Source organism: Amycolatopsis vastitatis, from assembly GCF_002234595.1.
In the GTDB taxonomy this organism is placed as follows: domain Bacteria; phylum Actinomycetota; class Actinomycetes; order Mycobacteriales; family Pseudonocardiaceae; genus Amycolatopsis; species Amycolatopsis vastitatis.
Genome location: NZ_NMUL01000043.1, coordinates 112,060 through 167,323, shown reverse-complemented (window position 1 = coordinate 167,323; position 55,264 = coordinate 112,060). Strand labels below are relative to the sequence as shown.

56 protein-coding genes and 2 pseudogenes (2 of these 58 running past the window's edge) are annotated in these 55,264 nt (G+C 70.6%); 34 read left to right on the top strand and 24 right to left on the bottom strand.

The window, feature by feature from the left end; translation table 11 throughout:
• Nucleotides 1-20, bottom strand: the start of a protein-coding gene (locus CF165_RS37100; RefSeq protein WP_240521956.1) for a murein hydrolase activator EnvC family protein. The gene continues 475 nt to the left of window position 1, outside the view; 20 of the gene's 495 nt are visible here — the first part of the coding sequence; the start codon lies at nt 18-20; its stop codon lies beyond the left edge, outside the window.
• A gap of 807 nt (nt 21-827) precedes the next feature.
• Between CF165_RS37100 and rpsB the strand changes: the two genes are divergently transcribed.
• From rpsB to CF165_RS37075, 5 genes are all read left to right on the top strand, one after another.
• Nucleotides 828-1,703: a 30S ribosomal protein S2 gene (rpsB, locus tag CF165_RS37095; RefSeq protein WP_093952259.1), complete on the top strand. Its 876-nt coding sequence runs from the start codon at nt 828-830 to the stop codon at nt 1,701-1,703.
• Between the two features lie 90 nt (nt 1,704-1,793).
• Complete coding sequence (gene tsf / locus CF165_RS37090; protein WP_093952258.1) at nt 1,794-2,609, top strand: translation elongation factor Ts; 816 nt, start codon at nt 1,794-1,796, stop codon at nt 2,607-2,609.
• 114 nt (nt 2,610-2,723) lie between these two features.
• Complete coding sequence (gene pyrH, locus CF165_RS37085; RefSeq protein ID WP_043784287.1) at nt 2,724-3,467, top strand: UMP kinase; 744 nt, start codon at nt 2,724-2,726, stop codon at nt 3,465-3,467.
• A gap of 48 nt (nt 3,468-3,515) precedes the next feature.
• Nucleotides 3,516-4,073 carry a ribosome recycling factor gene (gene frr / locus CF165_RS37080; RefSeq protein ID WP_020644474.1) on the top strand — a complete coding sequence of 186 codons (558 nt, stop codon included), beginning with the start codon at nt 3,516-3,518 and terminating at the stop codon, nt 4,071-4,073.
• Entirely contained in the window at nt 4,073-5,155 is a 1,083-nt protein-coding gene (locus CF165_RS37075) for a CDP-archaeol synthase (protein ID WP_093952257.1), read from the top strand. The genes frr and CF165_RS37075 overlap by 1 nt, the downstream gene beginning before the upstream one ends.
• Here the strand turns inward: CF165_RS37075 and CF165_RS37070 are convergent.
• Complete coding sequence (locus CF165_RS37070; RefSeq protein ID WP_093952256.1) at nt 5,152-5,997, bottom strand: VOC family protein; 846 nt, start codon at nt 5,995-5,997, stop codon at nt 5,152-5,154. The two genes, CF165_RS37075 and CF165_RS37070, sit on opposite strands and share 4 nt — an antisense overlap.
• 112 nt (nt 5,998-6,109) lie before the next feature.
• Between CF165_RS37070 and CF165_RS37065 the strand changes: the two genes are divergently transcribed.
• Nucleotides 6,110-6,916, top strand: coding sequence for a class I SAM-dependent methyltransferase (locus CF165_RS37065; protein WP_093952255.1), 807 nt, complete (start codon nt 6,110-6,112; stop codon nt 6,914-6,916).
• Here CF165_RS37065 and CF165_RS37060 read toward each other — a convergent pair.
• Nucleotides 6,856-7,476, bottom strand: coding sequence for a PadR family transcriptional regulator (locus tag CF165_RS37060; RefSeq protein WP_093952254.1), 621 nt, complete (start codon nt 7,474-7,476; stop codon nt 6,856-6,858). The two genes, CF165_RS37065 and CF165_RS37060, sit on opposite strands and share 61 nt — an antisense overlap.
• Before the next feature lie 301 nt (nt 7,477-7,777).
• Here CF165_RS37060 and CF165_RS37055 point away from each other — a divergent pair, with 301 nt between their 5' ends.
• Nucleotides 7,778-10,072, top strand: a complete 2,295-nt coding sequence (locus CF165_RS37055) for a transketolase-like TK C-terminal-containing protein (RefSeq protein ID WP_240521955.1) — start codon at nt 7,778-7,780, stop codon at nt 10,070-10,072.
• On the opposite strand, the gene CF165_RS37050 is transcribed toward CF165_RS37055, so the two are convergent.
• Nucleotides 10,069-10,644 carry a hypothetical protein gene (locus tag CF165_RS37050; protein WP_093952252.1) on the bottom strand — a complete coding sequence of 192 codons (576 nt, stop codon included), beginning with the start codon at nt 10,642-10,644 and terminating at the stop codon, nt 10,069-10,071. The genes CF165_RS37055 and CF165_RS37050 overlap by 4 nt on opposite strands.
• A 161-nt stretch (nt 10,645-10,805) precedes the next feature.
• Between CF165_RS37050 and rlmN the strand changes: the two genes are divergently transcribed.
• The 3 genes from rlmN to CF165_RS37035 all read left to right on the top strand — a co-directional run bounded on the left by rlmN (nt 10,806) and on the right by CF165_RS37035 (nt 13,326).
• Nucleotides 10,806-11,912: a dual-specificity RNA methyltransferase RlmN gene (gene rlmN / locus CF165_RS37045; RefSeq protein WP_093952251.1), complete on the top strand. Its 1,107-nt coding sequence runs from the start codon at nt 10,806-10,808 to the stop codon at nt 11,910-11,912.
• Nucleotides 11,913-11,944: 32 nt separating this feature from the next.
• Nucleotides 11,945-12,211, top strand: coding sequence for a hypothetical protein (locus tag CF165_RS37040; protein WP_093952275.1), 267 nt, complete (start codon nt 11,945-11,947; stop codon nt 12,209-12,211).
• A gap of 878 nt (nt 12,212-13,089) precedes the next feature.
• The gene (locus tag CF165_RS37035) at nt 13,090-13,326 is read left to right on the top strand and encodes a hypothetical protein (RefSeq protein WP_093952250.1); all 237 of its coding nucleotides are present in this window, start codon (nt 13,090-13,092) and stop codon (nt 13,324-13,326) included.
• A gap of 464 nt (nt 13,327-13,790) precedes the next feature.
• On the opposite strand, the gene CF165_RS37030 is transcribed toward CF165_RS37035, so the two are convergent.
• Nucleotides 13,791-14,593 (bottom strand): IS5 family transposase gene (locus CF165_RS37030; RefSeq protein WP_439098535.1). Its coding sequence is split into 2 segments (ribosomal slippage): nt 13,791-14,248 and nt 14,248-14,593, totalling 804 coding nucleotides; the frame shifts between segments, so codons are not numbered across the junction.
• Nucleotides 14,594-15,569: 976 nt separating this feature from the next.
• Complete coding sequence (locus tag CF165_RS37025) at nt 15,570-17,168, bottom strand: hypothetical protein (protein ID WP_143268732.1); 1,599 nt, start codon at nt 17,166-17,168, stop codon at nt 15,570-15,572.
• Between the two features lie 327 nt (nt 17,169-17,495).
• On the opposite strand from CF165_RS37025, the gene CF165_RS50495 reads away from it, so the two are divergent.
• The 3 genes and pseudogenes from CF165_RS50495 (at nt 17,496) to CF165_RS37005 (ending at nt 19,703) form a co-directional block, all read left to right on the top strand.
• The gene (locus CF165_RS50495) at nt 17,496-18,698 is read left to right on the top strand and encodes a hypothetical protein (RefSeq protein ID WP_143268731.1); all 1,203 of its coding nucleotides are present in this window, start codon (nt 17,496-17,498) and stop codon (nt 18,696-18,698) included.
• A 171-nt stretch (nt 18,699-18,869) separates the two neighbouring features.
• Nucleotides 18,870-19,395: pseudogene (locus tag CF165_RS37010) on the top strand (dual-specificity RNA methyltransferase RlmN); the annotation flags it as partial.
• 33 nt (nt 19,396-19,428) lie between these two features.
• A pseudogene (locus CF165_RS37005) lies at nt 19,429-19,703 on the top strand (hypothetical protein).
• A gap of 10 nt (nt 19,704-19,713) precedes the next feature.
• Here CF165_RS37005 and CF165_RS37000 read toward each other — a convergent pair.
• The 6 genes from CF165_RS37000 to CF165_RS36975 are packed head-to-tail and all read right to left on the bottom strand — an operon-like array spanning nt 19,714 to nt 25,995.
• Nucleotides 19,714-20,505, bottom strand: a complete 792-nt coding sequence (locus CF165_RS37000; protein ID WP_093952245.1) for a creatininase family protein — start codon at nt 20,503-20,505, stop codon at nt 19,714-19,716.
• A gap of 10 nt (nt 20,506-20,515) precedes the next feature.
• The gene (locus CF165_RS36995; protein WP_093952244.1) at nt 20,516-21,850 is read right to left on the bottom strand and encodes an FAD-binding oxidoreductase; all 1,335 of its coding nucleotides are present in this window, start codon (nt 21,848-21,850) and stop codon (nt 20,516-20,518) included.
• 11 nt (nt 21,851-21,861) lie between these two features.
• Nucleotides 21,862-23,052 (bottom strand): nitrate ABC transporter substrate-binding protein, encoded by a 1,191-nt coding sequence (locus CF165_RS36990; RefSeq protein WP_093952243.1) that lies wholly within the window; start codon nt 23,050-23,052, stop codon nt 21,862-21,864.
• 29 nt (nt 23,053-23,081) lie between these two features.
• Nucleotides 23,082-23,951, bottom strand: coding sequence for an ABC transporter permease (locus tag CF165_RS36985; protein ID WP_093952242.1), 870 nt, complete (start codon nt 23,949-23,951; stop codon nt 23,082-23,084).
• A complete protein-coding gene (locus CF165_RS36980; RefSeq protein ID WP_093952241.1) occupies nt 23,951-24,718 on the bottom strand; it encodes an ABC transporter ATP-binding protein in 768 nt (255 codons plus the stop codon). Before CF165_RS36980 ends, CF165_RS36985 begins: the two co-directional genes overlap by 1 nt.
• A gap of 11 nt (nt 24,719-24,729) precedes the next feature.
• Nucleotides 24,730-25,995 carry an amidohydrolase family protein gene (locus tag CF165_RS36975; RefSeq protein ID WP_093952240.1) on the bottom strand — a complete coding sequence of 422 codons (1,266 nt, stop codon included), beginning with the start codon at nt 25,993-25,995 and terminating at the stop codon, nt 24,730-24,732.
• Nucleotides 25,996-26,150: 155 nt separating this feature from the next.
• Between CF165_RS36975 and CF165_RS36970 the strand changes: the two genes are divergently transcribed.
• The 4 genes from CF165_RS36970 (at nt 26,151) to CF165_RS36955 (ending at nt 30,081) form a co-directional block, all read left to right on the top strand.
• A complete protein-coding gene (locus CF165_RS36970) occupies nt 26,151-26,756 on the top strand; it encodes a helix-turn-helix domain-containing protein (RefSeq protein WP_240521954.1) in 606 nt (201 codons plus the stop codon).
• Complete coding sequence (locus CF165_RS36965) at nt 26,753-27,685, top strand: PDR/VanB family oxidoreductase (protein WP_093952239.1); 933 nt, start codon at nt 26,753-26,755, stop codon at nt 27,683-27,685. The genes CF165_RS36970 and CF165_RS36965 overlap by 4 nt, the downstream gene beginning before the upstream one ends.
• Nucleotides 27,686-27,692: 7 nt before the next feature.
• Nucleotides 27,693-29,000, top strand: coding sequence for an amidohydrolase family protein (locus CF165_RS36960; RefSeq protein WP_093952238.1), 1,308 nt, complete (start codon nt 27,693-27,695; stop codon nt 28,998-29,000).
• 190 nt (nt 29,001-29,190) lie between these two features.
• Complete coding sequence (locus CF165_RS36955; protein WP_093952237.1) at nt 29,191-30,081, top strand: hypothetical protein; 891 nt, start codon at nt 29,191-29,193, stop codon at nt 30,079-30,081.
• 56 nt (nt 30,082-30,137) lie between these two features.
• Here the strand turns inward: CF165_RS36955 and CF165_RS36950 are convergent, their stop codons facing one another.
• Nucleotides 30,138-30,704, bottom strand: a complete 567-nt coding sequence (locus CF165_RS36950) for a helix-turn-helix domain-containing protein (RefSeq protein WP_167441677.1) — start codon at nt 30,702-30,704, stop codon at nt 30,138-30,140.
• 135 nt (nt 30,705-30,839) lie between these two features.
• A complete protein-coding gene (locus CF165_RS36945; RefSeq protein ID WP_093952235.1) occupies nt 30,840-31,259 on the bottom strand; it encodes a YybH family protein in 420 nt (139 codons plus the stop codon).
• A 73-nt stretch (nt 31,260-31,332) separates the two neighbouring features.
• Here CF165_RS36945 and CF165_RS36940 point away from each other — a divergent pair, with 73 nt between their 5' ends.
• From CF165_RS36940 to CF165_RS36905, 8 genes are all read left to right on the top strand, one after another.
• Nucleotides 31,333-32,298: a sigma-70 family RNA polymerase sigma factor gene (locus CF165_RS36940; RefSeq protein WP_093952234.1), complete on the top strand. Its 966-nt coding sequence runs from the start codon at nt 31,333-31,335 to the stop codon at nt 32,296-32,298.
• A gap of 62 nt (nt 32,299-32,360) precedes the next feature.
• Nucleotides 32,361-33,059: a response regulator transcription factor gene (locus CF165_RS36935; RefSeq protein ID WP_093952233.1), complete on the top strand. Its 699-nt coding sequence runs from the start codon at nt 32,361-32,363 to the stop codon at nt 33,057-33,059.
• Nucleotides 33,052-34,785, top strand: coding sequence for a sensor histidine kinase (locus CF165_RS36930; RefSeq protein ID WP_167441676.1), 1,734 nt, complete (start codon nt 33,052-33,054; stop codon nt 34,783-34,785). The genes CF165_RS36935 and CF165_RS36930 overlap by 8 nt, the downstream gene beginning before the upstream one ends.
• 47 nt (nt 34,786-34,832) lie before the next feature.
• Nucleotides 34,833-35,417 (top strand): hypothetical protein, encoded by a 585-nt coding sequence (locus CF165_RS36925; RefSeq protein ID WP_093952231.1) that lies wholly within the window; start codon nt 34,833-34,835, stop codon nt 35,415-35,417.
• The gene (locus tag CF165_RS36920) at nt 35,414-36,466 is read left to right on the top strand and encodes a peptidoglycan-binding protein (protein ID WP_093952230.1); all 1,053 of its coding nucleotides are present in this window, start codon (nt 35,414-35,416) and stop codon (nt 36,464-36,466) included. Before CF165_RS36925 ends, CF165_RS36920 begins: the two co-directional genes overlap by 4 nt.
• Entirely contained in the window at nt 36,463-37,155 is a 693-nt protein-coding gene (locus CF165_RS36915; RefSeq protein WP_093952229.1) for an ABC transporter ATP-binding protein, read from the top strand. The genes CF165_RS36920 and CF165_RS36915 overlap by 4 nt, the downstream gene beginning before the upstream one ends.
• On the top strand, nt 37,152-38,348 hold the full coding sequence (locus tag CF165_RS36910) for an ABC transporter permease (protein ID WP_093952228.1): 1,197 nt from the start codon (nt 37,152-37,154) through the stop codon (nt 38,346-38,348). Before CF165_RS36915 ends, CF165_RS36910 begins: the two co-directional genes overlap by 4 nt.
• Nucleotides 38,349-38,517: 169 nt before the next feature.
• Complete coding sequence (locus CF165_RS36905) at nt 38,518-38,847, top strand: hypothetical protein (RefSeq protein WP_143268730.1); 330 nt, start codon at nt 38,518-38,520, stop codon at nt 38,845-38,847.
• 14 nt (nt 38,848-38,861) lie between these two features.
• Here CF165_RS36905 and CF165_RS36900 read toward each other — a convergent pair whose 3' ends face one another.
• Nucleotides 38,862-41,087, bottom strand: coding sequence for a molybdopterin-containing oxidoreductase family protein (locus CF165_RS36900; protein ID WP_093952226.1), 2,226 nt, complete (start codon nt 41,085-41,087; stop codon nt 38,862-38,864).
• Between the two features lie 138 nt (nt 41,088-41,225).
• On the opposite strand from CF165_RS36900, the gene CF165_RS36895 reads away from it, so the two are divergent.
• On the top strand, nt 41,226-42,677 hold the full coding sequence (locus CF165_RS36895) for a hypothetical protein (protein WP_093952225.1): 1,452 nt from the start codon (nt 41,226-41,228) through the stop codon (nt 42,675-42,677).
• Between the two features lie 2 nt (nt 42,678-42,679).
• Here CF165_RS36895 and CF165_RS36890 read toward each other — a convergent pair whose 3' ends face one another.
• Entirely contained in the window at nt 42,680-43,114 is a 435-nt protein-coding gene (locus tag CF165_RS36890) for a MerR family transcriptional regulator (RefSeq protein ID WP_093952224.1), read from the bottom strand.
• 24 nt (nt 43,115-43,138) lie between these two features.
• On the opposite strand from CF165_RS36890, the gene CF165_RS36885 reads away from it, so the two are divergent.
• Nucleotides 43,139-44,527 (top strand): MFS transporter, encoded by a 1,389-nt coding sequence (locus CF165_RS36885; RefSeq protein WP_093952223.1) that lies wholly within the window; start codon nt 43,139-43,141, stop codon nt 44,525-44,527.
• Here CF165_RS36885 and CF165_RS36880 read toward each other — a convergent pair.
• Nucleotides 44,502-44,786, bottom strand: a complete 285-nt coding sequence (locus CF165_RS36880) for a ubiquitin-like small modifier protein 1 (RefSeq protein WP_093952222.1) — start codon at nt 44,784-44,786, stop codon at nt 44,502-44,504. The genes CF165_RS36885 and CF165_RS36880 overlap by 26 nt on opposite strands.
• Nucleotides 44,787-44,789: 3 nt before the next feature.
• Nucleotides 44,790-45,872 (bottom strand): WD40/YVTN/BNR-like repeat-containing protein, encoded by a 1,083-nt coding sequence (locus tag CF165_RS36875; protein WP_093952221.1) that lies wholly within the window; start codon nt 45,870-45,872, stop codon nt 44,790-44,792.
• Between the two features lie 165 nt (nt 45,873-46,037).
• On the opposite strand from CF165_RS36875, the gene CF165_RS36870 reads away from it, so the two are divergent.
• The 3 genes from CF165_RS36870 (at nt 46,038) to CF165_RS36860 (ending at nt 48,250) form a co-directional block, all read left to right on the top strand.
• Nucleotides 46,038-46,409 carry a YciI family protein gene (locus tag CF165_RS36870; RefSeq protein ID WP_093952220.1) on the top strand — a complete coding sequence of 124 codons (372 nt, stop codon included), beginning with the start codon at nt 46,038-46,040 and terminating at the stop codon, nt 46,407-46,409.
• A 52-nt stretch (nt 46,410-46,461) separates the two neighbouring features.
• On the top strand, nt 46,462-47,286 hold the full coding sequence (locus tag CF165_RS36865) for an NAD(P)H-binding protein (protein WP_093952219.1): 825 nt from the start codon (nt 46,462-46,464) through the stop codon (nt 47,284-47,286).
• A gap of 85 nt (nt 47,287-47,371) precedes the next feature.
• Complete coding sequence (locus CF165_RS36860; protein ID WP_093952218.1) at nt 47,372-48,250, top strand: M48 family metalloprotease; 879 nt, start codon at nt 47,372-47,374, stop codon at nt 48,248-48,250.
• On the opposite strand, the gene CF165_RS36855 is transcribed toward CF165_RS36860, so the two are convergent.
• Genes CF165_RS36855 through CF165_RS36845 form a run of 3 tightly spaced genes read right to left on the bottom strand, consistent with a single transcriptional unit; the run spans nt 48,240 to nt 49,866 of the window.
• Nucleotides 48,240-49,202 carry an NAD(P)-dependent alcohol dehydrogenase gene (locus CF165_RS36855; protein ID WP_093952217.1) on the bottom strand — a complete coding sequence of 321 codons (963 nt, stop codon included), beginning with the start codon at nt 49,200-49,202 and terminating at the stop codon, nt 48,240-48,242. The two genes, CF165_RS36860 and CF165_RS36855, sit on opposite strands and share 11 nt — an antisense overlap.
• Nucleotides 49,199-49,423, bottom strand: a complete 225-nt coding sequence (locus CF165_RS36850; RefSeq protein ID WP_093952216.1) for a helix-turn-helix transcriptional regulator — start codon at nt 49,421-49,423, stop codon at nt 49,199-49,201. Before CF165_RS36850 ends, CF165_RS36855 begins: the two co-directional genes overlap by 4 nt.
• Nucleotides 49,417-49,866 carry a hypothetical protein gene (locus CF165_RS36845; protein ID WP_093952215.1) on the bottom strand — a complete coding sequence of 150 codons (450 nt, stop codon included), beginning with the start codon at nt 49,864-49,866 and terminating at the stop codon, nt 49,417-49,419. The genes CF165_RS36850 and CF165_RS36845 overlap by 7 nt, the downstream gene beginning before the upstream one ends.
• 104 nt (nt 49,867-49,970) lie before the next feature.
• On the opposite strand from CF165_RS36845, the gene CF165_RS36840 reads away from it, so the two are divergent.
• Nucleotides 49,971-50,321 (top strand): YciI family protein, encoded by a 351-nt coding sequence (locus tag CF165_RS36840; protein ID WP_093952214.1) that lies wholly within the window; start codon nt 49,971-49,973, stop codon nt 50,319-50,321.
• Between the two features lie 5 nt (nt 50,322-50,326).
• Nucleotides 50,327-51,571, top strand: coding sequence for an RNA polymerase sigma factor (locus tag CF165_RS36835; RefSeq protein ID WP_093952213.1), 1,245 nt, complete (start codon nt 50,327-50,329; stop codon nt 51,569-51,571).
• Nucleotides 51,572-51,667: 96 nt separating this feature from the next.
• Here the strand turns inward: CF165_RS36835 and CF165_RS36830 are convergent, their stop codons facing one another.
• Together CF165_RS36830 and CF165_RS36825 are read right to left on the bottom strand one after the other, a co-directional pair.
• Complete coding sequence (locus CF165_RS36830) at nt 51,668-52,288, bottom strand: enoyl-CoA hydratase/isomerase family protein (protein ID WP_093952212.1); 621 nt, start codon at nt 52,286-52,288, stop codon at nt 51,668-51,670.
• Nucleotides 52,285-52,878, bottom strand: coding sequence for a TetR/AcrR family transcriptional regulator (locus CF165_RS36825; RefSeq protein ID WP_167441675.1), 594 nt, complete (start codon nt 52,876-52,878; stop codon nt 52,285-52,287). Before CF165_RS36825 ends, CF165_RS36830 begins: the two co-directional genes overlap by 4 nt.
• A 54-nt stretch (nt 52,879-52,932) precedes the next feature.
• Between CF165_RS36825 and CF165_RS36820 the strand changes: the two genes are divergently transcribed.
• The gene (locus tag CF165_RS36820) at nt 52,933-53,286 is read left to right on the top strand and encodes an arsenate reductase family protein (protein WP_093952210.1); all 354 of its coding nucleotides are present in this window, start codon (nt 52,933-52,935) and stop codon (nt 53,284-53,286) included.
• Here CF165_RS36820 and CF165_RS36815 read toward each other — a convergent pair.
• Entirely contained in the window at nt 53,283-54,485 is a 1,203-nt protein-coding gene (locus tag CF165_RS36815; RefSeq protein WP_093952209.1) for a threonine synthase, read from the bottom strand. The genes CF165_RS36820 and CF165_RS36815 overlap by 4 nt on opposite strands.
• A 30-nt stretch (nt 54,486-54,515) precedes the next feature.
• Between CF165_RS36815 and CF165_RS36810 the strand changes: the two genes are divergently transcribed.
• Nucleotides 54,516-55,264 carry the 5' portion of a DUF1295 domain-containing protein gene (locus tag CF165_RS36810; protein ID WP_093952208.1) on the top strand. Its footprint extends 46 nt past the window's final position, so 749 of the gene's 795 nt are visible here — the first part of the coding sequence; the start codon lies at nt 54,516-54,518; the stop codon falls past the right edge of the window.

The following is a 55,264-nucleotide window of genomic DNA, read 5'->3' as shown; positions in this document are numbered from 1 at the left end:
GGCCGGTCCGGGGTGGCCATGGGCGCGGTGGCCCACCGCGCGGCCGGTTCGGGCAGCGGGAAGGTCGCAGGTCCGGTCGGCGAGAGCCCGAGCGCCGGTGCCGGCTCGCTCGTCCGGGGTTCCGCTGTGGTCGGGGCCAGCGGGCCTGGGGTGGCGATGAGTGCGGGCGACGCCGGGAGAAGTGGCAGGAAGCCTCCGGAGCCGGCCGTCCACAGCTCAGCTGCCGTCGGCTCGGCCGGGCGGGAGGCGGCCATCGGTGGCGCCAGGCCGCCGGTCCATGGCTGCCATGGGGACGGCGGCGGCCGGAATCCGTCCGTCCAAGCCGCAGGCGCCGCTGTGCTCCAAGCGGCCACAACCCCACCTCCTGCACTTCCGAACACCCCGCTGACCAGGGCAACCACGGTCACGAACCACCCCGGCACCCGGTGCCGGCGACGACTGATCGACTCCATGGCTCCAGCCTGCGGTACTCCGCGCCGGCGTGGGGGCCCGTCGCCGAATCTGTGGACAACCGGACCCGATGTGGACAACTCGGCCCTCGATCGGCCGCCGGTGGGGGAGGGCCTGGTGGCAGGGGGTAGAATCTTTTGCGCGGTCCGCGTCAGCGGGCTGACTTCGCGTGCACGTGCGCGTTCCCCGGTTTCGAGCGTCACCGACCGGGCGAGTCGCACGGTGTCCGGCGGTCCCTGGGGTCCTCACCAACCTCGGGGTCCGGACGCCGCCACGGGCACCAGGGCGAGCGGCCACCCGGTCGCGAGCGACAAAACCGAGCAGCGCGTCCGCTCCGAGCATGGCGCGCACTACACAGAAGAGGTGTGATTCCGGCAATGGCCGTCGTCACCATGAAGCAGCTGCTCGACAGCGGCGTGCACTTCGGGCACCAGACCCGCCGTTGGAACCCGAAGATGAAGCGCTACATCTTCACCGAGCGCAACGGCATCTACATCATCGACCTGCAGCAGACGCTGACCTACATCGACCGTGCGTACGAGTTCATCAAGGAAACCGTCGCGCACGGTGGCACGATCATGTTCGTCGGCACCAAGAAGCAGGCTCAGGAAGCCATCGCGGCCGAAGCCTCGCGCGTGGGCATGCCCTACGTGAACCAGCGCTGGCTCGGCGGCATGCTGACCAACTTCCAGACCGTGCACAAGCGTCTCCTGCGCCTCAAGGAGCTCGAGTCGCGGGAGCAGACCGGCGGCTTCGAGGGCCTCACCAAGCGCGAGATCCTGACGCTGACCCGCGAGAAGGACAAGCTCGAGAAGACCCTCGGCGGTATCCGCGACATGGCCAAGGTGCCGAGCATCGTGTGGATCGTCGACACCAAGAAGGAGCACATCGCCGTCGGCGAGGCTCGCAAGCTGAACATCCCGGTCGTCGCGATCCTGGACACCAACTGCGACCCGGACGAGGTCGACTACCCGATCCCGGGCAACGACGACGCGATCCGCTCGGCCGCGCTGCTGACCAAGGTCGTCGCCGAGGCCGCGGCCGCCGGTCTGATGGCCCGCTCCAGCCGCAACGGCGCCTCCGCCGACGCGAAGCCGGAGCCGGGTGTCGCCGCCGACGAGCCGCTGGCCGAGTGGGAGAAGGAGCTGCTCGCCGGCTCCGAGACCGCCGCCGCCGACGCGACCGAAGCCGCCGCTGCCGTCGAGGCGGCCCCGGCCGAGGCCGCCACCGAGCAGGCGACCGCCTCCTCCTGACGCTCCACCGTCCGTGCGGCCGTGCCCCCGGGGCCCGGCCGCACGGGCGTAGCAACCCACAGATTTCCTGCAAAGGACGGATTTACCAGAATGGCGAACTACACCGCCGCTGACGTGAAGCGCCTGCGCGAGATGACCGGCGCCGGCATGATGGACTGCAAGAAGGCCCTCGAGGAGAACGGCGGCGACTTCGACAAGGCCGTCGAGTTCCTGCGCATCAAGGGTGCCAAGGACGTCGGCAAGCGCGCCGAGCGCGCCACCGCCGAGGGCCTGGTCACCGGCGAGGGCGGCGTCCTGATCGAGCTGGACTCGGAGACCGACTTCGTCGCGAAGAACGCCGACTTCCAGGCGCTCGCCGCGAAGATCGTCGAGGTCGCGAAGACCGTCAAGACCTCCGACGTCGAGGCGCTCAAGGGTGCCGAGCTCGAGGGCAAGACCGTCAACGAGGTCGTCCAGGAGCTGTCGGCCCGCATCGGCGAGAAGCTCGAGCTGCGCCGCGTCGTGGCCTTCGAGGGCCAGACCGCCACCTACCTGCACCGCCGTGGCTCCGACCTGCCGCCGGCCGTCGGCGTGCTCGTCGAGTTCACCGGTGACGACGCCGAGGCCGCCCGTGGTGCCGCCATGCAGGTCGCCGCGCTGCGCGCCAAGTACCTCACCCGCGACGAGGTGCCGGCCGAGATCGTCGAGAACGAGCGCCGCATCGCCGAGCAGACCGCCCGCGAGGAAGGCAAGCCGGAGCAGGCCATGCCGAAGATCATCGAGGGCAAGGTCAACGCCTACTACAAGGACAACGTCCTGCTCGAGCAGCCGTCGGTCAAGGACAACAAGAAGACCGTCAAGGCCCTGCTCGACGAGGCCGGCGTGACGCTGACCAAGTTCGCGCGCTTCGAGGTCGGCCAGGCCTGAGGCCAGGCCCGGGCGTAGGTTTCACCCAGTGCCCCGTCTCCGTCCATCGGGGACGGGGCACTGTCAGGTCTGGATATGACAAAAAGCGGTCGAGGGGCGTAGGAGGCGACATAGATGGGTGACCGGGTCGAAGGTGGCTACCGGCGGGTGCTGCTGAAACTGGGCGGCGAGATGTTCGGCGGTGGTTCTATCGGCGTCGATCCGGATGTCGTCCACTCGGTCGCGCAGCAGATCGCCGACGTCGCCCGCACCGGCGTCCAGGTCGCGGTCGTGATCGGCGGCGGCAACTACTTCCGCGGCGCGGAGCTCTCGCAGCGCGGCATGGACCGCGACCGCGCCGACTACATGGCGATGCTGGGCACCGTGATGAACTGCCTGGCGCTGCAGGACTTCCTGGAGAAGGAGGGCCTGCCCACGCGCGTGCAGACCGCCATCACGATGGGCCAGGTCGCCGAGCCCTACATCCCGCGCCGCGCCGAGCGGCACCTGGAAAAGGGCCGCGTCGTGATCTTCGGCGCCGGGGTCGGCATGCCGTACTTCTCCACCGACACCGCGGCCGCGCAGCGGGCGCTCGAGCTGGGTTGCGAGGCCGTGCTGATGGCGAAGGCCGTCGACGGCGTCTACACCGCGGACCCGAAGGCCGACCCCACCGCCGAGATGTTCCGCGAGATCACCCACCGCGAGGTGCTGGAGCGGGACCTCAAGGTCGCCGACGCGACGGCGTTCAGCCTCTGCATGGACAACAACATGCCGATCATCGTGTTCAACCTGCTCACCGAGGGGAACATCGCCCGCGCGGTGAGTGGTGAAAGAATCGGCACGTTGGTCAGCACCCCGCCCGCCGGGGTGCCGGCCTAGACCTGCTGGGATCAGCAAGCGCCACCCATCACAACAACGGGAGTAGCCGTGATCGACGAGACCCTCCTCGACGCCGAGGAGAAGATGGAAAAAGCGGTGTCCGTCGCCAAGGATGATCTGACGTCGGTGCGCACCGGCCGGGCCACCCCGTCGATGTTCTCGCGCATCGTGGTCGAGTACTACGGCGCGCCGACCCCCCTGAACCAGCTGGCCAGCGTGAACGTGCCGGAGGCGCGGATGGCGCTGATCAAGCCGTACGACCAGACCCAGCTCGTCGCGATCGAAAAGGCCATCCGTGAGTCCGACCTCGGGGTCAACCCGAGCAACGACGGCAACGTGATCCGGATCGTCATCCCGCAGCTCACCGAGGAGCGGCGCAAGGAGATGGTCAAGGTCGCCAAGAGCAAGGGTGAGGACGCGCGGGTGACCATCCGCAGCATCCGCCGCAAGGCCAAGGAAGAGCTCGACCGCATCGGCAAGGACGGCGAAGCGGGCGAAGACGAGGTCGTGCGCGCGGAGAAGGAGCTGCAGAACCTCACCGACACGTACTCGCACAAGGTCGACGAGCTGGTCAAGCACAAGGAAGCCGAGCTGCTCGAGGTCTGATGGCACAGGTGAGCGAGGAACGCGAGGACCGGGTGGACGCCACCGGAGAACACCCGGCGGCCACGCCCGGGACGCCGGAGCCGGGTGACGCCGGCATCCCGGCCACGCCGGATTTCCCGGGAACCGCCGGGGAGCCGGCTTCTCCGGGCGAGGCTTCGGCAACCTCGGGAACAGGTGAAGCGAGCCGATTGTCGGCCGCCGGGACCGCTGCGGCGGATACGCCGGTCGGCGCCTCGGCGGCCTCGGAACCGGCGCCCGAGGCCAAGAAGGCCTCCAAGGCCGGCCGGAACCTGCCCGCGGCCATCGGGGTCGCGTTGCTGCTCGGCGCCGCGATCATCGTTTCCCTGCTCACCGTGCGCTTCCTGTTCATCGGGATCATCGCGATCGCGATCGCGGTCGGCACCTTCGAGTTCGCCGGGGTGCTGCGCCGGGTCGCCGACATCCGGGTCGCGATGATCCCGGTGCTCGTCGGCGGCCAGGCGATGATCTGGCTGGCCTGGCCGTTCGGCCGGGAGGGCGCGCTCACCGCGTTCGTCCTCACCGTGCTCGCCTGCCTCCTGTGGCGGCTGCCCGGTGGTGCGAAGGGCTACCTGCGCGACATCAGCGCATCCACCTTCGCCGCCGCCTACCTGCCGCTGTTCGGCGCGTTCGCGGCGATGCTCGTGCCGCCTTCGGACGGCGTCGGGCGTGTGCTGACCTTCCTGATCGGCGTCGTCGCTTCGGACACCGGCGGCTACATCGCCGGGGTGCTGGGCGGGAAGCACCCGATGGCGCCCACCATCAGCCCGAAGAAGACCTGGGAAGGCTTCGCGGGTTCGGTGATCGGCGGTGTCGTGGCCGGGGCGCTGACGCTCAGCCTGATGCTCGACGGCCACGTCTGGCAGGGCGTGATCTTCGGTGTCGCCATCGTGCTGACCGCGACCCTGGGCGACCTCGTCGAGTCGCTGATCAAGCGCGACCTCGGCGTCAAGGACATGGGCACACTGCTGCCCGGGCACGGCGGGATCATGGACCGCCTCGACTCGCTGCTGCCTTCGGCCGTCGTGTCCTGGCTGCTGCTTTCCGCGTTCGTGCCGGTCTAGTCGTCGTAGGGGTCGTCGACCTCCGCGCGGCCCCAGCCTTCGGCGACGCGCGAGTGGTCGATCACCGCGAAGACCGCGCCCTCGGGGTCGGCCAGGATCGACATCCGGCCGAACGGCGTGTCGTAGGGCTGGATCACCACGGTGCCGCCGTGCATGAGCGATTCCCCCGCGACCGCGTCGACGCCGCGGGCCGGGTCGATGTCGAAGTACACGAGCCAGTGCGGCGGGGTGTCGAGGCTGTACTCCGACCCCATGACGTACCGGTACAGCACCGGTTCGTGCTCGATGAGCCATTCGACGTAGTCGAGGGCCTCGCCGTCGCCGATCTGGTGGCTCGCGTACGTGAACAGCTTGGTGTAGAAGTGATCCGCCGCGACGCCGTCGTGGGTGTTGAGGTCCGCGCCGCTGAAGGTGTTGGGGATCCCGGTGACGAACTCCCAGTTCGGCGGCACCTCCCAGAACACCACCGGCGCGCCGCACGCGTCGAAGGCGTGCAGGATCGTGCCGCGGTCCGGGATCGGCACCGGGCCGAGGGTGATCCGCCCGCCGAGGTGCTCCACCCATTCCGCCGCGCTCGCGGTGTGCGGGACCGAAATGTGCGGCATCCAGCCCAGCGGGGCGCCCTGCGCGGCGCGGTAGAGCCCGCCGACCGGGACGGTGTTGAGAGTCGCGATGGAGTAGCGCCCGTCGGACGTCGCCGGGTCCCGCTGAGTGGTGTACTCCCAGCCGAAGAGGGCACCGTAGAATCTCTCCGCCACGGCCTGCTCGCGGCAGGCCAGCTCGATCCAGCACGGGATTCCGGCCGGGACCGGGGACGGGGTACTGGACGGGCCGAATGCCATGTGGTGCTCCTCCCGAGACCCACCGAATTCTAGGCGTAGTCAGTGTGGTTTCCGCCAAGATTTCGCCGCCGGAAGATCACTCCCGGCAATGAGGCCCCGGAAGGAGCAGCGAGTGCGGTGGTCGCGGCGCACGGAGGTCGTGCCGAGTCCGAACATCTGGTACTACCAGGCCGACTACGAACTGGAGAACCGGGCGCAGGACAGCGGCGGCGAGATCTGGCGCGTCCTGCGCGAGGAGTACGACTGGGCCGGCCGGGACGTCCTGGACGTCGGCTGCGGCGACGGGTTCCACCTGCCCGTCTTCGCGCGTGACGCGCGTTCGGTGCTCGGCGTGGAACCGCACCAGCCCCTGGTGCGCAGTGCGCTGGAGCGCGTGAAAGACCTGTCGAACGTGGACATCCGGCACGGCCGGGCCCAGCGGCTGCCGGTCCGCAGCGCGAGCGTCGACGTCGTGCACGCGCGCACGGCGTACTTCTTCGGGCCCGGGTGCGAGCCGGGGCTGGCGGAGGCCGAGCGGGTGCTGCGGCCGGGCGGCGCGATCCTGATCGTCGACCTCGACGTGACCAGTGAGCCCTACGGCCGCTGGATGCGCGCCGACCTACCGCACTACGACCCCGGGGCGGTGGAACGGTTCTTCGCCCGCGCCGGGTTCGGTTGCCGCCGCGTCGCCACCGAGTGGCGTTTCGCGACCGCCGCGGACCTCGAAGCGGTGCTGAAGATCGAGTTCAGCAAGCCGGTCGCCGAACAGGCGATCGCGGAGTCCTTGCAGCGTAACGGGAATCGCGAGACCGACCTGACGCTGCCGGTGGGCTACCGCGTCCACACGCGGGTCAAGCCCACCGGCCTCGTCCTGCCAGGTCACTCGGCCGCTTCTTCGGAGGTGGAGGACTCGTCCTCGTCCTCGCCGAGGATGCCGTAGAGCGAGCGCCGGGCGTCGTTGAGCACCTCGGCCGCGCGGGCCTGCTGGCTCTCGGTGCCCGCGCGCATGATCTGCACGACGGCGGCGGCCAGGTTCTTGCCCGCCTTGGCGAGCCCGACCTCGACCGGGTCGACGTCCTGCGCGATCTGCTCCCACGGCGGGGTGGCGTCCTGCTGCTCGGCGGCGGCGCGGCCGGCGTCGGTCAGCTCGAACAGCTTCTTGCCGTGTTCGTCCTTGCTGATCACCAGGCCTTCGTCGGCCAGCAGCTGCAGCGTCGGGTACACCGAGCCGGGGCTCGGCCGCCAGAAGCCGCCGGAGCGCTCGCCGATTTCGCGGATGATCTCGTAGCCGTGCCGGGGCTGCTCGGCGAGCAGCGCCAGGATCGCGGCGCGGACGTCACCGCGGCGGCTGCGCCGTCCGCCGTGACCACGGCGGCCCGGACCGTGGCCGCGACCGCGTCCACCGGGGCCGAAGCCTGGGGGGAACTCGCCGAAACCACCGAAGGGCCCGAAGGGTGCGCGCCCACGTTCGTGGGCGAAGGGGTGTCGTTGCCTACGCATGTCGTTGTCCTTTCTCGAACTGTTGCGACACGTTCACGATATATCGGGAACAGTCGGATCGCAACCACTCTTCGGTGACTCCGGTCACGTGGAAGATCTGCGTGCCGGAAACCATCGACGTCATGCGCGAGCTGGTCCCGTACCGCCTGGCACCCCTGCTGGAGCGCGTGCATTCTGCGCAACCGGAGACCTGAGTCCTCCGGATTCGCTGAGCATTCTGCGCACTGGCGACGGCATCGGTTGTGCGATGCGTTCACCAGTGCTGTCCTGGTGGGCGCTTCCTGCACGAAAGGTGTCGACGATGACCCATGCCCCCGTGACCGCCCCGGCGCTCACCGCGATCGAGCAGCGGGTGCTGTGGCTCGCCACCGCGATCGTGCACGAGGCCAACCGGGTCCGGCCCAACCCGTCCGGGCTCAAGGTCGGCGGGCACCAGGCGTCGTGCGCGTCGCTGGTCTCGATCATGACGTCACTGTGGTTCCGGCACCTGCGGCCCGAGGACCGCGTCTCGGTCAAGCCGCACGCGTCGCCCGTGCTCCACGCGATCAACTACCTGCTCGGCGAGCTGGACGAGGCCTACCTGCCGACGCTGCGCGAGTTCGGCGGCCTGCAGAGCTACCCGAGCCGGGCCAAGGACCCCGACCCGGTGGACTACTCGACCGGCTCGGTCGGCATCGGCGCGACCGCGCCGATCTGGGGCGCGCTGGCCCGCCGCTACCTGACGACCCGCGGTTCTTCCGCGGGCACCGGGCGGCAGTACTCGCTGGTCGGCGACGCCGAGCTGGACGAGGGCGCGATCTGGGAGGCCATCCTCGACCCGGCCGTCGCGGACCTCGGCGAGATCGTCTGGATCGTCGACCTCAACCGCCAGTCGCTCGACCGCGTCGTGCCGAACATCGCCGCCGGGCGGCTGCAGGGCATGTTCGGCGCCGCGGGCTGGCAGGTGCTGACGCTGAAGTACGGACGGCTCCTGGAAGAGCTGTTCACCCGGCCCGGCGGCGCCGAGCTGCGCGCCCGCATCGACGCGATGCCGAACCCCGAGTACCAGCGGCTGCTGCGCTGCGACGCCGCCCAGGTGCGCGACCGGCTGCCCGCGGGCGACGCCGCGCTCGCCGGGCTCGTCGCGTCGCTGGACGACGAGACGCTGCTGGCCGCCATCCGGAACCTCGGCGGCCACGACCTCGGCTCGCTCGACGAGGTCTTCGCGTCCATTTCGGACGACCGGCCGACGGTCATCTTCTGCTACACCGTCAAGGGCAAGGGCCTGCCGACGCAGGGGCACCCGCAAAACCACTCTTCGCTGCTGACCGTCGCGCAGATGGAAGAGCTGGCTGTGTCGTTGGGGACGGACCTCGCTTCGCCGTGGCAGCGCTTCGCGCCCGGCACGCGCGAAGCCGAGTTGTGCGCTGACGCTGCTTCGCGCCTTCGCCGTCCGGACGTTCCTTCGGTGCCTTCGGTGGACCTGCCCGTCGACATCGGGCGTACGCCGTCAGGAACCGCGACGACGCAAGCGGCGCTGGGACGCGTCCTGCTCGACCTGACGCGCGAAGCACCCGAAGCGGCGAAGCGTGTTGTGACGGTCAGTCCCGACGTCAGCTCGACGACCAACCTCGGCGGCTGGGTCAACAAAGTGGGCGTCTGGTCGGCGACCGAGCGCCGGGACTGGTTCGAGGACGACCCCGAGACGATCATGCACTGGCGGGAGAAGCCGACCGGCCAGCACGTCGAGCTGGGCATCGCCGAGACGAACCTGGTCGGCCTGCTGGGCGAGCTCGGCGCGACCTGGAGCCGGTGGGGCGAGCCGCTGCTGCCGATCGGCGTGATGTACGACCCGTTCGTCGAACGCGCCCTGGAGCCGTGGTCGTTCGGCATCTACGCGGGCGGCCAGTCGATCCTGATCGGCACGCCGTCCGGCGTCACGCTCGCCCCGGAAGGCGGCGCGCACCAGTCGATCACCACGCCGTCGATCGGCATCGAGCAGCCCGGCTGCGTCAGCTACGAACCGGCGTTCGCGATCGACACCGAGTGGACGCTGCTGGCCGCGCTCGGCCGGCTCGGCAAGCCGGGCGGGACCTCGTCGTACTTCCGGCTCTCGACCCGCCCGGTCGACCAGACCCTCGCGGCGGTGCCCGCGGACCCGGCCGCGCGCGAACGCCGTCGCCGCCAGGTCGTGGCGGGCGCGTACCTGCTGCGGCGCGCGGCGGAACCGGCGGTGACGCTGGCGGCGATGGGCGCGCTGGTGCCGGACACCCTGGCGGCGGCCGAGCGCCTGGCGCAGGTCGGCGTCGAGGCCGACGTCGTCTGCGTGACCAGCCCGGGCCTGCTGTTCGACGCCGTGCAGGCGCGAACGGGCCGGGGGAGCGCCAAGGCGTGGATCCTCGACCAGGTCTTCCCGGCGGCGCGGGCCCGGCCGCTGGTCACGGTGCTCGACGGCCACCCGCACACACTGGCGTTCCTCGCGGGGATCAACCGGGTCCCGTCGGTCGCGCTGGGCGTCACGCGCTTCGGCCAGTCGGGCTCGCTCGAGGACGTCTACCGCTACCACGGCATCGACACCGACGCGATCATCCGGGCCGCCCTCGACGTCGTGGCCTAGCCGAAGGTCGCGCCGGCGAGCAGCGTGTCCATCTTGGCGTCCCAGCCGGGGAAGGAGCCGTACTCGAGGACGAGGATCTTGCTCGTCGGCAGCCACCACATCCGGACCTGGTTGTTCTGCGCGGTGTTCTCGCAGGTGACCTTCCAGCGGCTGTACTCGGCCTTCTTGGGCCCGATCGGCGCGAATCCGGACTCCACGAGGGTGCTGCCGGTGGCGACGGCGGCCTTGCCGGGCGGCGAAGCGGCGGTGATGCACGTCGGCGCGTCGGTGCCGGTGTACCAGCCGAAGGGCCGCTTCGTGCTCGGGAGGTTGATGGGTGCGTCGGGGTCCGAAGTCCGCAGGTCCAGGAACCGCGCTTCGCAGACGACGGTTCCTTCGGCGACGCAGCCGTCCATCAGGCCGTCCTGGCTGTGCTGCGTGTAGGTCGCGCCGGCCGGCAGGTTCACGCGCATGGTCCCGACGACGATCTGCGGGCCGTCGGGCTTCGCCGGCTGCGCTGGTCCCGCAGGCGACGTGCAGGCGGCGGCACTCAGGGCCACGGCGATGGCCAGGACGCTGTGCCGGAAGGACACGGCTCACCTCTTTCCTCGGACCTCGGACGTCCCGTCCGGTTTCACCGTGGATCATCCCTCCGGGTGAACCCGGGCCCCGCTCCGGGGCTGCGTGACCTGAGGTACACCCGGCGAGGGCGGTTCGGGCGCCGTAGGGAGGCGCATGGGACACTGGTCCGGTTATGACTGCCCTTCCGCTCGTCTTCGACGCCCCCAAGCGCGGCCTGCCGCCGCGCCACCTCGCCGACCTCTCGGTGGCCGAGCGCGCCGCCGCGGTGGCCGAGCTGGGGGAGAAGCCGTTCCGCGCGAAGCAGCTGTCGAACCACTACTTCTCGCGCCTGACGGTGGACCCGGCGGAGATGACGGACATCCCGGCGGCGTCGCGCTCTCGGCTCGTCGAGTCGTTGATGCCGACGCTGCTGACCGAGGTCCGCGCGCTGGAGGCCGACAAGGGCGCGACGCGCAAGACGCTGTGGCGGGCCCACGACGGCACGCTGCTGGAGAGCGTCCTGATGCGCTACCCGGACCGCGCGACGCTGTGCATCTCGAGCCAGGCGGGCTGCGGCATGGCGTGCCCGTTCTGCGCGACGGGCCAGGGCGGCCTCGATCGAAACCTATCGACGGCGGAGATCGTGGACCAGGTCCGTTCGGCGGCGGCGGTCATGCGCGACGGCACGATGCCCGGCGGCCCCGGGCGGCTGTCGAACATCGTCTTCATGGGCATGGGCGAGCCGCTGGCGAACTACAAGCGCGTGGTGGCGGCGGTGCGTCGGATCACCGATCCCGCGCCGGGCGGTCTGGGGATCGGGCAGCGGTCGGTGACGGTGTCGACGGTGGGTCTGGCTCCGGCGATTCGCAAGCTGGCGGACGAGAAGATGCAGGTGCGGCTGGCGGTGTCGCTGCACACGCCGGACGACGAGCTGCGGGACACGCTGGTGCCGGTGAACAACCGGTGGTCGATCGATGAGGTGCTGTCGGCTGCGCGGTACTACGCAGATACCTCCGGGCGGCGCGTCTCGATCGAGTACGCGTTGATTCGGGACATCAACGACCAGCCGTGGCGGGCTGAGCTGCTGGCGAAGCGGCTGCGGAAGCACTTGGGTCAGCTTGTCCACGTCAACGTCATCCCGTTGAATCCGACGCCGGGCAGCAAGTGGGACGCGAGCCCGAAGCCGGTGGAGCGGGAGTTCGTGCGGCTGGTGAACGCGGGCGGAGTAGCGTGCACGGTGCGCGACACGCGCGGCCAGGAGATCGCCGCCGCTTGTGGCCAGCTCGCCGCCGAAGGCTGAGTTTCCCTTTCAGTGATGGAGAGTTTGTCGTGATGTATGCCCCCAGCCTGCTGGACCCGGCTGCGGAATCGTTGAGGCTGGCGGACTTCACGGGCGCGACGGACGTTGCTCGAGAAGCCCGGACGTTGCTGGGTGAGCGGTTCAGCTCGGTGACGTTCATGTACGTCCTGATGCGGGCGTTCGAGGTGGAGTACGCGGCTGCATGCGACGCGGCCCGATGGCACGAGTTCCACGGTGGCCCGCGGGCGTTGTCGGACGCGGATCTGGAGAAGCTGCTGGCTCCCTGGCTCGACCGTTGACCACAGACCCCGGCTCACTGGAGGCTGCCGAAGCCTGTAATGGGCTCGCTGCCGAACGTTGAGCGAGGCTCGTACGTTGCAGATGTCTCTGCGATACGGTGGGCATCGTCAATGCCGGGCATCGACAAGCGGAGTAAGTTGTCGTGCGCCCTATCCCGCCTGACTTCGTCGTCCCCTATAGTGCCTTTGCCTTTCCAGCGAATATTGTTTCATCGCCTGGTGAGTTGGGATTTACGACGGACGATCTCGCGCACGCGTTGTTCGCGACCGGCCGAGCGCCGGGTGACCGCGCGGCTCATGGCGCTGCGTCGGTGTACGAGTGGCTGCACCGAACTTCGCTCATCCCGGCCTGCATTCGGCGCACCGATCGTGAGAAACTGGTTCGTTCTGATTTGGCACTGGAACTGGATCGCTCGGAAAAGTAGCTGTTTCGTACGTGCTGGGCCAAGCCATGACTGCGATCTTCTGTCGAGCTCAGCTCTCCGTAAGTCATCTTCTGCATGTCGATCGATACGCGAGCCAGTTTAATCTCTGGTGCGGCGGGACGCGACAACGTTCAGTCTGTTCGGCTCTGCTCCGGATGGCTGGGTCGTCGCAGAAGCAAAGGGGCGTTCGGGTGCGGCGTCTTACGAGCTGCGACAGAAGCTTGAGCAGCAGAAACGGTCGGTGTCACTTATTGAGGGTAAGCGTCCTTGAGTGGCGGTTGGTTGTGTCGCGTCATTTCCTCGACGTGACGGATCGATGAGGCTTGATGCCTTCGATCCGGAGAAGGACGGCGACGAGTCAGTTGAATTTCCCGTGACTCGTGATCGTTTCGTTCTAGCTTATTATCTTCCGTTCCTGAGGGCTGTCGAACTCGTGAGCAGGAGCCCGATGATGTGTTCAGTTCGGCGAGGTTCGAGAACGTCGGCCTTCGGGTGCGGTTGCCGCGCCTGCTTGCTGATCGGCTAAGGGCCGCAGAGCAGGGAGACGTAGAGGGTCTGGACGAGGACGTGCGCGTCTTACTGGATGACGTCACTAGCCGCGAAGTGGGTGTGTTCTTGGACGGCACGGTCGTCGAGGCGGATTGGCAGGACGCCCTCCAGCTCGCGGACTGGGGTTCGTTCGAGGGCTGAACCCGCTCAGGGTTAGGCGGCTTCGGTGCTCCGGCTCGCCGGAGTCGCGGCACGATCGAGTGCCGTCCGCTCGGGCCGGACGAGTTCCTGACCGGAGAGTCAGCCGACGTCACGCAGCCCGGTACCACGGACCAAACTCTATTCGGCAGTGATGGCAACCGCTGAGCTCGGCTTCCGGGCCAGGTGTTGGTGGGGTGCTCGTGGCGCATGTGCAAGGGGAGACAGTTCGGTAAGCCCAGTGCTTTGCTGCATGTGCATGACCCCGAAGGCGCCGGCCGTTTCGAGGAACAGACAACGCTGCGTAACCTTCGAGAGAATTTCTCTTACTTCACTGGCGCACGTGCTCTCCTGGCTCTGTCCCGGCCGGCCGCTACGAGAACGAGTGACCAGAGTGATCTTCACGCCATCGCAGTGACCAACATGGCAGTCTCTGGGGAACGAAGCAGGCGGCGAGCTCTTAGAGGTCAGTTCAGAATGAGTTTGCGGAGGCAGATCATGGAGCAGGCCAGGTTGAGGATGGCTTGATGCACGTCGGCTCGTCGTTCGGTTCGGATGCGTAGGCGGCGGAAGTTTTTGAGCCAGGCGAAGGTGCGTTCGACCGGCCAGCGGATGGTGCCCAGTCCGGAGCCGTGCTCGGTGCCGCGGCGGGTGATGACGGGTGTGATGCCGCGGTCTCGGACCAGGCGGCGGTACTTGTCGTGGTCGTAGCCGCGGTCGGCGTAGAGCCGGCGCGGCCGGCGCCGGGGCTTGCCGACCACGCCCCGGATCGGCGGGATGGCATCGATCAACGGAACCAGCTGAGTGACGTCATTGCGGTGGCCGCCGGTCAGCGTGACCGGCAGCGGGGTGCCCCGGGCGTCGGTGATCAGATGGTGCTTCGAGCCAAGCTTGCGCCGGTCGACCGGGCTCGGGCCGGTGTGGTCCCCCCTTTGAGGGCACGCAGGTGGGTGGAGTCGACCAGCGCGGCTGAGAGGTCCAGCAGCCCGGCGGCCCGCAGTTCGGCGAGCAGGCGTTCGTGCAGCTGCTGCCAGACACCGGCCTCCTGCCACTCGGTCAACCGCCGCCAGCAGGTGGCCCCGGAGGCGCCGAACAGCGCCGTCGGCAGGCGGTTCCAGCCGATGCCGGTGCGTATCACGTACAGGATGCCCTCCAACGCGGCACAGCCATCGGCACGCTTGCGGCCCGGATGACGGAACCGCCGCGGGTGCACCGGAAGGAGCGGCTCCAGCCGCTCCCACAGCTGGTCGGTCAGAACCTCCTCACACACACCAACATTCTGGAAAGCCCCGTATGTCAGACAAGACGACACGCCGACTCATTCTGAACTGACCACTTAGTCGGACGGGGCGATGTCGGTCACGTCCGCGGTGCTGTTGTCTGACGATGAGGGATACGCGCCTTGGCGATGTCGTTGAATACTTGGAATGTTATTCGCGGGCCTTTTGGTAGGCTTCGCTGAGCGCTTTTACCATGGCGCCTTCTGTTGGTGGCGTTATCCCCGATGAGATATCGATCAGGCAGCCGGGCGCTCCGGAGGAAGAGTACTTCTTATAGATAAACCCATTCAGTGGACTGCCGTTCACTGCATACATTGGCGCAGGTTCGTTTCCTAGGAGGACGCTGCCCTTTCCGGGTTGTGTCCAATCTGCGTACAGTTCGGGCGCGGCGGATCCGCATGACAGAAGTATGCTGCCTGGCAGGCGAGTTGGTTCGGGCTGGAAGTAGCAGGCGGTGTGTGTGATGGAGCCGGGGATAGTATCAACCGGCATGGCGCGGTAACTCTCCACGACGTGGCCACCAAGGAGAGCTTGCATAGTGCTGGTGCTCAACAGAGCGCAGGTGCTGTCGGGCGGCGGCTGAGCGGAGACGGTGGATGGTTTGGGTCGGCTCGTCGCTGAAGTAGTCTCTCGACCTGGGCTGGCCATGCCGGTTGACCGGGTATTCTGGCCGCAGCTGAGCAAGCTTAAGGTTAATGCCGCGGCGACGATGGCTGTCGTTGTTCGAACGGTAGGCATCCGGACTTCCTCGAGGTTTAGGTCGTGTGAGGTTGGCCGCTAAGCCAGCTGCATAATTGACTAGCCTGCACGAACTCGGCGGAGCTATGTCATACTTGGCCCAGTTTGGGAACCCTCGTTCTGTCGTGTCGGTTGTCGTGACACGCACTTGATCGGCATATTCCTGTCATTTTCAGTGCTGACCAGCTGCGCGCTGAGATCGCATATCAGCGTTTTGAGCTGTGTTGTTCAGGCGCCGCAGGTGTTGCGCACTTGTTCGGTGAGGCTGCAGTAGGTGGTGCCGCTGAAGGGTTCGGTGATGACGCCGTGCCGGAGCTTGAGGGTGCCGGTTTGCCCGACGGTGGGGGCCTTCAAGTCAGTAGGCCAGTTGAGCAGGGTGACGCTGGTGACGGTCGCGGTCGCGGTGGCGTATTCGGGTGTGCCTCGGGGTTGGGAGAGGCGGAAGGTCAGGTCGATGACGGGGGTGCAGCAGCCGTCGTCGATGTGTTCGGTCGCGAGCCCGTCCTTGGTGATGGCGAGCAGGCGGGTGTGCCCGCCCCATTCGGCGGCGAAGGTGGTGAGGGTGATCGGGGGCGGGTGGGGGGTGAGGTTGATGGTGAAGGTGTCTTTGCCGGTGAGGGTGAGCACGGCGCCTTGCAGGCCGGCGGCTACGAGGCTGATGCCGGTGGTGAGGATGCCGATGACCACCTTGATCGGACCGGGTACGTCGTGTCCGACGGCGCCAATGCACGACAGGACGGCTTTGGTGAGCCCGGCGATGGCGTCGATGCGGGGGTGAGTGCCGAGTTTGGCAGCGTCGACGGCGTCGCCGAGGCAGCGCAGGGCGTCGGCGCTGGTGCCGATCTGGCCGAGGTTCACGCCGAACACGGTGAGGGCCTCGTCGAGGCCGAACAGCAGTGCCATGCCGAGATAGGTGCCGACGTCGGCTTGTCCGGCGACGACGCCGGGGAGCTTGGCTGCGGGAAGCCGGTAGGTCAGGGGCACACCGGGGATGAGCAGGCCCTCGGCGTAGGGCCGGGTCTTGACGAGCGTGTCGTAGCCGGCCAGTACCAGCGCTTTCGAGGCGTCCACCGTGCCAGGTGGGTTCAGGGTGGCGGCGGGGGCGGCGCGGATGCGCCAGGGCAGGGGTGAGTTGCCGGTGAGCGTGACGACCGCTTTGCCGTCCTCGATGCGGACGCAGGGCCACACCGGTGCGCCGTTGATATCGCCGCCGAGTGTGACGGTTGTGCCGTCGGGTCCATTGGCGGCCTGACCGGCGCAGTCGGGCTTGGCGGCGGTGATTCCCGTTGTCTGGCCGAGGAAGTTCTTGATGTTGCCGGTGAGCGCGCCGAAGTTGAAGAAGCCGGGCCAGAATTTGCTGAGGTGGTCGACTTGCGCGGTGATCGTGCGTCGTGCGGGATCGAAGGATGCGGGGATGAGATGGGTGCCGGTGGTTCCGGAGGGGTTGGTCAGCACCGTCGCCGCGGCGCTTTCCGGGACAGGCCCGGTGACGGGGAACGTGACCGACAGGGGTTGTGCGGGCTGGAGCCCGCCGCTGAGGCTGAGCTCGAGCGTCCCACCTGCACCGGTGAACATCGCGGCCGCCGCGCCAAAGGGCGCGTCGGTGCTGGTGGTGGCCGAAAGGGTGGCGCCGGCTGGTGCGATTCCCGGCGGACCTGCAACGGTGACCTCGTCGACGGAGAGGGACACGCCCTGATCGGTCACCTTGGCTGTCGCCGTGTGCGAGGGCACGGTGGCGATGGTGGTTCGGGTGACCACGAAGATGATTGCCGCAGCGGCAAGGCACGCGACCACGGCGGAGATCCCGATCGACCACTTCAGACCCACGCGGTTCATGCCAGGAAAGTCCGGACGTTCTCGCCCGGCGTTACGGCGCACGCGAGATCGTGACAGAAATGCCAGATCATCGCGCCTGTCACATTATCAATGCTGGCGGCAAATCGGCGCTGCACAGCGAAGCAGGTTATCGAGATCCCGCGAACACGCGTTGTTCGGGATTTTCACGGTGTTGACTACGTCCGTCGGATCTGCGCTGGCTCCTCCCGAGCGTGGTTCGTGGTGTTGAGGACGTCCGCTGCCGTCTCCAGAGGCTACGGCTGTAACCAATGGCAACGAGCACGCGACTAGGGAAGACGGGAAGCGACGAGATACAGGATGGCGATCACCACAATGACCGGTAGGAACTGGCTCGCATCGGCTCTCGGGGCAGCCATCGCCACCGCGTTGGGCGTCGTGATCAATGTCGCTACGGACCTCAAGAGCAACTGGCTCGCGTGGGCGGCCGTTGTGGTCCTGACTTTTGCCGGCTGGGCCATCGGCATAGGGATCGGCAAGGCACGGCGGCGGGGGCATGAGCTTGCTGAGACTGCCACCGGTGCTCAGGCTAACGAGACCTCGTCAAAGACTCATCAATACGCGGACGGGACCACTGGCACCTCGCTGCAGGCCGGCCGCGACATCACGATAGGTGGGCAGACGTCCGGACGCGTGATCCTCACCTTGGGATGCGTGGTGCTCGTCGCCGTGGTCATCGGTCTTACGGCTGGCGGGCTACTGACCGGCAAGTCGCACTCATCCGGCGGAACCGCAAGCGCTGCGGCAAACGACGGGGGGACGATGGGCGCCGCACCGAGCACGCCAAGCCCCCGACCGTCGGCCCTCGCGGTCGCCAAGGCATGGCCTTACGTCAGTGGATGTCCAACTTTCGGCGCTGTCGCCATGCCTCCGGGCATGGGAAATATCAGCGACTTCCACGCCCCGACGGACATTCGTGGCCGATTGACCGCCTCAGGTGCCGGCTCCTGGACGAGGGGCACGTTGTATCTTGACCTGTCTGCCATCGGTGACCAGACGGTTGAAATCGTCAATATCCAGCCTCACATTGACCGTCGGGACCTCGCGCCGCCGGCTTGGATCTATGTCCCAGATGACGGCTGCGGCCCGTACAACTCAGATCGGATATTCAACTTCAACCTCGATGCGCCGACCTTCGCCGACAAGGGACTCTTCGTCAGCGACGCCGGCAGGGCGCCAGAAGTGGATATGCCGGCCGCTCCCCTCGGACCTGATTTCACTGTCACTTCCTCCCGGCACGCACGAGTGCGGGTGAACGCCACCAGTTGCCACGCGAACTACGAATGGAGCCTGGACGTCCAGTACGTGCCGCCAGGAGACTCGACCATCGAGCACTACAACGTCGGTCCGTTCCAATCCTATGGAGTGGCGAACAACACGACGGTGTACACAGGAAATCAAGGTCCGACCGGCAACGTGCATGTCGACCAGGAAACGACACTGACCGGAAGCGATCCCACCTTGAGCAAGACCGACCCAGCGGATCCCTTCTTCCAGTGCTGAACGTCAGCCCGGCTTCTCTGGCTCTGGGCGGAGCGACATGCACAGGTCGCGACACCCGGTCAAGAGATTGCCGCTCGGGCTGGCGTGCCCTGGGCCGAGGGTAGATGGCGGACCGAGCGCATCAGTGCTGGTAGAGGTGTTGTAAATGGGTGGGGATCGGTGAACCTTTAGGCTGTTCGTCGGATTACGGACCCTGCACCGGGCGGTCTGGGGATCGGGCAGCGGTCGGTGACGGTGTCGACGGTGGGTCTGGCTCCGGCGATCCGCAAGCTGGCGGACGAGAAGATGCAGGTTCGCCTGGCGGTTTCGCTGCACACGCCGGACGACGAGCTGCGGAACACGCTGGTGCCGGTGAACGAGCGCTGGTCGGTGGACGAGGTCCTCTCCGCTGCCCGGTACTACGCCGACACCTCCGGCCGCCGAGTCTCGATCGAGTACGCCCTGATCCGGGACATCAACGACCAGCCGTTGCGGGCCGAGTTGCTCGCGAAGCGGCTGCGCAAGCGCCTTGACAGCTGGTGTACGTGAACGTCATTCCGCTGAACCCGACGTCGGGTAGTAAGTGGGATGCGTTGCCGAAGCCGGTGGAGCGGGAGTTCGTGCGCCTGGTGAACGCCGGCGGGTCGCGTGCACCGTGGGGGACACCCAGGGCCAGGACATCGCCGCGGCCTGTGGCCAGCTGGCCGCTGAAGGCTGAGTTGTTCGCTTCGATGATGGAGAGTTTGTCGTGATGTATGCCCCCAGCCTGTTGGATCCGGCTGCGGAGGAGCTTCGGCTCGCGGACGTGGTCGGCCGCGGCGCCACCGAAGTGGTTCTCGAGAAGCCCGGACGTTGCTGGGTGAGCGGTTCAGCTCGGTGACGTTCATGTACGTCCTGATGCGGGCGTTCGAGGTGGAGTACGCGGCTGCATGCGACGCGGCCCGATGGCACGAGTTCCACGGTGGCCCGCGGGCGTTGTCGGACGCGGATCTGGAGAAGCTGCTGGCTCCCTGGCTCGACCGCTGACCCAACGCGGTCAGCCGGTGGCTGCCGCCGGGTTGTGCTCGAAGCGGGCGATCTCGAGTAGGGACTCGACCGCCTGGTGCACCGACGCCTCCCAGAGCACCTCGCCGTAGGCGGGTGTCGCCTGTGTGGGATCTCCGACGACACCCGGGGTGCCGAAGTCGTTCGACAGCCAGCCGAAGCTCACCGGGCGCCCGTTGAACCCGATGTGGCGGAAGTCCGCCAGGTGCTCGGGCACCCAGCGCTCGGTCCGCGAGAGGTCCACGAGGTCGGGGCGCAGGTGCAGGACGAGAGAGGTCTCCGCGGCGCCGCCGTGGATGCCGAGGTCGCGCTCGTCGAGTCCTTCGCCCGCGGGCGGGTCCGTGCGGGCGAGCGAGGGCATGAGGAACGTCTTGAGCCCGAAGCGTTTGCGGATCTCCCGCAGCGCCACTTGCAGGAGCGCGACGTTGCCCCCGTGCCCGTTGACGAACACGAGTGTCCCGGCCCCCATGAGCTCCACCGCCCGCCCGATTTCGACGACGGTGCGGAACAGGGTCTCGGTGTCGAGCCAGACCGTGCCGGGTGCCCAGCTGTGCTCGTCCGATTTCGTGTAGGTGAGCGTCGGGAGCTGCCAGACGTCGACACCCGCGGAAGCGGCGCGCTCGACGGCGGCGTCGGCGACTGCTTCCGCGATCAGGGCGTCGGTGCTGAGCGGCAGGTGCGGCCCGTGGTGCTCGATCGCGCCCGTGGGGAGGACCACGATCGATTCCTTGCCGATCCGGTCCGCGAGCGACGGACCCGCGAGTTCCGTGATGGTGCGGTTCATCCGGTCCCGTTCAGATCTTGGCTTGCGCGGGCAGGGTGACGGCGAGCTCGGGCACGCCGAGGTGGCCGGGGTTGAGCAGCCCGTCCGGGTCGGTGCGCTGTTTGAGCGCGAGGAGCTCTTCGACTCCGTGGTCGACGTAGTACTGGTGCGGGCTGTGGACCCGCACGCCGAGTTCGACGAGCTTCGCGTACCCCGCGTAGACGTCCGCCGCGCCCGTGTACTCCGCGGTGAGCATCCCGATGGGGAAGCGATGTGCGGCCTCGATGTGCAGCATGCCGCCGGGGTACACGGCCTCGACCTCGTGGATGCGGTCGATCAGCGCCTCACCACCGACTTCGACGTGGAAGTACTCCCGTCCGGGGCTGTTCTTCTTGAGCCACCAGATGGGGTGGTTGTACGAGAGCATCGAAACCTTGATCGTCTGCTGGGCCCCCTCGCGCACGTCTTCGACCGAGCCGCCGGCGGCGGAGATGAGCGACGACGCCTCGTCGAGCGCCACCGCGTCGACGATCGCGCGCAGGCTCGCGCGCCCGGCGGGGATCGCGGGGTCCTCGGGGAGCCGTTCCGCCACCGCGGCCCGGTCCGCGCTCACGAGCCGGGGCGGCGGGTCGAGCGCGCGGAGTGTCCGTACCGCGCCGAGCGCCTCCTCGAAGGCAGGGAAGCTCGCGTAGATGGCACGCCAGTCCTGGGCCGGTTCGAGCCGGACCGTCGCGCGGGCGATCACTCCCGCGGTGCCGTAGGTGTGCACGAAGGGCCGCGCGTCTTCGCCCTCGACGTGGGCGAGGACCGGCTCGGGGCCCGGGAGTGCGACGTCGAGCGCGACGACGAAGCCTTCCCAGTTCGTGCCGTGCGCGATCGACCCCGTGCCGCCCGAGCCCCCGGAGAGGAAACCGCCCAGGGTCGACTGCGCGGTCGACGGGTACATCCAGAGCTGCTGGCCGCTCGCGTCGGCCGTCCGTTCCAGGAGCGCCATGGAGGCGCCGGCTTCGGCCGTGATGACGCCGTCGCCCACCTCGACGACGGCGCGGGCGCGCGTCGTGTCGAGGACCAGGCCGCCGTGCAGCGGGATGCCCTGCCCGTAGTTGCCGGTGCCCTTGCCGCGGGCCGTGACGGGGACGCGGTGGCGGGTCGCGGCGGCCACGACCGCCGCGATCTGCTCCGCGTCCGCCGGGTAGGCCACGAGGTCGGCGAGGCCGAGCGGGAGCTGCTCGGTGAGGATGGGGCTCATCGTGGCCTCGTCGACCGAGGCGCGCTCACGGGTCTTGGGGTCGGCGCTCACGCCGCGCTCGCCGAGCAGCTCGACGAGTTCGGCACGCAGCGCCTCGATGCTCTCAGTGCTGGTCATGGCGCTCCTGTTCACCAGCCGAAGCCGATTTTCGGGTCGAGGAACTGGTTCGTGACGAGGTCGGTGGCGGTGAGCCCGTCCTTGACGTGCCCGCCCGACTTGCCGAAGATCGGCGCCGCCGTCTTGATGAGGTCGGAGACGCGCTTGTCGTCCATCGCGCCGACGTGCCCGTTCCCGGCGTCGGTCGCGATCTTGAGGTCCTTCATCTGGGCCACGGCGGCCTTGCCCACCGCGGCGTCGTACGTCCAGCCGTTGTTGTAGGCCTGCACCAGCTTGACGATGAGGTCGTTCGTCGCCGCCGGGTTCTTCACGAAGTCGACGTCGGCCTGCTGCATGACGGGCACGAGCTTCTTGAGGCACGGCGAGAGCGAGGCCAGGTCGGCGGTGCGGACGGACATCGTCTCGGGGTACGGGGACCAGCCGGTGTCCGCGACGAGCTGGAACTTGAGCGGCTTGCCCCACGCGGCGATTTCGTTTTGGTAGACGTACGGTTCAGCGGTCGCGAAGCCCTGCTGCGCGTCCTTGCCCTTGGCGGTCACGAACTTCGCCGGGGCGCCGTCGTAGCTCCCGTCGAGAACGCCGGCCGGCAGGTAGCCCGCTCCGGTGAGGTAGGACATGTACGCGGCGCCGTTGAAGTAGCGGACGACGCCGCCGTTCGCCTGGAGCCGGGTGCCGAGGTCCTTGATCGTGGTGACGTCCGGGTAGGTCTTCGGGTCCCACATGATCATCATCGGCGACTTGTCGTTCTCGGCGAACACCGCGGTGGTCGGCATGTCCCCGGAGAACTGGATGGCCTCGTCGGTGGAGACGTAGCCGAGGGTGATCGACTTGTCCTGGTTCATCTGGGCTGAGACCTTCGAAAAGCCGATCGCCGGCCCGCCGGCGCGGACCTGGAGCTTGACGCCGGTCGGCCTGCCGTTGGCGTAGAGGTCGCTCGTCACGGACTTCTGACTGGCGTCGATCGCGGGGTTGGGGCCGAGCAGCTGGTAGACGTGCCCGTGGTCGGCCTCGGGATTCCAGTCGGTCTGGACGACGACGGTGGCCGGGCACACCCCGGCGAGGTCGATGGCGGGCCCGGTCGGGGTGGGCGCCGCGGGCGCTGCGCCGGCGTCGGCCGAACCGCTCCCGCCGCAGGCGGTGAGGGCGACGGCGAGAGTCGCGACGGACAGGGTGACGGCGGCAGTGCGGGGTCGGGTGCGCATGGGGCTCCGTTTCGGGGGGTGCGGGGAGATCAGGTGAAGTCGAACCAGCGGCCGACCGCGAGCCGGCCGATGAGTCCGAAGGCGAGGAAGACGGCGATGCCGTAGAGCGAGGCGATGATGATCGTCGCGTAGAGCTCGGGCCCCATCAGGCGTGATGCCGTGACCTGGATGAGGACGCCGAGGCCGGGCTCGCCGCGCTGGAAGAACTGGTCGCCCACGATCGCGCCGATCACGGACAGGCCCGCCGACGTGCGGAGGCCGACGAAGATCGAGGGGAGGGCGGCCGGGATCTGCAGCTTGAGGAGCCGGGTCAGCCGGCCGGCGCCTTGGAGTGCGAAGAGCTCGCGTTGCGCGCGGTCCGTGGAGTGCAGGCCGAAGAGCGTGTTGGAGACCATGGGGAACAGCGCGATCATGACGGTGACGATCACGCGGGAGAGGAAGGCGTAGCCGAACAGCGCTCCGATGAGCGGCACGAGCGCGAGGATCGGCACGCACTGGAGCACGACGGCGTACGGATACAGCGCCTTCTCGAGGCCCTTGGCCTGGGCCATGACGGTGGCCCACAGGACTCCGAGGACGATCGCGGCGCCGAGACCGACGAGCGAAACGACCGTCGTGCGGCCGAGTGCGGCCCACAGGTCCGCGTTGAACCCGGTCGGAGCGCCGTCGGGGCGGGTGTCGTTGAGGATCGCCGTAAGCACGAGGTGCGGGTACGGCACGAGGTAAGGCGACTCGACCTTCTTGTCGTAATACGCCGCCACCGCGTACCACACCCCGATGAAGACGCCGAAGGCCACGAGCGGCTGCCACCACGACGCCGGTTTGCGGATGCGCCGCGGCACCCACGCGGAGCGTGCCACGGTGGTGCGGCGGGCCGCGGTTTCCTGGAGCGTGGGCATCAGCGGTGCCCCTTCCTGAGCGCGTGCGAGACGTCGCCGACGAGCTCGGCGAACTCCGGGGTGAAGCGGATGTCGGGATCCCGCGGCATCGGGAACGGCACGTCGAACCGCGCGACGATCGAGCCCGGCCGGCCGGACATGACGACGACCTTGGTCGAGAGGTAGACGGCCTCGGAGACCGAGTGCGTGACGAACAGCCCCGCGAAGCGCTGCTCGGCGAACAGCCGCAGGAGCTCGTCGTTGAGGCGTTCGCGCGTGATTTCGTCGAGCGCCCCGAACGGCTCGTCGAACAGGAACAGTTCGGGGTCGAGCGTGAGGGACCGCGCGAGCGAGACGCGCATCTTCATGCCGCCCGAGAGCTGTTTCGGAAGGTGCTTCTCGAATCCGTCGAGGCCGACGAGACCGATCGCGGCGGCTGCCTTCGCGACCCGGTCCGCCTTGGCCGCCCGGTTGAGCTCGGCGAGGAGTTCGACGTTGCCCTGCACCGACCGCCACGGAAGGAGCGTCGCGTCCTGGAAGACGTAGCCGATGCGGCTCGTGCTCACGTCGGTCGTGCCACCCGAAGCCGATTCGAGGCCCGACGCGATGCGCAGCAACGTCGACTTGCCGCATCCGCTCGGGCCCACGATCGAGACGAATTCGCCGCGGTCCACGGTGAGGTCGACGCCGCCGAGGGCCGCCGTCCCGTCGGGGAAGACGAGGTCGACGTCGCGGAAGTCCAGCAGGGTCGAGCGGATGGCCGGCTCGGCCGCGGTCGTGGTGGACATGGCAAATCCCTTCAGGAAACGGGGACGGGCAGGGGAGCTACGGACAGGGCCGGGAGCTCGCAGCGTGCCTCGGTGATCGCGACGACGCGGCCGCGGTGGATGACGATGCGGTCGGCGGGTGCGGTGGCGATCGCGTCGACGAGGTTCACGGCCCGGATGGCGAGGAAGTCGGCCGGGGCGCCGACCGCCGTCCCCGCGGCGGGCAGTCCCATGACGGATCGCGCCCCGGTGCTCACGAGCCCGTAGGCCTCTTCCGGTGGGAGATGGCCCGCCGTGACGAGAAGCGACGCGGTTTCGAGCGCGTCGCCGCGGCCCACCGGGTTGAACGGATCGCGCACGTTGTCCGCCCCGGCGCCGAGGCGGACGCCCGCGTCGAGCAGCTCGCGCAACGGCGCCAGACCGCGCGGCGTCGAAACGGGGTGCTCCCATCCCTGGAGGTAGAGATTCGTGATGGGCAGGGTGACGATGCCGAGGCCCGCGGCCTTGACGTCCGCGATGATCGCGTCCCGGCGCGCGGCTTCCAGCGTGCCGAGCCGCACGCAGTGGCCTGCCGTACGCGGGCGGTCGCCCGGCCAGTCGCGCACCGCGCGGGCATAGGCGTCGAGGGTGACGGGGCCGGCGAGGTTCTCGTCGGTGTGGAGGTCGGCGCCGATCCCGCGCCGTTCCGCGATCGCCAGCAGCCGCGCGAGATCGGCCGCGGGGTCGGGAGCGAGGTGCGGAGCGCCGCCGACGAGTTCGATCCCGGCGTCCAGGACCGCTTCCAGGTGGTGGTCGGGGCAGTGCGGCCCGGCGAGCGCCACGAGCTGGATGTCCATGAGGCCCGCGAGTTCCGCCCGGACCTGCACGAGGGCACGGGCTGCGCGCGTCACGTCTTCGAGGCCCGCACCGCCGTCTTCGAGGACGTCGACATGGGAACGGATCGCCGTGGTCCCCGCGGCGAGCATCGCGAGGGCCTGCGCCCGGGCGCGCTCGACGATCGACTCGACGCTCATGGCCGACGCGTGCGACCGCCACGCGTCGATCGCGGAGCCGAGGTCACCGAGCTTCGGGTTGGCGGCGTCGAAACTCCGGGCCTTGTCGAGATGCGCGTGGGGCTCGGCCGGGGCGGGAAGCAGCAGCCGGCCACGCAAATCCAGCGTCGGCCCGAGAGTGTCGGCCGTGCCCGCGGTGGTGATCGCACTGACCACGCCCGAGGCGAACGAGACGTCCACGACGCGCCCGTCGGGCAGCTGCGCGTTGCGCACCGCGGCGAGCGGGCGGGGCAGCGGGTCCGTCATGCGTTTCTCCGGGGTCGGTGTTGCGGAACTGCTGGGATGGTGCGAATGTTGACCGCATCAACATTCGCTGACGGTACGGAGCCGAGATTTCCGATGGGTAAAGTCCCGTGTTCTTTGTGTTGCCCTTGCGGCCCGGCGGTGCGGTGGCGGTCACCGTGAAGGAAGCCGATCACGCGTCTTCACGCGTCGTCGACGAGCAGGCCGAGCGGGTCGGCACGCGCATCCGCGAGCTGCGCCGGTCCCGCGGTCTCACGCTCGTCCAGCTCGCGGCGCGCACGGGACTTTCGCACCCGTTCCTCAGCCAGCTGGAGCGAGGACACACCCGGCCGAGCATGGTTTCGCTCGACCGCATCGCGAAGGCCCTCGGCACGACCCAGGTCGAGCTGATCGCCGCCGGTGCCCCGGGCTTGCCGGACACCGACAGCGGGAGAGCCGACGTGCTGCGCGCCGGCGAGGGCGCCCGCAACCAGTTCCCCCACGGCGAGGTCAGGCTGCTCGCGCGCGGCAGGCGGGCGTTCGACCCGATCGAGTGGACCGGGACGACCACCGAGTTCGGTGACTACTTCCGCCACCCCGAGGACGAATTCGTCCACGTCGTGGGCGGGGCGCTCCTGCTGGACCTCGAGAAGGACGGGACGGTCCGGCTCGACACGGGCGACTCCGTCTACTACCCGGGCGGCACGGCCCACCGCTGGTGCTCGCCCGACGGCTCGCGGTTCCACCTCGTCGTGGTGAAGCAGAAGCTCCTGGAGGACGCGTGATCGACCTCGTCGTGCTCGCGAAGACCCCGGCCGCGGACGGCGTCGTCGTCCTGGACCTCGCGGCCACCCACGGCGGCCGCCTGCCCGCGTGGCGGCCCGGAGCGCACATCGACCTCGTGCTCCCGACGGCGGACGAGCGCCAGTACTCGCTCTGCGGACCCTTGGCCGCGGGCACCTGGCGGATCGCCGTGCGGCGGGCCGAGGCGGGCCGCGGGGGATCGGCGTATGTCCACGATGTCCTCGAGACCGGGACGTCGCTGCGGGCCCGCGGGCCGGTCAGCCACTTCGAGTTCCGTCCGGGGGTTCCCGCGCTCTTCGTCGCCGGCGGCATCGGGATCACCCCGATCCTGCCCATGATCGAGTCGGCCGAGGCCAGCGGCACGCCGTGGCGGCTGGTGTACGCGGGCCGGACCCGGGCGTCGATGGCGTTCGCCGACGACCTGGAACGCCGTCACCCCGGGAAGGTCGAGCTGAGGGTGAGCGCTGAAGGCGCCCGGCTCGATCCCGACCGGCTGCTGGGTGTTCCCGCGGCGGGAACCGTTGTCTATTGCTGCGGGCCCGCGGGGCTCATGGACGCCGTCGAAGCGGCGATGCGGGCGTGGCCGCGAGGCTCCCTGCAAGTTGAGCGGTTCGCGCCGAAGACGCTCCCAGCGCAGGTCGATGCCGCATTCGAGGTGGAACTCGCCCTGTCCGGCGAGATCCTTCCGGTGCCGGCGGGAAAGTCCATTTTGGACGTCGCCGAGGACGCCGGGGTGCTCGTGCTCTCCTCGTGCCGTGAGGGCACGTGCGGGACGTGCGAGACTGCGGTCCTCGACGGCGCCGCCGAGCACCGGGACTCGATCCTCAGCGAAGACGAGCAGGCCGCCGGCCGCACCATGATGATCTGCGTCTCGCGTTCGCGCGGCGGCAAACTCGTCCTGGATCTGTGACCGGCCCATGCTCACGATCCGGGACGCTGAGCGCATTCTCGCCAATTCGTCCACAGAGGACCGTGGTGATCTCGCGCTCGACCTCGTTATCGAAAACGGGTCCCCGCACGAGACGGTGCTCGACGCCGCCGGATGCGTTGTCACGCCGGGGCTCGTGAACGCCCACCACCACCTCCTGCAGAGCGCGTTCCGCACCCTGCCCGGAACGCGGGGGGTGCCGATGGCCGAGTGGCTGCCCGCGATGGCCGCCGCCTACGGGAGAGTGGGCCACGACCCGGAGTCCTACGCCGTCGCCGCCTCGGTGGGCGCGGCCGAAAGCCTCCTGTGCGGCGTCACGACCATCGCGGACCACCATCTGAACTGGCCGCACGGCGCCCCGATCGCGGACACCGTCGCCCTCGCGAGGGCGACGGCCGAGGCCGTCCGGTCCCTCGGCGCCCGGCTCGTCTTCGTGCGCGGCTCGGCACGGGACGATCCGGAGTGGGCGGGCGAGTCCGCCGAGGCCATCGTGACCGCGCTCGTTCCCGGCGACACCGGCGGAGTCTCCCCGGATGGCATGCTCCAGGTCGCGGTCGGCCCCGCCGGGGTCCATTCCGACGCGCGGGAGACGTTCGCGGCCCTCGGCGCGGTCGCGGCCCGCCACGGCCTGCGCCGCCGGACCCAGGCCAACGAGCAGGTCGACACCGCGATCGCCCTCGCGCGCTACGGGCGCAGGCCACTGGAGCTCCTCGGCGAATGGGGGTGGCTGGAGCCCGACGTCACCGTGGCCCACCTGTGTGACGTCACGCCAGGAGAGATCCGCCTGCTCGCGCAGGCGGGCGTGACCGCGACGCACGCGCCGGGGTGCGACGTGCCCATGGGGTGGGGTGTCGCGCCGGTCGCCGCGCTGATCGAGGCGGGCGTCGTCGTCGGCCTGGGCACGAGCGGCGGGGGCAGCAACGACGCCGGGCACCTGCTCGCCGATGCCCGGCTCGCCCTCCAGGTCTCGGGCCTCGTGGGGCCGCAGCTTCCCGCGCGCACCGTGCTCGGGATGGCCACGGCGGGTTCCGCCGCGGGGCTGGGACGACCCGAGCTCGGGCAGCTGGGTGCCGGGTCGGCGGGTGACTTGTGCGTGTGGGACGTCTCCGGCGTCGCCGACGCGGGCGTCCACGATCCCGTGGCGGGACTCCTGTGGGCTTCGCCCGGGCGGCGGCCGAAACACGTGGTCGTCGGAGGGCAGGTCGTCGTGCGGGACTACCGGCTGGTCGCGGCCGACGAGGCGGAACTCGTCGCCCGCCTGCGCGAACGACTCTCTCGCACGCCGCCCACAAGCTGACTTCCCGGCTGCCCGCAGGCGTCATCGTGGTGCCAATGGGTTGCGAAGCCGGCCGGGTTCTGCCCGTGAGGACAGGACGGGCCGTACTTTCGGGCAACGCTGGGGTCCGGCGGCACCCATGAACAACCTGATTCCGTTTCCGGCGTCTTCGGAGACAAAGCTTCAACAAAGGCTTCTGGAGGGGCGCGAGATGGAATTCACCGCGAAGAAGACAATCAAAATGGCCATGGTGGCCGGGGCGTTCACCATCACCGCTCTGCTTTCCGCGTGCAGCGGAAACAGCGTCGCGGGCAATGGTTCTCCGGTGAAAAACGAGACGGCGACGGCGGCCGTGGAGCAAGCGCCGGAAGGCGGCGGCCAGGGGGCTGCCACCGGGGGTTCCGGCGCCGCGGGGTCCGGCGCCGCGTCGAACGGCGACGTCAATTGCAGCCGGCACGGCGGCCAGGTCGGCGCACCCGGGCGGCCGCGGATGGACCTGATCGCGGTGGCCGCCACCGACGGCACGACGCCGGGCTGCACCGAGGCGTTCAACGTGATCACCGAGTACTACCGGAAGCTGCCGCAGGCCGAAGGGCCGGGCGAGCGGGTCCTCGACATCCGGGGGAACTGGACCTGCGCCCGTCAGGCGGACGCCGCGGGCAGCCAGGGTGCGGTGGTCTGTGGCGTGCCCGACAACTCCCTGCAGCTGGAGACCAGGCCCTCGGCCGGCGCCGGCACGGCGCCGGTCCGCAAGTTCCCGAACACCACCCAGGACGTGCAGTTCACCGGGTACGACGCCGGGGTGCAGATGGTCCGCTTCCAGCTGGTCGTCCGCCAGGAGGGCGGTCCGGACAACAGCCACTACGTGCCGCTCGACGGCAAGACCTACCGGCTTCCGCTGCAGAAGGGCGGCAAGGTGTTCAGCGCGGCCAGCCTGTGCCCGGGCGAATCGGTCACCATCGACGACCAGGGCTACGGCAACGGGCCGTGCGGCCAGAACCAGCTGCTCCAGAAGCTGAAGGACGGCAGCTCGATCCTCGCGCACATCAGCGTGAACGGCGACGACCAGATCACCACGGTCAAGGAGATCTACCACCCCTGATCCGGGGAAATCGAAAACCGGCAGCCGGGAATTCACCCGGCTGCCGGTTTTCGCGGTCAGCCCGGGAATGGTCCGCTCACCCGCAATTGTTCACTCCGGCGACTGCCTGCTCGATCGTGGGCGGCTTGTACCGCGGCGGCGATCGGTTCGAGGCCCGCGACCAGCTCGTCAAGCTCGTCCGCGCCTAGCACGGCGTATGCCGGTGCCGCCAATTCGTCGGTGAGGGCCTCGATCCGCTCGCTGGTCTCCCGGCCGGCGTCGGTGAACCCGCCGGTGGCGTCCACGAGGCCGCGGAGCGCCCGGCCTTCGGTCGGCGCGCTGACCGCCGCTCGGGTGGCGAGGTCGGCGACCCGCGGCAGCCCGGGGGAGTCGGCGAGCTTTCCGATCCTCTGCCGCAGCGCGGTGGCGCTGCCCCGCTCGCGCACGGCGATCGCCTCCTCCGGGGTGGTCTTCCCCCAGACCCACGGGAGGTGGCGCGCCACCTCGGCCGGTGCCTGCCCCAGCGGCGCGGCCCGGCCCGCGAAGTATCCGTCCCGGTAGTTGCGCATGCCGAGGACCAGGAACGCCTCGGTCGCCACCGCGGAGAAGGCGACGGTGGCGATCGGCTCGACGAGCTCGAACATGCGGTGGATCCTGGCCTGTGGGTGCGGCATCGGCCGGCCTCTCCGGTGGTCGTGATCGCGCCCCGCGTGGGCGGCCTCTCACCCCGGGCGTCGAACGAAGCCGGCCGGATTCGACAGTGGCCGGCCAGTTCTTCTTCATCGTGACTCCGGCGGGGGCGCCGGGGTCGTGTCGGTGAAGGAGTGGTGCTCGTGCACCACGCTCCAGCGGCCCTCGGTCTTGCGCAGGCCGACAGTGAGCCGGAGCCGCTGCTCGGGGTCCCGGGCGAAGTCGGCCGGCGTGCCGCAGCGCAGCAGGCCGTAGGCGAAGGCGACGTCGGTCCCGGCCACGACGTCGAGTGATTCGAGGTCGAACACCGCACCGCCGGCCTGCCAGGCGAAGAACCCCGGCCAGCTGTCCCGGTAGGCCTCGAGTCCGCGCAGCCCCCGATAGGGCGGCGGCACATCGAACATCACGATTTCAGGGGCGTGATCCGCCAGCACGCCGTCAAGGTCGCCCTCGTGCGCGGCGCTCGCCCAGGCCTGGATCAGGGTTCGGATCTGCTGTTCGTCGGTCATCGGGTTCTCCTCGGAGGATGAGTTCACCGGGTGGAACCCGGGCCGGGCGACAAACTCATCGCGGCGGGCCAGGATGGCCGGTGTGAACGCACCGGCCGAGTTCCTCGACGCTGCCAGGTCGGGCGACGCGGCCGCGTTCGAGCGACTGGTCGGCCCGTACCGTGACGAGCTGCTGGCGCACTGCTACCGGATGCTGGGTTCGCGGCACGACGCCGAGGATGTGCTCCAGGACGCGCTGGTCCGGGCTTGGCGTGGCATCGGCGGGCTGGACGAGCGCGGGTTCGTCCGGGCCTGGCTGTACAAGATCGCGACCAACCGCTGCCTGACCGCCCTGGAACGGCTCGGCCGCCGCGAACTGCCCTTCGACGTGCACCCGGGAACCCCCGGTGCCGAAGTCAGCTGGCTCGAACCCTGCCCCGATCCCTCACCCGAGGCGAGCTATCTCGCCCGGGAGGCCGTCGGACTCGCATTCGTCGCCGCCCTGCAGCACCTGTCCGCTTTGCAGCGGGCCGTGCTCCTCCTCCGCGAAGTGCTCGGCTTCTCCGCCGCCGAAGTCGCCGAGCTGCTGGAAACTTCCACCGCTTCGGTGAACAGCGCGCTGCAGCGGGCCCGCAAGACCATCGACACCACCCGCGTCAGCCGGCAGAGCGTGCAGCACGAACTCGGGCCGGACGCGGTCAACGAGATCGCCGGCCGGTGGATCGATGCCTGGCAGGCCGGCGACGTCGACGCGATCGTCGCCATGCTGGCCGACGACGCCCGCTTCTCGATGCCGCCACTGCCCGAGTGGTACCGCGGCGCCGACGCCATCCGCGCGTTCCTGGTCGACGGTCCGCTGCGGTCGCGCTGGCGATTCCTGCCGACGTCGGCCAACGGCCAGCTCGCCTTCGGCACCTACCTGTGGGACGACGCCGCCGGCGCCTACCTGCCGGGCGGCCTCGACGTGCTCACCATCCACAATGGACGAGTGAGCGAGATCGTGTCGTTCCTGACCGCCGCACTCACCGACTTCGGCCTGCCCGCCGATTTGCCCGCTTGACTCTGCTGGTTCCAGCGGGCGGTGGCCGTCCGAAGCTCCCGAAGCCGGGGCATGATGGGCTCGTGTGTGCCTATGTGCTGGTGGCCGAGGATGATCCCAAACAGGCCGAGCTGGTCCGCCGCTACCTGAGCCACGAACGGCATACCGTGCTGGTGGTGTCCGACGGGCGGTCGGCGATCGACGAGGTCCGCCGGCGGCAGCCGGACCTGCTCGTGCTCGACGTGATGATGCCCGGGGTGGACGGGCTGGACGTCTGCCGCGTGCTGCGGCGCGAGTACGACCTGCCGGTGCTGATGGTGACCGCCAGGGCCGGTGCCGAGGACAAGCTGCACGGCTTCGACCTGGGCGCCGACGACTACCTCACCAAGCCCTACGACCCGCGGGAGCTCATGGCCAGGGTGCGGGCGCTGCTGCGGCGGGCCCGGCCCGCGACCGGGACCGCTGCCCCGCCGTTGCGGGTGGGCGATCTGGCGCTGGACGTGCTGCGGCACGAGGTGCGGATCGGTGACCGGCTCGTGGCGTGCACCCCGGCCGAGTTCCGGATCCTCGCGACCCTCACGGCCGCGCCCGGCCAGGTGTTCAGCCGGGCCCAGCTGCTGGAACACGCCTACGGCCTGGACGGGTTCATCACCGAACGGACCATCGACGTGCACGTGCGGAACCTGCGGAAGAAGATCGAAGCCGACCCCGCCGACCCCCGGTACCTGCGGACCGTCTACGGCATCGGGTACAAGGTCGTCGACGGCCGTGCCGGTGACTGAGCCGCGTCGCCGCGGGCTGCGCCTGCGGCTGCTCGCCGGGACGACGCTGGTCGCGGTGTGCTCGATCGGCGCCACCGCGTGGCTGTCCGTGCAGAGCACCACCGGCACGTTGCGGGCCGCGCAGGGGCAGAACCAGGCGAGCGTCGCCCGGATCTACGACGGCGTGCTGGGCTACGGCGCGACCCACCCCAGCTGGACGGGCGTCGCGCCGGTCCTCGCCGAGCTGAGCAGGCAGACCGGGCTGCGGATCGGGCTCACCACCGGCAACCGGGTGCCCATCGCCGGCGCGTTCGGGCCGGACGACCCGCCGCTGCCCGCGCAGCCGTCCGCCGTGGCCGACCCCCTGGCGGTCGACGTCACGCTGGCGCCGAAGACCCCCGACGACCGCATCGACCCGCGGGCCGTCGGACCGTTCCGGCTGCTGCCGGAGGAACGGGACGCCGTGCGGGCGGCCGTCGAGAAACAGGGGGCGTGCCTGACCGCGGACGGGCTGCCCGCCGAGATCGCCGTGTCCGAGAGCGGCCGGTCCTACCTCCGGGCCGCCCAGGGCAGTCGCTGTCCCGCGGACGCGGCCGGGCTGACCGTGACCGAGAAGCGCGCACTGCAGATCCTCGACGACTACCTGGGCAAATGCTTGAGGGACCGGGGGAAGCGGCCATACGGCGTGGTCCTGACCCCGGACGGCGGGTTCCAGCCTGCCGACGCGGGCACCGACCGGCAGGTGTTCTTCGACTGCCTCGGCGTGAGCAGGCGGATCCTGCTCACGTCGTACGTCGCGCCGGCGGCCCTGCTGTTCGTCAGCGCGCCGCCGGACGCCCCGACCGTGGTCGGGCTGCCCGCCGCCGGAGCGGTGCGGATCTTCGCGGCGGCGCTGGTGATCCTCGTGCTGACGGTCGGGGTGAGCATCCTGCTCGCGGGGCGCGTGCTCCGGCCGTTGCGGGTCCTGACCGCCGCGACCCAGCGGATGCGGGCCGGGGACTCCGCGGCCCGGGCCGAGGTGTCGGCGCGCTGGGAGATCGCGGAGCTGGCCGAGGCGTTCAACCAGATGTCCGAACACCTGGCGCGCACCGAAAAGCAGCGCAAGGACCTGGTCAGCGACGTCTCGCACGAGCTGCGCACGCCGCTGGGCACCATCCGCGGCTGGCTCGTCGCCGCGCAGGACGGCGTCGCGGACCTGGACCCGGCGCTGGTGGAGTCCCTGCTGGAGGAGACGCTCGTGCTCCAGCAGCTGGTCGACGACCTGCAGGAACTGGCGTCCGCGGACGCGGGCGAGTTCCGCCTGCAGCCGGAACCGGTCGACGCCGGCGAACTGCTCCGGCAGATCGCCGCGGCGCACCCGAGGGATCTGGTCGTGGAGACCTCCGGGGTGCTGCAGCTGACGGCCGATCCGGTCCGGCTCCGGCAGGCCGTGGGCAACCTGGTGGTCAACGCGATCGCGCACACGCCGCCGGACGGGCGGATCGTCCTGCGGGGCCTGCGGGCGGGCGACGAGGTGGTGCTGCAGGTCAGCGACACCGGATCGGGCATCGCCCCGGAAGACCTGCCGCACGTGTTCGACCGGTTCTGGCGGGCGGACCGCTCCCGCAGCCGTGCCACCGGCGGCCGCGGCCTGGGGCTCGCCATCGTCAAGCACCTCGTCGAGGCGCACGGCGGGACCGTCACGGTGACCAGTGCCGTCGGCGCGGGAACGACGTTCACCATCCGGCTGCCGGGAGAAGGAACCTGAACGACGTCACAACAGGTTCTTCACATTTCCCGAGCATTCTCTGCGGCATGAACCCCCTGCGGTACCTCGCCGTGATCACCGCTGTCGTGATCGCCGGCGGTTGCTCGACACCACCGCCGCCCGAGCAGAAGGTGGCCACCCTCCAGACCTCCCAGGCTGCCGCGGCGCCGCCGTCGTCGACGGCGAACGGGAGCACCGAGGCGGCGCGGCCGCGGGAACGGCTGGACATGACGCCGGAAGAGAGCGACCAGCTCTACGAGACCTACAACCGATGCCTGGGCGAGAACGGCCTGCCCGGGAAGGGAGCGGGTTCGGGGACGGGAGTCGCCGCGCCTGCTCGGCCGGACCCCGCGAAGGAGGCCGCGGCCGAGGCGGCCTGCGTGAGCAAGAAGCCGTTGCCGCCGTGGGAGTACGACACCGCCAACCCGCAGGCCGCGGACTTCCTCCACAAGATGGTGCTGTGCCTGCGCGCCAAGGGCGTGCGGCTGGTCGAGGAGTCGCCGGTGAAGCCGGGCGACGACCGGACCGCGATCGAGTTCGGCGGCAAGAACAACGACCCGGACTCGATCTCCAAGGGCCTCGACCTGACTCCGCGGTGCGAGAAGGAGCTGTCTTCCGGCGGGGGCCGATGAAGAGGTGGCTGGTGCCCGCGCTGGCCGTGCTGCTGGTCGTCGGCGCGGGCGGGGTGCTCGTCTACAGCAGGCTCGGTGCGCCGCCGTCCGCGCCACCCCCGGCCGCGCCGGCGGCCGCGGACACGGTGGAGGTCCGCAAGACCGACCTGAGCACGTCCGTCACCGTCAACGGAACCGTCGGTTACGGCCAGCCGGTGACGTTCACCGGCCGCCGGGCGGGCACGCTGACCTGGCTGCCCGCTCCCGGAACGGTGGTCGGGGCGGGCAAGAAACTGTACACAGTGGACGCCAAACCGGTGCCGCTGCTGCTCGGCAGCACGCCGTTGTACCGCAAGCTGGACGTGACCGTGACGCCCGGCCCGGACGTGCGGGAGCTGCTGACCAACCTGCGCTCGTTCGGATACCGCCTCGACGGCAAGGGCGACAAGTTCACCCCGGACACCGAAGCCGCGCTGAAGCGCTGGCAGAAGGCGAACGGCATGGACGAGACCGGCTTCCTCGACGTGGGCGACGCCGTGGTCCTGCCGTCCGCCATCCGGATCGACGCGCTGAAGGCCCAGCCCGGCGCGCCGGCGGCCGCGGAACTGTTCGGCTACACCGGCGTGGGCAAGTCGGTCACCGCCCAGATCGACCCGGCGCAGATCGACGTCGCCGCCGCGAAACCCGGCGCGAAGGTCGCGCTGGTACTGCCGGGCGGAGCGCAGACCACGGGCGCGGTGACCACACTCGCGCCGGCACCCCAGGGCGAGGGCGCGGAAACCGGGACGCCCAAGCAGATCGCGACCATCACCATCGACGATCAGAACGCCGCCGCCGCGGTGGATTCGGGGCAGGTACAGGTGAAGCTCGCCGGCCAGAGCCGGACCGGGGTGCTGGCGGTGCCGGTCACCGCGTTGCTCGCCCTCGGCGAGGGCGGGTACGCCGTGCAGGTCGTCGAACGCGGCGGCACCCGGCTCGTCGCCGTGCGGACGGGGATGTTCGCCGGAGACCTCGTCGAGGTCAGCGGCGCCGGCCTGACCGAAGGCCTGCGCGTGGTGAGAGCTTCATGACCCCGGTGCTGTCCCTGCGCAACGTCAGCAAGGTCTACGCCGGTGACGTGCGCGCGCTCGACGACGTGTCGTTGTCGGTGTGGCAGGGCGAACTGCTGGCCATCGCCGGCCCGTCCGGTTCCGGCAAGTCGACCCTGCTGCACCTGATGGGCACGCTCGACCGGCCGAGCGGCGGCACCCTCGAAGTCGACGGCCAGGACGTCTCGCGGCTGTCCGACCGCGGCCTGTCGGCGCTGCGGGCCCGCCGGATCGGCTTCGTGTTCCAGCAGTTCCACCTTTCCGACGGGTTGTCCGCCGTGGAGAACGTGATGACCGGGATGCTCTACGCGGGGGTGCCCCGGCGCCGTCGCCGCGCCCTGGCCGTCGACGCCCTGACCCGGGTCGGCCTCGGACACCGCACCGGGCACCGTCCCCACGAGCTGTCCGGCGGCGAACGCCAGCGCGTCGCCATCGCCCGCGCACTGGCCCGCGACCCGGCCATCGTGCTCGCGGACGAACCCACCGGCGCCCTCGACACCGCCACCGGCGACACCATCCTCGAACTGCTCCGCTCCCTCAACCAGGCGGGCGCGACCATCGCCGTCATCACTCATGACCGTGAGATCGCGGCCTCGCTGCCCCGCCGGATCGAACTGCGCGACGGCCGCGTCCGCACGGATTCCCGTCGGCTGAGCGGGGTCGTGTCGTGACCGCGCCGGTCCGGCTCGGGCCCCTCGACTTGCTGGCGCTCGGGCTGTCCGGGCTGCGCAGCCGTCCGGTGCGCGCGGTGCTGTCGGCGCTGGGGATCTCGATCGGGATCGCGACGATCATCGTGGTGGCGGGCATCCCCGCGTCGAGCCGGGTCGCCTTGGACCGCAGCCTGTCCGAGCTGGGCACGAACCTGCTGCGGGCCCAGGTGACGATCGACCCGGTGACGCAGCAGCTGCCGCCGGTGCCGGAGGCCGCCGCGACGATGACGGCGCGGATCGGGCCGGTGCAGCTGGCCAGCGCGGTCGCCAACACGCACGCGAGCGTCCGGCGCACCGACCGCATCCCGCCCGAGCAGGGGTCGGGCCTGACCGTGCTCGCGGCGCGGCCCGACCTGCTGCCCGCCATCGGCGGGAAGGTCTCGTCCGGCCGCTACCTCACCGACGGCACGTCGAACCTGCCGGTGGTGGTGCTGGGGGACAAGGCCGCGACCCGGCTCGGCATAACCGAGATCGGCGCGCGGGCCCCGACGGTGTGGATCGGCGACCGCTGGTTCGTGGTGGCCGGCGTCCTCGCGCCCGCTCCGCTCGCCCCGGACGTCGAGCGGTCCGTGCTGGTCGGCTGGGGCGCGGCCCGCCAGTGGCTGGGCTTCGACGGGCACCCGACCACGGTCTTCGTGCGGTCGGCCGAGCCCGAGGTGGAGAACGTCCGCCGGGTCCTGGCGGCCACGCTGTTCCCGGAGAACCCGGCCCGCATCGAGGTCAGCCGTCCCTCGGACGCGCTGGCCGCCAAGCGGATCACCGAGACGGCGTTTTCCGGGCTGTTCCTCGGCCTGGCCGGGGTGGCGCTGCTGGTCGGCGGAGTGGGCGTCGCGAACACGATGGTGATCTCGGTGCTGGAGCGCAAGCGGGAGATCGGGCTGCGCCGGGCGCTGGGCAGCACCCGCGGCCAGATCCGCGGTCAGTTCCTCGCCGAGTCCGTCACGCTGTGCCTGCTCGGCGGCTTCGCGGGTGTGACGCTCGGTGTGCTGGGCGCGAGCGGCTACGCGGTGGTCCAGGGCTGGCCCGCGGTCATCCCGCCGGCCGCGGTGGGGGGTGGTGCCGGCTCCGCGCTCGCGATCGGCGTGCTGGCGGGGCTCTACCCGGCGGTTCGGGCGTCCCGGATGACTCCCACCGAGGCCCTGGCCGCTCCGTGATTCACCGCGGAAGGCGCACTGCCCGGTTGACCGGCTGACACCGGCGCCGTCGGGGGAAAGCGGCAAGATCGGTTTTCCGAAATCCTCGCTGAATGGAGCACCGGCGCCGCGGCCGGGTGCGCACAAATGGTGGCAGACAATTCCCGGTGACGCTGCTAGAACGGTAGTCATGTCGCATCAATTCGCTCGCGTTTCCGTGATCGCCGCGGCGGTCGCCCTGCTGACCGGCGGCTCGGTCGCCGCGGCGGGCCCCGCTCACGCCATCAACGGCCAGGTCCGGCTTTTCATGGCCACCTCGACCGAGTTGTTCGCCAGGAGCGGGATATCCAACTTCCCGCTCGGACCCTTCATCCCGTTTCCGGTGTCGATTTCCCGGGTGGTCGACGGTTCCGCGCAGGTCGTGGCGAGTGGCGTCGGCACCGCGACGTACCGGTGCAACGGCACCGCGATCAACACCTACACCGCGCTCGACCAGGAACTCACGGTGCCCTGCGGCTGAATGCCTCGAAGAACCTAGCCGTTTTCCGGCCTGACTTCGCAAAGCGAGGCACGCAGCGGTGAACTGCCGCTGATCGGGTCGCTCGGGCCCTGGCTCAGCACGAGGTTGAGGTTCGCGCTGCCGTCGCCGATCGCCGGGTAGCCCGGTTGGCCGAGCTCGGACGCCGGCTGCCACCAGCCGTGCTGGCCGCACACCACGTCCGGGTGGAGGTTGCCGTTGAACTTGGCCCGGGCGCGGATGCTTCCCTTGGGCGTTTCCAGCCGCACCCAGTCGCCGGCCGCGATGCCGCGGCCCGCCGCCGTCTCGGGGTGCAGCTCGACCTGGGGGTCGGGTGCGGACTTGCGCAGGCTCGTGACTTCGCGGTGCTGGGTTTCGCAGAAGAACAGCGACTTCGCGCACGTGAGGATCAGCGGGTAGCGGGCCGCCAGGTCCGGCCGGGAGCGCGGGCTGATCGACGGCTCGTCGTACGTCGGCAGGGGCGGGTAGCCCTCCTTGAGCAGCGCCTCGGAATACAGCTCGACCACGCCCGACGGCGTCCGGAAACCCCGTCGTTCGTACTTGCGGTGGACCGTCTCCAGCGGCAGGCGGATCCCCTCCGGAGCGGCCCGCAGCTGCTCGAGGCTGACGCCGCTGGGAACGAGCTGGTACCGCCAGCCCGCCTCGATGTCGCCGCCGAAGAAGTGCTCGCCCAGTCCGAGCGCGACCGCGAGGTCGAAGATGATCCGCAGGTCCGGACGCGCTTCACCGCGTGGGGCGACCAGCGGCCGCCGCAGCTGGACGGTCGCCTGCGCGTCCTGACCGGTCTCGAAGCCGATCCGCAGCGCCTCGGCTTCCCACGCGCTCGTCGCGGGCAGGACGATGTCCGCCTGCTCCGCGGTCGGGCTCATGAACAAGTCCGTGTGGACGAAGAAGTCCAGCGCGCCGAGCCCGTCCCGGCCCCGCGCGCTGTCGCCGTGGGCCATCACCAGGTTGGCGCCGAAGTTGACCAGCGCCCGGGCCCGGTACGGCACGCCGTCCAACGCCGCTTCGTAGAAGTCCTCGCCGGTGACGAACTCGAACCGGGCCGGGCCGAGTGGCCGCTCCCGCACGCCGATGGTCTTGGCCCGCTGCTCGGGCGGAAGCAGCTGTGCCCCGTCGACCGGGTTGGCCGGTACCGGCGTGAACAGGACGTTCCCGCCCGGCACGTCGAGGCATCCCGTCAGCGCGTACAGCTGGCCGATGGCCCGCACGGTCTGGGTCGCGTTGCTGTGCTGTTCGAGCCCGCTCCAGGTGTAGAACGCCACCGGACGCGCTTCCCACAGCAGCTGGGCCACCGCGACGATCCGGTCGGCGGGCACGCCGGTGACCTGCTCGGCCACCTCGGGGGTGAACCTCGCGCACTCCTCGGCGATCAGGTCCCAGACCCGGCGCGTGGGCCCGTCGTCCGGCGGGGTCGCGCCGGGCGCCAGCAGCTCGCCGGTGTCGGCACGGACCGGCCACGACGCGTTGGTCCAGCGCTCGACGAACTCGGTGTCGTACCAGCCGTTCTCGATCATCACGTGCGTGATCGCCAGCGCCAGTGCCGCGTCCGTGCCCGGGCGGACGCGCAGCCAGTGGTCCGCCTTGCTCGCCAGGCCGGCGCGGCGGGGGTCGACCACGACGAGCTTCGCGCCCCGCCGCAGCGCGGCCGTGGTCGCGGTCGCGTGCGCGAGCCGGGACACCGACGGGTTATACCCCCAGTAGAGGACGCAGCCGGCGTTGTCGAGGTCGGGCAGGTAGGCCCCCGGCACCGGCTCGCCCCAGGTGTAGGTGGTCGCCAGGTGCCGGCCCCAGCCGCACAGCTCCATGTAGGTCAGCAGGTTGGGGCTGCCGAAGGCCCGCCGGAGCCGCATCAGCCAGTCGACCGAGTCCGACATGGCCGACGTCGAGGGCGAGGCGGTGCCGAACACCACCGCTTCCGGTCCCGACTCCGCGGCGATCGCCGTCAGCCGCGCGGCGATGGTGGCCAGCGCCTCGTCCCAGCCAAGGCGTTCCCAGCCCGGGTCGGCCGCGCCCTTCGGGTTGGTCCGGCGCAGGGGGTGCAGCAGCCGGTCGGGGTGCGCGACGATCTCCGGCGCCGCCTTGCCCTTGACGCAGATCGCCCCGCCCGTCGGATGGCCCGGCAGGGGACGAAGCGCCAGCAAACGCCCGTCGTCGACCGTCGCGGTGGCGCCGCAGCGGGACACGCACAGCGGGCAGAACGTCGGCACCTCGGTCGTCATCCCGCACCTCCGAACCGTGCCCCTGCTGATGGAATCGCGCTTGGCCCGGCTGCCGTAACAGCCGTCTGCGGGAACCACCTTTTCCGGCGGGCCGGGGCGTTAGGGTGTCGTCGATTCGGCACGAACGGGGGGACCGGCGTGATCGTCCTGGACAACATGACGCTTCAAGGTGCCGGACGGGCGCTCTCCCCGGACGGACCGGGCCCGTGGGACAGCTGGAGCGCGCACCACCGGGTCCTCGGGAAGAACGACTACTCCGCCGCCGACGACCTGCGCCGGGTCGCCGATGTCCTCGCCCTCGCCCAGCTGGTGCAGGCGATCGTCCTCCACGACCGGATCGGCGTCGGCCCCTACGGGATTCCCACCTGGGCGAACGAGTCCGGAGGCGAACCGGAGGTGCCCGCCGGGCTCGACGGCGTCTCCGGGCTGCTGACCCTCCTCGCCGACGGGTACGACCACGCCGGCCTGGCCATCGAGACCCTGCGGTACGCCCAGGACCTCGCGTGCACCGACGCGTTCCGCGGCTACGTCCGCGCGCTGGAGGAGCACCACGCGGTCGGCGCGTACCTGGAGATCAGCAACGGCTACTACTGCACCGGCTTCTCGGACGACCTCCTGTGCTGCGACACGGTGCACCAGGGCATCTACGAGATCGTCGCCGGCGAGCCGGATGAGGGACACGTCCTCTACCGGATCTTGGCGCGCCTCGCGCGGCGGCACGGCCCGCGGCAGACCGGCCGTCTGCTGAAGCAGTTGAGTGAGGCGGCCCGGCACGAGGGGTGGATGCCGGTCAAGAAGGACTTCGCCGTGCATCCGTTCGACCTCACCCGCGTGGCCGGGAAAGACGTCCACGACAAGGCGGTCGCGGGCATCGACCTCATCCGCAACATCGCGGCGGCCTGCTACTACGACCGGCTCGCCGCGTGCGTGGACGCCGCGTACGCACCGCACCCGCTGCGGGCGCCGTTCGTCGAGTACCGGGCTCCGGCCGGGCTGGACCCGGACGCCGTCGTCCGCCGCATGGACGAACGGCGGGCCGAACACGTCGACGAGGCCCGGCGGCGGATCGACGGCGCGTTTCCCGGCGGTGGGCGGGTCGCCGAGGTCAGGCTGCCGCTGTTCCTCGCCGCCGTGCTCGCCGAGTCGGCCGATCCGGAAGACGTCCTGCCGCGGGCCCTCGAGCTCCGCGATTCCCGTCCGGCGCGCCGGCTGCGCGCCTGGTTCGCCGAGACGGGCGAACTGGCCAGGACCGGCGACCTCGGCATCGACGAGCTCGCGACCCGCGCCCGCGACCTGGAGAAGGCGCTCGACGCCGGGTGGCGGCCGGAGCCGGTGGACCGTCGCAAGATCACCATCGGGCTCACCGTCGGACCCGCGACCATCCAGGCGCAGGACGTGTGGCTGCCCTCGCTGCGGCCGCGGCGCGTGCGTGCCTTCCGGCTGCTCTACGACCTGGCGCAGCTCAGCCGCGCCAGTCTCGGTCTCGGCCCGGACCTGGGCCGGGTCCTGGGCCCCGGCGCGGAAGAGGCGTGGCAGCGCCGCGGTGGCGTTCTGGCGGGAATCGAGACGCCGGTTTCGCGGCCGGGCTGAGCTCAGCGCGGTCCGGCCGGCGCCCAGAGGCCGTCCGCGTCGCCCGCTTCCAGGCGGCCGCGGTACACGCCGATCTTGCGGTCGATCAGCGCCAGGTTCTCCTGCAGCTCGGCCAGCCGGGCCAGCACGTCCGCGCGGTGCTCCTCCAGCAGCGCCAGCCGTTCCGGTTCGTTGCCGCGGCCGGCGGCGACCAGGTCCGCGTACCGGCGGATCGTCTTGATCGGCATGCCCGTCGCCCGCAGCTTGGTGCAGATCTTGATCCAGTCCAGGTCCAGCTGCCGGTAGCGGCGCCGTCCGCCGCTGGTGCGGTCGACCTGGGTCACCACCAGGCCCGCTCGTTCGTAGTAGCGCAGCGTGTGCGCGCTGACGCCGGTGCGGCGGGCCGCGTCCGCGATGGTCAGCCCCTCCGCGGGGATCGGCGATTTGACTTCGAGCACGCTCTAAATCCTAGCGTCGGACGCATGAACGTTCCGACTTCGCGCCGCCCGGCGCTCGTGCTCGCGATCTGCTGCGCCAGCATCGTCGTCGTGGTGATGGACATCTCCATCGTCACCGTCGCGCTGCCGTCGATCCGCCGCGACCTGGGCGCGTCCGTCTCCGGCCTGCAGTGGACGGTCGACGCCTACACGCTGGTGCTGGCCGGGTTCCTCGTGCTCGCCGGTTCGGCCGCCGACCGGTTCGGCCGCAAGCGCGTCTTCCAGTGCGGCCTGGCCGTCTTCGGCCTCGGGTCGCTGCTGTGCAGCGTGGCCCCCGGCATCGGCTGGCTGATCGCGGCGCGCGCCGTGCAGGCCGCCGGCGGCACCATGCTGAACCCGGTCGCGATGGCCATCGTCGCCACCACCTTCCCCGACCCGGCCGAACGCGCCCGCGCGATCGGCGTGTTCGGCTCGATGTCCGGCCTGGCGCTGGCGCTCGGGCCGATCCTCGGCGGCGCGCTCGTCGACGGCTTCGGCTGGCGCGCCGTCTTCTGGGTCAACGTCCCGATCGTCGTCGCCGCGCTGGTCGCCACCGCGCTGTTCGTGCCCGAGTCCCGCGCGCCGCGGGCCCGCCGGTTCGACCCGGTGGGGCAGGTGCTCGTGGTCGTCGTGCTCGGCAGTGTCGTCTACGCCCTCATCGAAGCGCGCTGGCTGGGCTGGACGTCGGCGCCGATCCTCGGCCTGCTCGCCCTCGCCGGGCTCGGCGTGCTGGGCATTCTGGTCTACGAACCCCGCCGCGCCGACCCGCTGCTGGAACTGCGCCTGTTCCGCAGCATCGCGTTCAGCTCGGCGATCCTGATGGCGGTGCTGGCTCTGTGCGGGTTCGGGATCTTCCTGTTCACCGCCACCCAGTACCTCCAGGAGGTGCGCGGCATGACCGCGCTGGCGGCCGGGCTGTGCCTGCTTCCGGTCGGGCTGCTCGTCCTCGTCCTGTCCCCGAAGACCGGACGGCTGGTCGGCACGCGCGGGCCGCGGCTGCCGCTCGTCGTCGCGGGCGTCGCGCTCGCCGCGGGCGGTGTCACGTCGGCGTGGCTCGGCCCGGCGACGCCGTTGCCCGTGGTCCTCGTGACCTTCCTGCTGTTCGGCGTCTTCCTCGGCACGGTCAACCCGCCGATCACCAACACCGCGGTCTCCGGGATGCCGGGGTCGATGGCCGGGGTGGCCGCCTCGCTGGCGTCCTCCGGCCGGCAGACCGGCACGACGCTGGGCGTCGCGCTCGCGGGCTCCGCGCACGGCGTGTGGTGGCTGGTGGCCGGGCTCGGTGCCGGGCTGTTCGCGCTGGCCCTGCTCGGCACCGGGCGCCGGGCGGCGGCGACGGCCCAGCGGGCCGCGGGGTTGTTCGACGAGCTCAGCCTCCCGCGACCGACGGGATGATCTGCACTTCGGCGTCCTCGCGCAGGACTGTCGCGGGGCCGCCGCGGTGGCGGCACTCCTCGCCGTCGATGTAGAAGTTGACGTACCGGCGCAGCCCCGCCTGTTCGTCGCGCAGCCTTCGTTCCAGCGCCGGGTACCGCTGCGCCAGCGCGTCGAGCACGGCGCCCAGCGTGGCCGGCTCGCCGACCTCGACGTCCAGCCGGGACTCGCCGCCGGCCTTCTCCCGCAGCGTCCCCGGCAGCAGCACGGTGATCCGCACGGCTCACACCCTCGCGGCGCGGACGCACAGCACGTCGGGCAGGTGCGCCACGACGAGCTGCCAGCTGTCGCCGTCGTCGCGGCTGGCGTAGACGTCGCCGGTGCGCGAGCCGAAGTACACCCCGGCCGGGTCGAAGTCGTCGGTGCACATCGCGTCCCGCATGACGCCGGCCCAGTACCCGTCCGGCAGGCCCGTCCCCAGCGCCTCCCACGACTTCCCGGCGTCTTCGCTGCGGTACACCCGGCACCGGCCCCCCGGCGGGAACCGCATCGTGTCCGCGACCAGCGGGAACGTGTAGATCACCCCGGGCCGGTGCGGGTGGACGACCATCGGGAAGCCGAAGTCGCCGGGCAGGCCGTCGGCGATGGACTGCCAGGTCGCGCCGGCGTCGTCGCTGCGGTAGACGCCGTGGTGGACCTGCGCGTACAGGCGGTCCGGCTCGGCCGGGTGCTGCGCGAGCTTGTGCACGCACTGGCCGTATTCGGGGTACGGGTCGGGCACGTGGACGGCCTTGATGCCGGTGTTGCTCGCCTGCCAGGACTCGCCGCCGTCCTCGGAGCGGTAGACGCCGCCGGTCGACATCGCCACGGTGATCCGGCCGGGCTCGCTCGGATGGGGGAGCACCGTGTGGATCGCCTTGCCGCCGCCCCCGGGTGTCCAGTGCGCGCGGTGCGGGTGGTCCCACAGGCCGCGGACGAGCTCGTAGGTGCGGCCGCCGTCGGTGGAGCGGAACAAGGCGGACGGTTCGGTGCCGGCGTAGACGACGTCCGGCTCGCTCGCCGGGCCGGGCACGAGCTGCCACGCCCGGACGAGCGACTCACCGGTGTCCGGCGGGAACGAGATCGGGGCGTGGTCGGGTTCGGTCCAGGTCGCGCCGAGGTCGTCGCTGGTGGCCACGCTCGGCCCGAAGTGCTCGCTGGTGATCCCGGCCAGCAGCCGGGGTGTGGCTCGGCGCGTGTCGATGCCGACCGCGTACACGTCGGTCATGGGGTGGTGCGGGCCGGTCACGTCCCAGCTCGTCCGGTCGTCCGAGCCGGTCGCCAGCCACAGACCTTTGCGCGTGCCGATAGCGAGCAGGACAGCCATTCCGGGATCTTCCTTAGGGGGTGATGCGCGTCACAGTACTCCGCCCGGAAAAATGTCCCGGAGAAATGTCGAGGGCCGCGCGCGGCCGATCGACGCGGGGGTGAAGGCCGGTCATCGCGTCCGGAAGGGAACCGGACCCCGGCCAGGAAGACCAAGGAGCAGACCATGCGTTTCCTCATGATGCACCGGATCGACGAGAACGACCCGGAGGCGTGGAACCCGAGCCAGGAGTTCATCGAGAAGATGGGCGGGTTCATCCAGGAGTCGGCGGAGAAGGGCATCCTGATCACCGCCGAGGGAGTCCACAAGACGGACAAGGGATCGCTGATCCGCAAGCCGCGCGGCGCGGCGATCCGCGTCACCGACGGCCCGTTCGCCGAAGCCAAGGAGGTCATCGGCGGCTTCGCGCTGATCAACGCCGCGGACCGGGCCGAGGCCGTCGAGTTCGCGAAGCGGTACGTCGAGCTGTTCGACATGGAGATCGAGGTCGAGGTGCGCCAGGTCGTCGAGTTCGAGGACCTCGAAGCCCAGGCGTGACGGCGGCCGGTGGCGCTAGGCTCGATCCGGGACGACATCTGGGGGTAGGAGAATGTTCCTGGTCACCGGCGCCACCGGCAACGTCGGCGCGGAAGTGGTCGCGGCACTCACCGGGGCGGGGGCGCCGGTCCGGGCACTCGTGCGCCGGCCGGACGCCGAGCTGCCGGAAGGTGCCGAGGCCGTCGTGGGCGACCTCAACGATCACGGCACCCTCGATGGCGCGCTCAAGGGCGTCGAAGGGGTTTTCCTGCTGCCCGGCTACGAGGACATGCCGGGCATGCTGGCCAGGGCGCGTGACGCGGGCGTGCGGCGGATCGTGCTGCTGTCCGGCGGTTCCGCCGCGCTCGAAAACCTGGACAACGCGGTCTCGCGGTACATGACGCTGGCCGAACGGGCGGTGCGCGAGTCCGGGCTGGACTGGACGTTCCTGCGGCCGCGCGCGTTCATGGCGAACGCCCTGCGCTGGCTGCCGCAGCTGCGCGAAGGAGACACGGTGCGCGTCCAGTTCCCGCAGGTCGCGGCCGCGTGCATCGACCCGGCCGACATCGCGGCGGTGGCGGCCCTCGCCCTCCGCGGCGGTCACGAGGGCCGGATCCACGAGCTGACCGGGCCGGTCGCGATGCGGCCCGCGGAGCAGGTCGCCGTGCTGGCCGAGGTGCTCGGACGGGACCTGCACGCCGTCGGCCTGACGGACGACGAGACGCGCGCCGAGCTGGAGGCGAGCATGCCGCGCGAGTACGTCGAGGCGTTCTGGGAGTTCTACGTCGGCGGGACGCTCGACGAGGCGACGGTGCACCCGGCGGTCGCCGAGGTCACCGGGCGCCCGGCCCGCACCTTCGCCCAGTGGGCCGAGGCGCACGCCGACGCCTTCCGCTGAAGAGCCGCCGTTCGGTGGAGGGGCGTTGTGTCCTGAGCCCGGTTCGGGCCAGGGTGGGCTCCTGCGCCGGTGGAGAGGAGCGGGCTTGAGCGGAGACCGGTCCCGGCCCGATCTGTCCGCCGTGCTCGCCGTCGTGCTGGCTGTCCCCGTCGTCGCCGGCAGCCTGCTCGTGCTCGCCCTCCTCGGGAAGCTCGCCTGGCCCGGGTACTTCTGGGTCCTCCCCGCCTGCTGGGCGCTGCTCGGCGGGATCACCTTCGTGCCCGTGTTCGAACACTTCCTGCTGCCGCTGACCTTCGGCCTGCGGCAGCCGACCGCGCGGGAGCTCGCGCGGCTCACCCCGGGCTGGCAGGCCGTGTGCGCCGCCGCGGGGGTGGACGGTGCTCGCTACCGGCTGTGGGTCGACCGGTCTCGCGAACTCAACGCTTTCGCCGCCGGTGGCCGGACCGTCGCCGTCACGCGGACCGCTCTGGAGCTGCCGCCGCCGAGCCTGGAAGCGATCCTGGCGCACGAACTCGGCCACCACCTCGCCGGGCACACCCGGCTCTCGCTGTACGTCTGGTGGCTGGAACTCCCGGCCCGGCTGCTCGCCCGGCTGGTCCGGCTGCTCGCACTGGCCGTCCCGTACGTCGGGCGCGCGTTCGCCGCCTTCGGGCGGTCGGTGGCCGTCCTCGTCACCGTGCTGCTGACGCTCGGCATCCTCACCGCGCTCGCCTTCCTCGACCCGTGGCTGCTGTTGGCGCCGCTGCTCGGCCCGGTGCTGGCCTGGTCGAAACGGCTCGGCGAGTACCGGGCGGACCTGATGGCCGCGCGGCTGGGCTACGGCCCGGAGCTGATCACGCTGTTCCGGGAGTGGATCCGGGCCGGCGGCGGCGACGAGCGGCGGATGTGGGCGCGGCTGCTGGCCGGCCACCCGGCCCACATCGACCGGATCAAGCGGCTGCGGGACCGCGGCTTCAGAGCGTGAGCACGACCTTGCCCGCCGAGTGTCCTCTGTGGACGTAGTCGATCGCGGCCACGGCGTCGGCGAGCGGGTACGCCCGGTCGAGCAGCGGAGTGACCCGCCCGGCCTCGATCGTCTCGCGCAGCACCTCGAGGTCCGCGCCGCGGACCTGGCAGACGAGCCCGCGCAGCCGGTGCCGGACGAACGGGTTCAGCAGTGCCGCCCGGAACACCCGCTGGACGCCGCCGAGCCACTTGCCGCCTTCGCCGCCGACGATCACGAGCGTGCCGCGCGGCGTCAGCGCCCGGCGCAGGTGGTGTACCGAGCGCAGGCCCGCGGTGTCGAGGATCAGGTCGTGGCGGCGCTCGGCGAAGTCGGCGCGCGTGTAGTCCACGACGTGGTCGGCGCCGAGCGCGCGGACGAGGTCAATCTTGCCCGTGCTGCACACCGCGGTGACCTCGGCGCCGAAGTGCTTGGCCAGCTGCACCGCGAACGACCCGACGCCGCCCGCCGCGCCGATCACCAGGACGGACTGGCCCGGCCGGACGCGGCCGGCGTCGCGCAGGCCCTGTAGGGCGGTGCACCCGGAGATCGCGACGGCCGCCGCCTGCTCGAACGAGAGCCGGGCGGGTTTCGCGGCAAGGAGATCCTCCCGGCCCACGGTGTACTCGGCGAACGAGCCTTCGCCCGTGCCGAACACCTCGTCGCCGGGCCGGAACTTCGTGACGCCGTCGCCGGTTTCCTCGACCGTGCCCGCGAAGTCGAGGCCCCGCACCGGGTTCTTCGGCGCGCGCAGGCCGAAGCCGAGCAGGCGCAGCAGGTAGGGCTGCCCGGTGGTCAGGTGCCAGACGCCCGGGTCGACGCCGGCCGCGTGCACGCGCACCACGACCTCGCCGGGCCCGGGCGCCGGTCTCGCGAGGTCGGTCAGCCCGAGGACGCCGGGACTTCCGTAGTGGTCTTGGACGAGGGCTTTCACGAGGACTCCTCCGGGTACTGGAACACGTCTTCGAGCGGAACCCCGAACACGTGCGCGATCTGGAACGCCATTTCCAGCGAAGGCGAGTAGCGGCCCTGCTCGATGGCGATGACGGTCTGGCGGGTGACGCCGATCTTGGTGGCGAGCTCGGCCTGGGTCATCTGGCCGTGCGTGAACCGGAGGGCGCGGAGCGAGTTGGTGACGCGGGTCGGTTTCACCACGGCTGGAAGCCCCGGCGGTAGGCGAAGATCCGGGCGACCGAGCCGAGGATCGCCGAAAGCGTGAACGCGAGGTAGACGGCGTTGGCGATCCAGAAGGGCGGCGCCTCGGCCATCGCGAGCAGCATGGCCGCGACGGCGCCGACGACGACGAACGAGTGGCCGACGTACTCGCCGAACCGGCCGATCTCGCGGTCCCGCTGGTCCTTCCGGCCGTCTTTCGAGATCACCGCGACGAGGATGTTCGCGATGATCGTGGCGACGATCGACGCGCCGACCGTCCAGAGCAGAGTCGCGACATAGGGGACGTCGGCCAGTCGACGTCCGCTCGTCCGGCCGAGGACCAGGACGAGGTAGACCGCGTAACTCGCTACCGCGGCGATCCCGAGGATCCATGCGCGTTTCTCTTCGTGTGTCACCTCGTCAAGGTAAAACAAACCAGACATCGTGTCAAACTTTCTTGACATGAGAAAATTCCGGCGAAGAGGGTGTCCAAGGGGCCGGCCGTCGTTCGTAGTGCTGGCGTACGGCAACCGACTCAGGAGGAACCATGAAGTACCTGATGCTGATCAACGCCGCGCTCGACGCCGGCGGCGCGCCCACGGGCTGCAGCACGCCCGAGGACTGGATGCTGTTCGACAAGGCGCTCAAGGAGGCCGGCGTCCACGTCGGCGGGAACGCGCTCGCCGACTTCACCACGGCCGCCGCGGTCCGCGTGACCGAGGACGGCGAGCGGATCGTCACCGACGGGCCGTTCGCCGAGTCCCGCGAAGTCCTCGGCGGTTACTTCGTCCTGGACGTGCCGGACTTCGACGTCGCGCTCGACTGGGCGGCGCGCTGCCCGGGTGCCCGCGACGGCGGGTCGATCGTCGTGCGGCCGCTCGCCGACTTCGAAGGCTGACCGCGGTGGCGGGGCGGGCGGCCTCCTCGGTCGAGGCCGTGTTCCGGGAGGAACGCGGGCTGTTGCTCGCCGCGCTCGTCCGGCGGTTCGGCGACCTCGACCTGGCCGAGGAGGTGACGTCGGAGGCGATCGAAGCCGCGCTGGTGCGCTGGCCCGCCGAGGGCGTGCCGCCGAAGCCGGGTGCCTGGCTGATGACGACGGCGCGGCGCAAGGCCGTCGACCGGCTGCGCCGCGACCAGGCCTACGCGGCCCGGCTCGCGGTGCTGCAGGTCGAGGCCGAGCGCGCGGCGCCCGCGCGTGAGTCCCCGGACGGCGAGCTGCCGGACGAGCGGCTCCAGCTGTTCTTCACCTGCGCCCACCCGGCGCTGCCCGCCGAGGACCGCGCGGCGCTGACGTTGCGCTGCCTCGCCGGGCTGACCACGCCGGAGGTGGCGCGGGCGTTCCTGGTGCCGAGCGCGACGATGGGGAAGCGGATCGTGCGGGCGAAGAACCGGATCCGCACGCTGCGGATCCCGTTCCGGGTCCCGGACGCCGACGAGCTGCCCGGCCGGCTGCCGGGGGTGCTCCAGGTCGTCTACTCGATCTTCACCGAGGGGTACGCGGCGAGTTCGGGGCCGGACCTGCAGCGGCTCGACCTGGCGGAGGAGGCGATCCGGCTGGCCGGGATCCTGCGGCGGCTGCTGCCGGGGGAGCGGGAGGTCGCGGGCCTGCTGGCGCTGATGCTGCTGATCCACGCGCGCCGCGACGCCCGCACCGGCCCGGACGGCGACCTGGTCCTGCTCGACGACCAGGACCGCGGCCGCTGGGACCGCGCGATGATCGAGGAGGGGGCGGCGCTGGTGGTGGTCGCGTTGTCCGGTGGCCCGCCCGGCTGGTACGGCGTCCAGGCGGCGATCGCGGCCCTGCACGACGAGGCACCGGACGTGGCGAGCACGGACTGGCCGCAGATCGTCGCGCTCTACGACGTGCTGCGCGGGCTGGCGCCGTCACCGGTGGTGGAGCTGAACCGGGCGGTCGCGGTAGCGATGCGCGACGGCCCGGCGGCGGGACTGGCGCTTTTGGACTCCCTGGCCGGAGAACCTCGTCTGCGCGAGTACAGCCCGTTCCCGGCGGCGCGGGGCGACCTGCTGTCCCGCCTCGGCCGTACTTCCGAAGCGGCCGTGGCGTACCGCGAAGCCCTGGCTCTCGCCGGAACCGAACCGGAACGCACCCACCTGCGCCGCCGCCTCGCCAAGTGCACAAGGACGTGAGGGCCACCTCGAGGTGGTCATCACGAACTTCGAGCTCCGGCGATCGCCCGGAACTGTCGGTGGCCCCCGGTAAGCTGGAAACCGGGGGCCGGAGGCCTACCCCGCGCGCAGCGCCGCCACGGCCGGGGCGAACATCGTCGCCTTGATCGCGCCCAGCGTGCCGCGGTCCTTGCCCGCCAGCGCCCGGACCCGTTCGCTCGCCACCTTGACCACCTCGCCCTCGGCCGCGATCTCGTCCACCAGCCCGGTTTCCAGCGCGTCCAGCCCGCCGAAGCGCCGTCCCGTTGTCATCGACGCGATCGCCGCGGCCGGCGTCAGCTTGCCCTGGATCAGTGCCGCCATCCCCGGTGTGAACGGGATGTCGATGTCCGCTTCCGGGAAGCAGAAGTAGCCGCGGTCGGACCGCATCACGCGGAAGTCGTGCGCCATCGCCAGCATCGCGCCCGCGCCGAACGCGTGGCCGTTGATCGCCGCGACCGTCGGCACCGGCAGCGTCAGCACGCGCGCGAACAGCTCCTGCACGTCAGTGACGTACCGGGACGCCTGGTCTCCGTGGGCCGTCAGCCATTCGAGGTCGAGCCCGTTCGAGTAGAACTTGCCGCCGCCGGTGGTCACCAGCGCGCCCTCGATACCGTCCAAAAAGGAATGAACGCGCTGCAGCCAGTCCGGCGAGAACCGGTTTTCGTCGTCGCCCATGTCAAGTACGGAAACGGTCACGGTCGGTCCTTTTCTCGTGGGGGCACGGTCAGCACGGCCCGCACGGCGGCGGCCAGCCTTTCGCGCACCAGGGGGTCGGTGAGGTCGCGGCGGAAGAACGCGGTCGGCAGGTCGACGACGCACGTCGTGATCACCTCGACGGCCAGGCCGTCCCCGCGGTCCCACAGCTGCCGGGCGAGCCGGCCGAGCAGTGCGACCAGCCGCTTGTCCACCGCGTGCAGGGCTTCCGCCAGTTCGTCGGGCAGTTCGGGCCCGAAGAGCCGGTCTCCTCGGATCTTGAGCAGCATCCGAGCCCCGTCGGGACGCAGGGAGGCGAACGCCGCGGGCGTGTCCGCCGCCGCGACGACGGCCTCGACCGGCGAAGAAGCCTGGTCCACCAGCGATGTCTGCAGGTCGAGGAACGCGGTGGCGGCCCGCAGCCAGGCCCGGGCGAGCACGGCGCTGAGCGAGCCGAACGCGTGGTAGATCGTCCCGTTCGGCACGCCCGCGGCCGCGGACAGGCCACGCACAGTCACTTCCGTCGAGGAGGCGACGAGCCGCTCGGCGACGTCGAGCAGGGCGTCGAGGTCGTGGACGCGGGGTCTGGGCATGCCGCGACAGTAACAGAACACGTGCTCCAAAACCAGCGCGGTAAGCTGCCGCCCGTGGAGATCTGGATCAACCCGTCGTGCTCGAAGTGCCGGTCCGCGGTGTCGATGCTGGACGAGGCGGGCGCGGAGTACACCGTGCGCCGCTACCTCGAGGACCCGCCGACCGCGGCGGAGCTCGAAGACGTCCTGAAGCGCCTCGGGCTCGAGCCGTGGGACATCGCGCGCACCACCGAGCCGATCTCGAAGGACCTCGGCCTGAAGACGTGGGGGCGCACGCCCGAAGACCGCTCCCGCTGGATCGACGCCCTGGCCGAGTACCCGAAGCTGATCCAGCGGCCGATCATCACGGCCGACGACGGCACGACGGTCGTCGCCCGCGACCCCGAAACGGTCCGCTCGGTCCTTTAAAGAATCACGTCGGTCAGCGGGACGTCGAGCGGCACGGTCTCCGGGTACTTGATCCCGGCGCCCGTGTTGAGCACGACGACGTCTTCGTCGCCTTCCAGCCAGCCGGACTCGCGAAGGTGCTTCAAAGCGGCGAAGCACGCCCCACCCTCCGGGCAGACGAAGGTGCCTTCACGTTCGGCGAGTTCCCGTTGCGCCGCAAGCAGTTCCTCGTCGGTGACGGCGACCGCCGTGCCACCGGTCGCGTACACCGCGTCGAGCACCAGGAAGTCACCCAGCGCCTTGGGCACGGTGATGCCGAAGGCGACCGTCCGGGCGTCCGGGAACGGAGTGCTTTCCTTCTCACCGCGCGAAAACGCCGTGACGATCGGCGCGCACCCGGTGGCCTGCACCGCCACCAGCCGCGGCAGCGGACCGGAAACCCAGCCCAGCTCCCGCATCTCCAGCAGGGCTTTGTAAATCCCGATGATGCCGACCCCGCCGCCGGTGGGGTAGAGGATGACGTCGGGCAGCCGCCAGCCGAACTGCTCGGCGATCTCGTACCCCATCGTCTTCTTGCCCTCGATGCGGTACGGCTCCTTCAGCGTCGAGACGTCCTGGACGCCTTCGCGCCGCTGAACCGCCGCGGCGATGAGCTTGCCAGCGTCCCCGATGAGACCGTCCACCCGGTACAGCTCGGCGCCGGCGGCGACGCATTCGCGCATGGTGATCGGCGGCGCGCCGTCCGGCATCGCGACCAGGCTCGTCAGCCCCGCGCGGGCCGCGTACAACGCCCACGCCGCGCCCGCGTTGCCGTTCGTCGGCATCGCGATCCCGCGCACGCCCAGCTCGGCCGCCCGCGAGACGCCGACCGCGGCGCCGCGCGCCTTGAAGGTGCCGGTCGGCACCAGGCCTTCGTCCTTCATCCACAGCCGGGACAGCCCCAGCTCACGGCCGTAGCGCGGCAGCCGCAGCAACGGCGTCATGCCTTCGCCGAGGCTCACGACGTTCTCGGGCGAGCGCACCGGCAGCACTTCGTGGTAGCGCCACAGCGTCGGTTCCCGCCCGGAAATCTCCTTGGGCGTCACGGCTTCGCGGACGCCGTCGAGGTCGTACCGCGCCAGCAGCGGCGCGCCGGCCGGGGAGAGCCCCTGGACGACGTCCGCGTCGAAACGCTCGCCGGTCCGGGAGCAGTCGAGGTGGCTGAGGAACGAATACGGCACGGCGCCGATCCTAGGTCCTAAGGTGTGCTCATGGACGCGCTGCGGGTGTGCCTGTACGTCTTCGCCGGGGTCACTATCGGCACCTGGCTGGTCTCCGTGCTGACCAGGGAATACTCCTGGGTCGACCGGATCTGGTCGATCGTCCCGGTGGCCTACGTGGGCATCTTCGCCGGCGCCGCCGGGTTCGCCGACGCCCGGCTCGACGTGCTGTTCGCGCTGGTCACGCTGTGGGGCGCGCGGCTGACGTTCAACTTCGCCCGGAAGGGCGGCTACGCGCCCGGCGGCGAGGACTACCGGTGGGCGGTGCTGCGCGAGCGGATGGCGCCGTGGCAGTTCCAGCTGTTCAACTTCTTCTTCATCTCGCTCTACCAGAACGCGATCCTCCTGCTGATCACGCTGCCCGCGTACACGGCGTTGGAGCACCCGGGCTCGTTCGGCGTGGGCGACGTCGTCGTCGCGGTGGTCTTCGCCGCGTTCCTGGTGGGGGAGACGGTCGCCGACCAGCAGCAGTGGGAATTCCACCGGGAGAAGCGCGCGGGCCGGGCCCCGACGCGGTTCCTGCAGGCCGGGCTGTTCCGCTACTCCCGCCACCCGAACTTCTTCTTCGAACAGGCGCAGTGGTGGGCGGTCGCTGCGTTCGGCGTCGTCGCCGGCGGTCTCCAGTGGACGGTCGTCGGCGCGGTGCTGCTGACGTTGCTGTTCGTCGGCTCGACGCGCTTCACCGAGAGCATCACGAAGTCGCGCTACCCGGAATACGCGGACTACCAGCGGCGGACGTC

Excerpts from the sequence above, each read along its gene's own strand:
- rpsB (WP_093952259.1), top strand. The coding sequence starts at position 828 with ATGGCCGTCGTCACCATGAAGCAGCTGCTCGACAGCGGCGTGCACTTC.
- tsf (WP_093952258.1), top strand. The coding sequence starts at position 1,794 with ATGGCGAACTACACCGCCGCTGACGTGAAGCGCCTGCGCGAGATGACC.
- pyrH (WP_043784287.1), top strand. The coding sequence starts at position 2,724 with ATGGGTGACCGGGTCGAAGGTGGCTACCGGCGGGTGCTGCTGAAACTG.
- CF165_RS37075 (WP_093952257.1), top strand. The coding sequence starts at position 4,073 with ATGGCACAGGTGAGCGAGGAACGCGAGGACCGGGTGGACGCCACCGGA.
- CF165_RS37070 (WP_093952256.1), bottom strand. The coding sequence starts at position 5,997 with ATGGCATTCGGCCCGTCCAGTACCCCGTCCCCGGTCCCGGCCGGAATC.
- CF165_RS37060 (WP_093952254.1), bottom strand. The coding sequence starts at position 7,476 with ATGCGTAGGCAACGACACCCCTTCGCCCACGAACGTGGGCGCGCACCC.
- CF165_RS37055 (WP_240521955.1), top strand. The coding sequence starts at position 7,778 with ATGACCCATGCCCCCGTGACCGCCCCGGCGCTCACCGCGATCGAGCAG.
- rlmN (WP_093952251.1), top strand. The coding sequence starts at position 10,806 with ATGACTGCCCTTCCGCTCGTCTTCGACGCCCCCAAGCGCGGCCTGCCG.
- CF165_RS37040 (WP_093952275.1), top strand. The coding sequence starts at position 11,945 with ATGTATGCCCCCAGCCTGCTGGACCCGGCTGCGGAATCGTTGAGGCTG.
- CF165_RS50495 (WP_143268731.1), top strand. The coding sequence starts at position 17,496 with ATGGCGATCACCACAATGACCGGTAGGAACTGGCTCGCATCGGCTCTC.
- CF165_RS37000 (WP_093952245.1), bottom strand. The coding sequence starts at position 20,505 with ATGAACCGCACCATCACGGAACTCGCGGGTCCGTCGCTCGCGGACCGG.
- CF165_RS36995 (WP_093952244.1), bottom strand. The coding sequence starts at position 21,850 with ATGACCAGCACTGAGAGCATCGAGGCGCTGCGTGCCGAACTCGTCGAG.
- CF165_RS36990 (WP_093952243.1), bottom strand. The coding sequence starts at position 23,052 with ATGCGCACCCGACCCCGCACTGCCGCCGTCACCCTGTCCGTCGCGACT.
- CF165_RS36985 (WP_093952242.1), bottom strand. The coding sequence starts at position 23,951 with ATGCCCACGCTCCAGGAAACCGCGGCCCGCCGCACCACCGTGGCACGC.
- CF165_RS36980 (WP_093952241.1), bottom strand. The coding sequence starts at position 24,718 with ATGTCCACCACGACCGCGGCCGAGCCGGCCATCCGCTCGACCCTGCTG.
- CF165_RS36975 (WP_093952240.1), bottom strand. The coding sequence starts at position 25,995 with ATGACGGACCCGCTGCCCCGCCCGCTCGCCGCGGTGCGCAACGCGCAG.
- CF165_RS36960 (WP_093952238.1), top strand. The coding sequence starts at position 27,693 with ATGCTCACGATCCGGGACGCTGAGCGCATTCTCGCCAATTCGTCCACA.
- CF165_RS36955 (WP_093952237.1), top strand. The coding sequence starts at position 29,191 with ATGGAATTCACCGCGAAGAAGACAATCAAAATGGCCATGGTGGCCGGG.
- CF165_RS36950 (WP_167441677.1), bottom strand. The coding sequence starts at position 30,704 with ATGTTCGAGCTCGTCGAGCCGATCGCCACCGTCGCCTTCTCCGCGGTG.
- CF165_RS36945 (WP_093952235.1), bottom strand. The coding sequence starts at position 31,259 with ATGACCGACGAACAGCAGATCCGAACCCTGATCCAGGCCTGGGCGAGC.
- CF165_RS36940 (WP_093952234.1), top strand. The coding sequence starts at position 31,333 with ATGGCCGGTGTGAACGCACCGGCCGAGTTCCTCGACGCTGCCAGGTCG.
- CF165_RS36925 (WP_093952231.1), top strand. The coding sequence starts at position 34,833 with ATGAACCCCCTGCGGTACCTCGCCGTGATCACCGCTGTCGTGATCGCC.
- CF165_RS36920 (WP_093952230.1), top strand. The coding sequence starts at position 35,414 with ATGAAGAGGTGGCTGGTGCCCGCGCTGGCCGTGCTGCTGGTCGTCGGC.
- CF165_RS36915 (WP_093952229.1), top strand. The coding sequence starts at position 36,463 with ATGACCCCGGTGCTGTCCCTGCGCAACGTCAGCAAGGTCTACGCCGGT.
- CF165_RS36905 (WP_143268730.1), top strand. The coding sequence starts at position 38,518 with ATGTCGCATCAATTCGCTCGCGTTTCCGTGATCGCCGCGGCGGTCGCC.
- CF165_RS36900 (WP_093952226.1), bottom strand. The coding sequence starts at position 41,087 with ATGACGACCGAGGTGCCGACGTTCTGCCCGCTGTGCGTGTCCCGCTGC.
- CF165_RS36885 (WP_093952223.1), top strand. The coding sequence starts at position 43,139 with ATGAACGTTCCGACTTCGCGCCGCCCGGCGCTCGTGCTCGCGATCTGC.
- CF165_RS36875 (WP_093952221.1), bottom strand. The coding sequence starts at position 45,872 with ATGGCTGTCCTGCTCGCTATCGGCACGCGCAAAGGTCTGTGGCTGGCG.
- CF165_RS36870 (WP_093952220.1), top strand. The coding sequence starts at position 46,038 with ATGCGTTTCCTCATGATGCACCGGATCGACGAGAACGACCCGGAGGCG.
- CF165_RS36865 (WP_093952219.1), top strand. The coding sequence starts at position 46,462 with ATGTTCCTGGTCACCGGCGCCACCGGCAACGTCGGCGCGGAAGTGGTC.
- CF165_RS36845 (WP_093952215.1), bottom strand. The coding sequence starts at position 49,866 with ATGTCTGGTTTGTTTTACCTTGACGAGGTGACACACGAAGAGAAACGC.
- CF165_RS36840 (WP_093952214.1), top strand. The coding sequence starts at position 49,971 with ATGAAGTACCTGATGCTGATCAACGCCGCGCTCGACGCCGGCGGCGCG.
- CF165_RS36825 (WP_167441675.1), bottom strand. The coding sequence starts at position 52,878 with ATGCCCAGACCCCGCGTCCACGACCTCGACGCCCTGCTCGACGTCGCC.